The sequence below is a fragment of the Paenibacillus montanisoli genome, assembly GCF_003268025.1.
GTDB classification, from domain to species: domain Bacteria; phylum Bacillota; class Bacilli; order Paenibacillales; family Paenibacillaceae; genus Paenibacillus_Z; species Paenibacillus_Z montanisoli.
In genome coordinates this window covers 1-57671 of record NZ_QLUW01000007.1, presented here as the reverse complement: position 1 = coordinate 57671, position 57671 = coordinate 1, and the positions used below count along the sequence as shown (strand labels likewise).

Annotated in this window: 60 protein-coding genes, 2 tRNA genes, 2 rRNA genes and 1 pseudogene; 18 read left to right on the top strand and 47 right to left on the bottom strand. The window is 49.4% G+C overall.

Going from position 1 to position 57671, the window contains the following annotated elements; all coding sequences use genetic code 11:
• Positions 1-167: 167 nt before the first annotated feature.
• Positions 168-803 (bottom strand): 2OG-Fe(II) oxygenase, encoded by a 636-nt coding sequence (locus DL346_RS27145; RefSeq protein ID WP_240633464.1) that lies wholly within the window; start codon positions 801-803, stop codon positions 168-170.
• 66 nt (positions 804-869) lie between these two features.
• Positions 870-1307: a GNAT family N-acetyltransferase gene (locus DL346_RS27140; protein WP_112885528.1), complete on the bottom strand. Its 438-nt coding sequence runs from the start codon at positions 1305-1307 to the stop codon at positions 870-872.
• A gap of 166 nt (positions 1308-1473) precedes the next feature.
• Here DL346_RS27140 and DL346_RS27135 point away from each other — a divergent pair, with 166 nt between their 5' ends.
• The 4 genes from DL346_RS27135 to DL346_RS27120 are packed head-to-tail and all read left to right on the top strand — an operon-like array spanning position 1474 to position 3360.
• Complete coding sequence (locus DL346_RS27135; RefSeq protein ID WP_112885527.1) at positions 1474-1920, top strand: hypothetical protein; 447 nt, start codon at positions 1474-1476, stop codon at positions 1918-1920.
• A 1-nt stretch (position 1921) separates the two neighbouring features.
• Complete coding sequence (locus tag DL346_RS27130) at positions 1922-2146, top strand: helix-turn-helix transcriptional regulator (protein WP_112885526.1); 225 nt, start codon at positions 1922-1924, stop codon at positions 2144-2146.
• A gap of 15 nt (positions 2147-2161) precedes the next feature.
• On the top strand, positions 2162-2854 hold the full coding sequence (locus DL346_RS27125) for a DUF4386 domain-containing protein (protein WP_112885525.1): 693 nt from the start codon (positions 2162-2164) through the stop codon (positions 2852-2854).
• Between the two features lie 26 nt (positions 2855-2880).
• Positions 2881-3360 (top strand): GNAT family N-acetyltransferase, encoded by a 480-nt coding sequence (locus tag DL346_RS27120; RefSeq protein WP_112885524.1) that lies wholly within the window; start codon positions 2881-2883, stop codon positions 3358-3360.
• Positions 3361-3532: 172 nt separating this feature from the next.
• Here the strand turns inward: DL346_RS27120 and DL346_RS27115 are convergent, their stop codons facing one another.
• A complete protein-coding gene (locus DL346_RS27115) occupies positions 3533-4417 on the bottom strand; it encodes an alpha/beta fold hydrolase (protein WP_112885523.1) in 885 nt (294 codons plus the stop codon).
• Between the two features lie 165 nt (positions 4418-4582).
• A complete protein-coding gene (locus tag DL346_RS27110; protein WP_112885522.1) occupies positions 4583-6385 on the bottom strand; it encodes an MBL fold metallo-hydrolase in 1803 nt (600 codons plus the stop codon).
• Between the two features lie 181 nt (positions 6386-6566).
• Here DL346_RS27110 and DL346_RS27105 point away from each other — a divergent pair, with 181 nt between their 5' ends.
• On the top strand, positions 6567-7235 hold the full coding sequence (locus DL346_RS27105) for a lysoplasmalogenase (RefSeq protein ID WP_240633462.1): 669 nt from the start codon (positions 6567-6569) through the stop codon (positions 7233-7235).
• 6 nt (positions 7236-7241) lie between these two features.
• Here DL346_RS27105 and DL346_RS27100 read toward each other — a convergent pair whose 3' ends face one another.
• A complete protein-coding gene (locus tag DL346_RS27100) occupies positions 7242-8015 on the bottom strand; it encodes a TSUP family transporter (protein WP_112885521.1) in 774 nt (257 codons plus the stop codon).
• Positions 8016-8519: 504 nt separating this feature from the next.
• Here DL346_RS27100 and yhdJ point away from each other — a divergent pair.
• Both yhdJ and DL346_RS27090 read left to right on the top strand, forming a co-directional pair.
• On the top strand, positions 8520-9407 hold the full coding sequence (gene yhdJ, locus DL346_RS27095) for an adenine-specific DNA-methyltransferase (RefSeq protein ID WP_112885520.1): 888 nt from the start codon (positions 8520-8522) through the stop codon (positions 9405-9407).
• Between the two features lie 109 nt (positions 9408-9516).
• Positions 9517-10038 carry a hypothetical protein gene (locus tag DL346_RS27090; RefSeq protein WP_112885519.1) on the top strand — a complete coding sequence of 174 codons (522 nt, stop codon included), beginning with the start codon at positions 9517-9519 and terminating at the stop codon, positions 10036-10038.
• Positions 10039-10111: 73 nt separating this feature from the next.
• Here DL346_RS27090 and DL346_RS29830 read toward each other — a convergent pair whose 3' ends face one another.
• From DL346_RS29830 to DL346_RS27065, 7 genes are all read right to left on the bottom strand, one after another.
• Positions 10112-10984 carry an SRPBCC family protein gene (locus DL346_RS29830; protein WP_112885518.1) on the bottom strand — a complete coding sequence of 291 codons (873 nt, stop codon included), beginning with the start codon at positions 10982-10984 and terminating at the stop codon, positions 10112-10114.
• Positions 10981-11484 carry a MerR family transcriptional regulator gene (locus DL346_RS27080; protein ID WP_112885517.1) on the bottom strand — a complete coding sequence of 168 codons (504 nt, stop codon included), beginning with the start codon at positions 11482-11484 and terminating at the stop codon, positions 10981-10983. Before DL346_RS27080 ends, DL346_RS29830 begins: the two co-directional genes overlap by 4 nt.
• Before the next feature lie 233 nt (positions 11485-11717).
• On the bottom strand, positions 11718-11825 hold the full coding sequence (locus DL346_RS29670; RefSeq protein ID WP_240633461.1) for a putative holin-like toxin: 108 nt from the start codon (positions 11823-11825) through the stop codon (positions 11718-11720).
• Positions 11826-12028: 203 nt separating this feature from the next.
• Positions 12029-12196, bottom strand: coding sequence for a hypothetical protein (locus DL346_RS29230; RefSeq protein WP_165822704.1), 168 nt, complete (start codon positions 12194-12196; stop codon positions 12029-12031).
• A gap of 6 nt (positions 12197-12202) precedes the next feature.
• Positions 12203-12985, bottom strand: coding sequence for a DUF4838 domain-containing protein (locus DL346_RS27075; protein WP_112885516.1), 783 nt, complete (start codon positions 12983-12985; stop codon positions 12203-12205).
• A 23-nt stretch (positions 12986-13008) separates the two neighbouring features.
• Positions 13009-14130: a GNAT family N-acetyltransferase gene (locus DL346_RS27070; RefSeq protein ID WP_112885515.1), complete on the bottom strand. Its 1122-nt coding sequence runs from the start codon at positions 14128-14130 to the stop codon at positions 13009-13011.
• A 95-nt stretch (positions 14131-14225) separates the two neighbouring features.
• Positions 14226-15365 carry an enolase C-terminal domain-like protein gene (locus DL346_RS27065; RefSeq protein ID WP_240633484.1) on the bottom strand — a complete coding sequence of 380 codons (1140 nt, stop codon included), beginning with the start codon at positions 15363-15365 and terminating at the stop codon, positions 14226-14228.
• Positions 15366-15674: 309 nt separating this feature from the next.
• Between DL346_RS27065 and DL346_RS27060 the strand changes: the two genes are divergently transcribed.
• Entirely contained in the window at positions 15675-16877 is a 1203-nt protein-coding gene (locus tag DL346_RS27060; protein WP_240633459.1) for an MFS transporter, read from the top strand.
• Between the two features lie 60 nt (positions 16878-16937).
• Here the strand turns inward: DL346_RS27060 and DL346_RS27055 are convergent, their stop codons facing one another.
• The 5 genes from DL346_RS27055 to DL346_RS27035 all read right to left on the bottom strand — a co-directional run bounded on the left by DL346_RS27055 (position 16938) and on the right by DL346_RS27035 (position 20752).
• The gene (locus DL346_RS27055; RefSeq protein ID WP_112885512.1) at positions 16938-17759 is read right to left on the bottom strand and encodes an arylamine N-acetyltransferase; all 822 of its coding nucleotides are present in this window, start codon (positions 17757-17759) and stop codon (positions 16938-16940) included.
• A 13-nt stretch (positions 17760-17772) separates the two neighbouring features.
• Complete coding sequence (locus tag DL346_RS27050; protein ID WP_112885511.1) at positions 17773-18228, bottom strand: DUF2269 family protein; 456 nt, start codon at positions 18226-18228, stop codon at positions 17773-17775.
• A 113-nt stretch (positions 18229-18341) separates the two neighbouring features.
• Positions 18342-19517 carry a LuxR C-terminal-related transcriptional regulator gene (locus DL346_RS29350; RefSeq protein WP_206098595.1) on the bottom strand — a complete coding sequence of 392 codons (1176 nt, stop codon included), beginning with the start codon at positions 19515-19517 and terminating at the stop codon, positions 18342-18344.
• Positions 19514-19987: a hypothetical protein gene (locus DL346_RS27040; RefSeq protein WP_112885510.1), complete on the bottom strand. Its 474-nt coding sequence runs from the start codon at positions 19985-19987 to the stop codon at positions 19514-19516. The genes DL346_RS29350 and DL346_RS27040 overlap by 4 nt, the downstream gene beginning before the upstream one ends.
• A 153-nt stretch (positions 19988-20140) precedes the next feature.
• Positions 20141-20752, bottom strand: coding sequence for a hypothetical protein (locus tag DL346_RS27035; protein ID WP_112885509.1), 612 nt, complete (start codon positions 20750-20752; stop codon positions 20141-20143).
• A gap of 188 nt (positions 20753-20940) precedes the next feature.
• Between DL346_RS27035 and udk the strand changes: the two genes are divergently transcribed.
• Positions 20941-21570, top strand: coding sequence for a uridine kinase (udk, locus tag DL346_RS27030; RefSeq protein WP_112885508.1), 630 nt, complete (start codon positions 20941-20943; stop codon positions 21568-21570).
• 83 nt (positions 21571-21653) lie between these two features.
• On the opposite strand, the gene DL346_RS27025 is transcribed toward udk, so the two are convergent.
• From DL346_RS27025 to DL346_RS27000, 6 genes and pseudogenes are all read right to left on the bottom strand, one after another.
• Positions 21654-22664, bottom strand: a complete 1011-nt coding sequence (locus DL346_RS27025; RefSeq protein ID WP_112885507.1) for a hypothetical protein — start codon at positions 22662-22664, stop codon at positions 21654-21656.
• A gap of 27 nt (positions 22665-22691) precedes the next feature.
• Positions 22692-23456, bottom strand: coding sequence for a glutamate racemase (murI, locus tag DL346_RS27020; protein ID WP_112885506.1), 765 nt, complete (start codon positions 23454-23456; stop codon positions 22692-22694).
• A gap of 174 nt (positions 23457-23630) precedes the next feature.
• Positions 23631-26072, bottom strand: a complete 2442-nt coding sequence (locus tag DL346_RS27015; protein WP_240633458.1) for an immune inhibitor A domain-containing protein — start codon at positions 26070-26072, stop codon at positions 23631-23633.
• Between the two features lie 257 nt (positions 26073-26329).
• Positions 26330-26536: pseudogene (locus DL346_RS29665) on the bottom strand (hypothetical protein); the annotation flags it as partial.
• A gap of 167 nt (positions 26537-26703) precedes the next feature.
• Entirely contained in the window at positions 26704-29925 is a 3222-nt protein-coding gene (locus DL346_RS27005) for a PxKF domain-containing protein (RefSeq protein WP_165822703.1), read from the bottom strand.
• 375 nt (positions 29926-30300) lie between these two features.
• Positions 30301-31137 (bottom strand): sulfurtransferase, encoded by an 837-nt coding sequence (locus tag DL346_RS27000; RefSeq protein ID WP_112885504.1) that lies wholly within the window; start codon positions 31135-31137, stop codon positions 30301-30303.
• 145 nt (positions 31138-31282) lie between these two features.
• Here DL346_RS27000 and DL346_RS26995 point away from each other — a divergent pair, with 145 nt between their 5' ends.
• Together DL346_RS26995 and DL346_RS26990 are read left to right on the top strand one after the other, a co-directional pair.
• Positions 31283-31813 carry a GNAT family N-acetyltransferase gene (locus DL346_RS26995; RefSeq protein WP_112885503.1) on the top strand — a complete coding sequence of 177 codons (531 nt, stop codon included), beginning with the start codon at positions 31283-31285 and terminating at the stop codon, positions 31811-31813.
• Positions 31814-31940: 127 nt separating this feature from the next.
• Complete coding sequence (locus DL346_RS26990) at positions 31941-32144, top strand: DUF378 domain-containing protein (RefSeq protein WP_112885502.1); 204 nt, start codon at positions 31941-31943, stop codon at positions 32142-32144.
• 125 nt (positions 32145-32269) lie between these two features.
• On the opposite strand, the gene DL346_RS26985 is transcribed toward DL346_RS26990, so the two are convergent.
• Both DL346_RS26985 and DL346_RS26980 read right to left on the bottom strand, forming a co-directional pair.
• Positions 32270-32584 (bottom strand): 4a-hydroxytetrahydrobiopterin dehydratase, encoded by a 315-nt coding sequence (locus DL346_RS26985; RefSeq protein WP_338066333.1) that lies wholly within the window; start codon positions 32582-32584, stop codon positions 32270-32272.
• A 21-nt stretch (positions 32585-32605) separates the two neighbouring features.
• Complete coding sequence (locus DL346_RS26980) at positions 32606-32899, bottom strand: hypothetical protein (protein ID WP_112885501.1); 294 nt, start codon at positions 32897-32899, stop codon at positions 32606-32608.
• Between the two features lie 262 nt (positions 32900-33161).
• Here DL346_RS26980 and motA point away from each other — a divergent pair, with 262 nt between their 5' ends.
• Both motA and motB read left to right on the top strand, forming a co-directional pair.
• On the top strand, positions 33162-33962 hold the full coding sequence (gene motA / locus DL346_RS26975) for a flagellar motor stator protein MotA (RefSeq protein ID WP_112885500.1): 801 nt from the start codon (positions 33162-33164) through the stop codon (positions 33960-33962).
• The gene (gene motB, locus DL346_RS26970) at positions 33946-34773 is read left to right on the top strand and encodes a flagellar motor protein MotB (RefSeq protein WP_112885499.1); all 828 of its coding nucleotides are present in this window, start codon (positions 33946-33948) and stop codon (positions 34771-34773) included. Before motA ends, motB begins: the two co-directional genes overlap by 17 nt.
• Positions 34774-34827: 54 nt before the next feature.
• Here motB and cuyB read toward each other — a convergent pair whose 3' ends face one another.
• The 6 genes from cuyB to DL346_RS26945 form a co-directional block, all read right to left on the bottom strand.
• Positions 34828-35532: a cysteate racemase gene (cuyB, locus tag DL346_RS26965; RefSeq protein WP_240633457.1), complete on the bottom strand. Its 705-nt coding sequence runs from the start codon at positions 35530-35532 to the stop codon at positions 34828-34830.
• Between the two features lie 31 nt (positions 35533-35563).
• Positions 35564-37072: a Mur ligase family protein gene (locus DL346_RS26960; RefSeq protein ID WP_112885498.1), complete on the bottom strand. Its 1509-nt coding sequence runs from the start codon at positions 37070-37072 to the stop codon at positions 35564-35566.
• Positions 37073-37210: 138 nt separating this feature from the next.
• Complete coding sequence (locus DL346_RS29225; protein ID WP_165822702.1) at positions 37211-37366, bottom strand: hypothetical protein; 156 nt, start codon at positions 37364-37366, stop codon at positions 37211-37213.
• 232 nt (positions 37367-37598) lie between these two features.
• Complete coding sequence (gene rluF / locus DL346_RS26955) at positions 37599-38294, bottom strand: 23S rRNA pseudouridine(2604) synthase RluF (protein ID WP_112885497.1); 696 nt, start codon at positions 38292-38294, stop codon at positions 37599-37601.
• Positions 38295-38336: 42 nt separating this feature from the next.
• Complete coding sequence (locus DL346_RS26950) at positions 38337-39032, bottom strand: NAD(P)H-binding protein (protein WP_112885496.1); 696 nt, start codon at positions 39030-39032, stop codon at positions 38337-38339.
• 47 nt (positions 39033-39079) lie between these two features.
• Positions 39080-41332: a sensor histidine kinase gene (locus DL346_RS26945; RefSeq protein WP_240633456.1), complete on the bottom strand. Its 2253-nt coding sequence runs from the start codon at positions 41330-41332 to the stop codon at positions 39080-39082.
• 341 nt (positions 41333-41673) lie between these two features.
• On the opposite strand from DL346_RS26945, the gene tadA reads away from it, so the two are divergent.
• On the top strand, positions 41674-42156 hold the full coding sequence (gene tadA / locus DL346_RS26940) for a tRNA adenosine(34) deaminase TadA (RefSeq protein WP_112885495.1): 483 nt from the start codon (positions 41674-41676) through the stop codon (positions 42154-42156).
• Here tadA and DL346_RS26935 read toward each other — a convergent pair.
• On the bottom strand, positions 42062-42325 hold the full coding sequence (locus tag DL346_RS26935) for an aspartyl-phosphate phosphatase Spo0E family protein (RefSeq protein ID WP_276311588.1): 264 nt from the start codon (positions 42323-42325) through the stop codon (positions 42062-42064). The genes tadA and DL346_RS26935 overlap by 95 nt on opposite strands.
• A gap of 258 nt (positions 42326-42583) precedes the next feature.
• On the opposite strand from DL346_RS26935, the gene DL346_RS26930 reads away from it, so the two are divergent.
• The 4 genes from DL346_RS26930 to DL346_RS26915 all read left to right on the top strand — a co-directional run bounded on the left by DL346_RS26930 (position 42584) and on the right by DL346_RS26915 (position 45239).
• Positions 42584-42660 (top strand) — tRNA-Arg (locus DL346_RS26930).
• Positions 42661-42827: 167 nt separating this feature from the next.
• Positions 42828-43403, top strand: a complete 576-nt coding sequence (locus DL346_RS26925) for an acyltransferase (protein ID WP_112885493.1) — start codon at positions 42828-42830, stop codon at positions 43401-43403.
• Positions 43393-44514, top strand: a complete 1122-nt coding sequence (locus DL346_RS26920; protein ID WP_240633455.1) for a DegT/DnrJ/EryC1/StrS family aminotransferase — start codon at positions 43393-43395, stop codon at positions 44512-44514. The genes DL346_RS26925 and DL346_RS26920 overlap by 11 nt, the downstream gene beginning before the upstream one ends.
• A complete protein-coding gene (locus tag DL346_RS26915) occupies positions 44511-45239 on the top strand; it encodes a glycosyltransferase family 2 protein (RefSeq protein ID WP_112885492.1) in 729 nt (242 codons plus the stop codon). Before DL346_RS26920 ends, DL346_RS26915 begins: the two co-directional genes overlap by 4 nt.
• A gap of 199 nt (positions 45240-45438) precedes the next feature.
• On the opposite strand, the gene DL346_RS26910 is transcribed toward DL346_RS26915, so the two are convergent.
• The 15 genes from DL346_RS26910 to DL346_RS26845 all read right to left on the bottom strand — a co-directional run.
• Positions 45439-46584, bottom strand: a complete 1146-nt coding sequence (locus tag DL346_RS26910; RefSeq protein ID WP_112885491.1) for a CapA family protein — start codon at positions 46582-46584, stop codon at positions 45439-45441.
• A 148-nt stretch (positions 46585-46732) separates the two neighbouring features.
• Positions 46733-47338: a Gmad2 immunoglobulin-like domain-containing protein gene (locus tag DL346_RS26905; RefSeq protein WP_112885490.1), complete on the bottom strand. Its 606-nt coding sequence runs from the start codon at positions 47336-47338 to the stop codon at positions 46733-46735.
• 153 nt (positions 47339-47491) lie between these two features.
• A complete protein-coding gene (locus DL346_RS26900) occupies positions 47492-48574 on the bottom strand; it encodes a hypothetical protein (protein WP_112885489.1) in 1083 nt (360 codons plus the stop codon).
• Positions 48575-48729: 155 nt separating this feature from the next.
• The gene (locus DL346_RS26895; protein WP_112885488.1) at positions 48730-48891 is read right to left on the bottom strand and encodes a small acid-soluble spore protein P; all 162 of its coding nucleotides are present in this window, start codon (positions 48889-48891) and stop codon (positions 48730-48732) included.
• Positions 48892-48922: 31 nt separating this feature from the next.
• Positions 48923-49099 (bottom strand): hypothetical protein, encoded by a 177-nt coding sequence (locus DL346_RS29220; protein ID WP_165822701.1) that lies wholly within the window; start codon positions 49097-49099, stop codon positions 48923-48925.
• A 65-nt stretch (positions 49100-49164) separates the two neighbouring features.
• On the bottom strand, positions 49165-49512 hold the full coding sequence (locus tag DL346_RS26890; RefSeq protein ID WP_112885487.1) for a hypothetical protein: 348 nt from the start codon (positions 49510-49512) through the stop codon (positions 49165-49167).
• 116 nt (positions 49513-49628) lie between these two features.
• Positions 49629-49717 (bottom strand) — tRNA-Ser (locus DL346_RS26885).
• An 80-nt stretch (positions 49718-49797) separates the two neighbouring features.
• Complete coding sequence (gene serS, locus DL346_RS26880) at positions 49798-51078, bottom strand: serine--tRNA ligase (RefSeq protein ID WP_112885486.1); 1281 nt, start codon at positions 51076-51078, stop codon at positions 49798-49800.
• A 120-nt stretch (positions 51079-51198) separates the two neighbouring features.
• Positions 51199-51789: a pyridoxal 5'-phosphate synthase glutaminase subunit PdxT gene (pdxT, locus tag DL346_RS26875; protein WP_112885485.1), complete on the bottom strand. Its 591-nt coding sequence runs from the start codon at positions 51787-51789 to the stop codon at positions 51199-51201.
• A 23-nt stretch (positions 51790-51812) separates the two neighbouring features.
• Entirely contained in the window at positions 51813-52697 is an 885-nt protein-coding gene (gene pdxS, locus DL346_RS26870) for a pyridoxal 5'-phosphate synthase lyase subunit PdxS (protein WP_206098594.1), read from the bottom strand.
• Positions 52698-52842: 145 nt separating this feature from the next.
• The gene (locus DL346_RS26865; protein ID WP_240633454.1) at positions 52843-54126 is read right to left on the bottom strand and encodes a D-alanyl-D-alanine carboxypeptidase family protein; all 1284 of its coding nucleotides are present in this window, start codon (positions 54124-54126) and stop codon (positions 52843-52845) included.
• Positions 54127-54281: 155 nt separating this feature from the next.
• A complete protein-coding gene (gene guaB, locus DL346_RS26860; protein ID WP_112885484.1) occupies positions 54282-55739 on the bottom strand; it encodes an IMP dehydrogenase in 1458 nt (485 codons plus the stop codon).
• A gap of 147 nt (positions 55740-55886) precedes the next feature.
• Complete coding sequence (locus DL346_RS26855) at positions 55887-56942, bottom strand: putative glycoside hydrolase (RefSeq protein WP_165822700.1); 1056 nt, start codon at positions 56940-56942, stop codon at positions 55887-55889.
• A 371-nt stretch (positions 56943-57313) separates the two neighbouring features.
• Positions 57314-57430: ribosomal RNA gene (gene rrf / locus DL346_RS26850) — 5S ribosomal RNA — on the bottom strand.
• Positions 57431-57546: 116 nt separating this feature from the next.
• Positions 57547-57671 (bottom strand): 23S ribosomal RNA (locus DL346_RS26845); the annotation flags it as partial.

Below are 57671 nucleotides of genomic sequence, written 5' to 3'. Positions count from 1 at the left end.
CCCACCTTAGCCTATCCATTCAAGGAATCCGGGAACAACAGCGATCGGAAAAACATTCGACTGCGCAGTGAATGCGGTCAAACCAAATGGTATTCATGATGAAAGGGGCTGTCATTATCGATGACGTTTGGGACAGCCCCTTTCACATTTTCAGTTTGTACACGCTTTCAAAACGATCGATGCCGTTGTCTTCTCATCCACTGGGTCGCGACCCATTTCTCACCGGCCGTGACGGGATTTCCCGCATGCTGCGTGAGCTCGTTTAGATGAGGATCATTATAAAAGTATTCAAAATAGACGGCGCTTCCCTTCTTGGGCGTTACGGCAAAACGGAGCGAAGGGAAATACGTTTCGCCGCCTTCTTCCACGTCATTTAAATACATCACAAGCGTGCTGATCCGATTATTGACCACATCGCCGGACGTAAAATAGTCCAAATGAGGCTGATACTGCTGGCCGGCCTTATAATGCAAAATTTGCAGCGGTTCGGCATGCGCGATCGGCACATGCATCAGCTCGGCAGTTCTGGCTTCAATGGATTGAAGCCATTCATTCTCGCTTTCCTCGAAGAACATGCTGCTGTTTGTCCGAACATCGCTGACCGTGTGCGATTTGCCGATTTTGGCCCGCTGCATCCGATTCGCGGCTAAGGCAATCAAGGCATCGCATTCATCGCCGCTTAATACGTTATCCATGATCAGGATAAGCGGTTCGTCGATCTTGCCGACAATCTGGACTTCTCTATCACGAGTCATAATTCTGTTTCCGCTTGCTTGCATAATCGTCTGTTCTTTAATGGTCATCGTTGCATCCTCCGTTGTCTGCATGTTGAGGAAGTAAGCGAGTCTACATTATGTCAGTTGATTACACTAGTTCTGCACGGAACCGGAAGTTCCTTCCGTGTCCCTCGAATATACGGAAAACCCGCTTCTCTTCTCCCAGCCTGTGCGGCTCCAGAACCGGTTGCCGCCTTCGTTATCATCAAGCACGAAGATATGGCATTTCTCGATGCCCGCTTCCTTCAGCTTGCCAAGACACAGATCCGCCATTTGTTGCCCGATGTTCTGATTTCTGAATTCCGGCTTTACGGCAACGTGATAAATAAAGCCTCTCCGCCCGTCATGTCCGCATAGGATCGTGCCTGCAATGCGCCCATCTGCCTCATAGACAAAGCTAAATCCTTTATTTCGCTTCAAATAGAAGTCAATGTTGGATTTAGAATCGGCACCGCTAATAGCCAGTCCTTCGATAGCGCTCCATAGCTCAACCATCTGATCATAGTCTTGAATGGTCATCTCCCGGATCATCTTAAGCAGAAGCCCCCTTTAGTTTCCATATCTCTTTAGTATAGTGAGAATTAACGATTTCGACAAAGGATATGTAAAATAAACTTGACACTGTGGTTAATCTTGGTTACCTTATGTATAGAATACTTTACATCATGTACATTAAAATATACAGGAGGCTTCAAGCATGACCTATCAAGAAAAGAAGAGTATCGTATCCCTCATTAGCGCCATACTCATTTTCGGATTTTATTGTGCCTACATGTATCCCCGGCGCCCTGAAGGAGATCTGATGTCGGCGGAAACGTTTCGCTACTGGGGCTCCTTCGTGCTCATTCTGATGTTGGTTTCCATCATCGCGCACATCGTCATCAGCATTATTTTCAACATCGTCTTCAGGATGACGACCGGAGAAAAGGAACCCGCCTTCGCCGACGAACTGGATAAACTCATTGAACTCAGAGCGCACCGAAATTCCTTCTTCGTGTTCATCATCGGCTTTCTTCTTGCCATGGGTTCACTGGTTTACGATCAGCCCTCGCAGATCATGTTCATCATCCTGATCGCCTCCGGTTTTATCTCTGATGTGACCGGATCCGCTACTAAACTTTATCATTATCGGAAAGGAGTCTAGTATGGGCAAACATCTTGTCGGCAACCACATCCGCAGACTACGGTTCAATCATAATGAAATGACCCAGCAACAGCTGGCTGACAAGGTAGGCGTGACCAGGCAAACCATCGTGGCACTGGAGAAGGGAAATTACTCCCCGTCTCTGGAACTGGCTTTTCGTATCGCGCTTGCCTTCAATTTACCGTTGGAGGAAGTATTCTTTTATGGGGAAAATACGGAGGAATAAAGGGAGGCAAACCCTATGCATTTCTCGAATAGAACGGCTGCCACAATGATAGGCGTTTTCTTTATCCTTGCGGCTGTTACGGCAGTTCTAGGCGGACTCATTTTCTATGATCCGATTCTGCAGGAGCCCGATTACCTTACTAAAGGCGCTGAACACGGCAATCAAGTCATACTTGGAGCGCTAATGGAGCTGATGCTTGTCGTTTCGGCGGTCGGTACGGCAACGACCATGTTTCCAATCTTGCGTAAATACAATGAAACGGTCGCGCTCTGGCATCTATGCTTCCGATTTCTTGAAGCGATTATTATCACGATTGGCGTCATCAGCGTGCTGTCGCTGCTGACTTTAAGCCGCGAGTTTATAGCCGCAGAGGCTCCGGATCTCGCAGCTTTCCAAACCTCGGGTACGATCTTAAAGGCCATCCATGACTGGACATTCATGCTCGGGCCGCTTTTCATGCTGGGTATCAATACGATGATGTACAGCTGCATCTTCTTTAGAGCCAAGCTCGTACCACGGTTTATCCCCATCTTGGGTATGACGGGGGCAGCCCTTGTTTTTCTGTGCACCTTGCTGGTCATGTTCGGCGTCATTGAACAAGTTTCATTTTGGGGCGCTATTCTGGCAATGCCCGTAGCCGCAAATGAAATGACTCTCGCGGTGTGGCTCATTGTTAAAGGATTCAATAAAGGCCCGCTTACGCTATAATACAGGTAGAAACGGAGGTTATTTCATTGATCATTCGAGACATCCAGACAAAAGATAACGCCGCCATCGAGCGAGTCATACGGGAATGCCTGATCGAATTCGGAGGCAATCGGGCTGGGCTGGCTTGGGAAGACGAGAGCTTAAGCCATCTTGCCGACTACTATAGAGCAGAGGGAAGAGCATACTGGGTCGTTGAGCAGGACGGCGAGGTTGTTGGAGGCTGCGGCATAGCTCCATTTGCCGATTCCACTGAAATCTGCGAGTTGCAAAAGATGTACTTGCTGCCCAGCGCAAGGGGTACGGGCATTGCAGCATCTATGCTGGACACTGCGGTAGCGTTTGCCCGTCTTCATTATCGGCGGTGTTACTTGGAAACACTAAGGAATATGACTGCCGCGAACCGCTTCTATGCGAAGCATGGCTTCGCGCAGCTGGACGCTCCGCTTGCGGGCTCGGAACATTTTGCTTGCGATGCTTGGTATATCAAGAGCTTGAAAGAAGAGTGATAAACGTGTCAGCAGCCGTCTATCTGGCATTGGACGAACCGAAAGGTTTTGTGGAGGAACTCGAGCGGCTGCGCGCCTTTCGATCATAGTTCACATCATTAAAGGCCAGAACCCTCAGAAGAGGAGCTCTGGCCTTTAGTTTGGGCATTTGAAAATGAAGAAAAACGGTCAGTCAACCAGACCCGCTTCTGCGATATTCGAACGGATTACATCCAGGAATCTCGTCGAGCGGCGCGTCGAAGAAGAATCGGTCGACAAGTTGAATGACAACGTCGAATTGCTCGAGATGGAAAATATGATCCGCACGACAAATCGTCGTATACGCTGAATTTGAGAAGGATTGGGCGATTTCACGGCAATACTCCGGTTTCGTGAACAAATCATGCTCCCCGGTAAAAATCAAAGCCGGCACATTAGGCGAGTTCTCGATGTTGAGCGGGGGATGAGTCAACAGCCGAAGCGTATTGGCAACGTACTTTTCGACCAGGTCCGGAGACAATTGCAGCAACTGACTGCGGAATAGCTTCATCACGAGCCTGCGCCGATTGATTTCAATCCGCGGATCCGTGTTAATTAGCCCGTTCACTACATCATCAGCGAACTTATCGGTGTCTCCACGCTGTAAATGCTCAATCGTCCGTATGACGCCATCTCTTGAGGCGTGCGGTATTTCCTTCATAATGCCCGCCAGCAACAGGCGGGATACACGATGAGGGTGTTGTTTCGCGAATTCGTAGGCAATTGGCGTGGAGTAAGATGCCGAAAGCACCTTTACCCGTTCGATTGACAGGTGATCAAGGGTCTGTACCACCCCCCGCACCAGATAGTCTAATCCGTACTCTTTAGGCAGCAAATCAGATTTGCCCACTCCGGGGAGATCAACCAATATCATTGCGCATCTATCTTTAAAATATCGCACGAACTTATCCCAGGCATCCATATTCTGAAACGCGCCGCTCAAGAATAGAATAGGTTCCTGTATGCCATTTTCACAGTCGATCTGACGAGCGTAATAACGGAAGCCCTCTAACGATAGCTCTACCTCGCGTATGGACATAAACGTCACCTTCCATTAGTTACTCGCACTCCACGATCCGATTTTCACATCATTAAATCATATGAATATTTAAGCTCGTTTCAAAACTCGCACGCGAGTCCCGGAGAAATGGAGTTTCATGAAAAAGGAGCGAAGGCATCTATCCCGCCTCGCTCCTTACTTCGTTTATGTCACTGTAACAAGCGCTTCAGCCTGCTGTCCCAGCTTACGGTCCCCTATCTTGATATCGGCGGCGATTCGAGCGCGCTTGATGAAGAGGCCTTCAGGCGCGGTTAAATGAAACCGTACCTTGTCTGCGACGTGCGGATCTAACTCCAGCTGCAGCGTCTTGGTCTCCGCATTCCAATTCGGCGGCGTTATCAATTGAACCGTCACCTTTTCCCTGCGCGGAAACGGGTTTAACACCTCTACCTCGATTTCGGCCGATTCTCCCCCTCTAAGTTCAATTTGGTATGGCTTTATCCATGCGCAAAAGCCTTCGGCCCCTAGATCGAGCGTATCGAGCGGCAGCAGCTCGTCATGAAGCCGCTTTAACTCTTCCCCGTCCCGCTTCAGTTTATCGAAGTAGCTTTCCTCTACCCACAAAGGATCCCAATGGCCGGATATAATGAGATCGGGATTCAGCTTTCGGTACAGCTCCGCGCTTAATAGGTAATCATGGGAACGAAACCGGTTCTTGTAGACGTAATTGTTTAAATTCCCGTCGTTGCCTTGCTGATCCCCTATCGCCAATACGCGTTTACCATCGGCTTCGAACGAGATGGCCACCGCATACAACGTATGGCCCGGTTGTTCGTAGACGCGAATGTCGTATTCCTCCCAGGCGATCGACTGCTCGAGCGGCAATCTGCGGTCCACCGGAATCGGGTCATACCAAATGCAGGGTACGTCGTAGCGCGAAGGACTTTCGAATAGATCGGCAAAATTATCGGCTGCCCACGTCTCGGTCCCTTCGACATCGCGCAATAGGTTAATCCCGGCCACGTGATCGTCATGATAATGAGTCGGTATGACCACGTCGATCTTAGTGACGTTGTATTGCTTTTTCAACCATTCGATCGGGTAGAGGTTCGGCCGGCGCGATGCGCGATCCGTTCCCGCGGTAAAAATCTGATGGATATTGGAATAGCCGTAGTCGATGAGAAGCGCTTTGCCGCTCTTGGAGATGAGCGCATAGGAATTGGCAAAGCTGCGCGAGTTCCACAGCAGATGAGGCGTGATTTCCCGAAATGCCGGTGACCTGAAGTTTTCGAAATCCGAATACTGGCCGCGTAAGCGAAGAAGCTGTTCCAGCTTCTCGATCAAAGGGCTGATTGCGGAAGCGGGATGCTCCATGATGTCGCCATGTGAAGGCAGCAGCATGTCCAAGCCCTTCTCGCGAAGAACCGATAAAGAGAGGATCGAGTGCATGACCCCTTCACAGCCGTTATAGGACCATTGGGTCGCGGACATGGACCAAACCTTTCCCGGACCGGCGATCAAATCTCCCGTAAAGGCCGTTCGTTTACCGTCCAGTTCGACTGTAAGCGTAATCGATCCCGTTGTATGGCCGGGCGTAGGAACGACGTTAAACGAGTATCCTCCAAACATATGGATCGAGTAATCCTTCAAAGTACCGGCAATGGGTACGGGTTCGAGCAAGGAGAACTTGTCCTGGCGCACATTGTAGTTGTTGTAAACTTCGCGGCCATGCCAGTGCAGGTCGATATTCGCAAATAAATCCTGCTCGTGATGGGGTACCCAGATGCGCGCACCTGCCGCGACCGCTTTCTGCAGGCCTTGCCCTTGATCCCGATGATGATGCGTCATAAGTACATCCGTTACGTTGTCGACGCCAATTGACGCCAGTTCTTCGAGCACGGTGCCCGATCCAAAATCGATCAAGACCGCCTCTCTGCCGTTTTTAATTACATATACGTGGCAAGTATCTTCATGTTGGTATAGATGCGAGGAAATCGGCTTTAGCATAGGTTACGCCTCCTATTCTTTTCCACACCTATTTTCTCGTTCACGTGCCCAAATTCCTTTCTTAATTGCGTTAATTCAGATGAAATCATTGTCAGCCCACATTACCCTCCAGCGGCAGGAAACTGGAAGACTTATGCAGAATGAAGTAGATCAACCACATTTGAACTAGGAGGAGCTACCATTGATTCGTAAGTTGCTTCCGTATGCTATCGGCCTCATGAGCATCCTGTATATTTTCATCGTTCCATCCGAGCCGGAAGGGCTCAAGCTCGTTTTCAAACTGATTCCTATGGCGCTCATTCTGGCGTATGCCATCTTGGTCTGCCCGCCATCACGGCAACCGAAACATTGGCTTCTCCTGCTAGGCTTGCTCTTCTCCATGTGCGGCGACGGTCTGATGAAATGGTTCGTAGCCGGGCTCACCGCGTTTCTGATCGGACATCTGTTCTACACCGCATCCTTCTTGCGCCGGTTCCGTTTTTCTTGGCTGCGCGCCGCTGCTCTCATTCCGATTGCTCTCTATGCCGGGCTTATGGGGCAGCGTCTGGTACATGCGCTCCAAGACAGCGGACAGAGCGAACTCATCGCGCCTGTGCTCATCTATATAGCCGTCATCTCGCTAATGGCCTGGACAGCGATTATGACAGGCAACCTATACGCTATAATCGGATCGCTGCTTTTTCTTGCTTCCGATTCCATCCTGTCATGGAACATGTTTGTTTCCGATATTCCCCGCTCCGGCATATGGATCATGACCACCTACTATACGGCACAATTTTTCATTGCTTCTAGCTTGCGGGAGCCCTTAATACATGCCAAACACATTCACACCCGCCATGCATGGCATTAAATATCTCTAGTTCTCGCCCGAAATCAATGTCCAAAGCTGCCTGCCGATCAATGCCACCGTAACCAAGACAAAAAGCAGCTTTACATACCGGGCCCCTTGCCGGATGGCCAGCCGCGAGCCGGCCAAGGAACCAAGCACCATTGAGGCTCCCATCAAGAGGCCTATGCGGAAATCAACCCAGCCAAGCGCCAAAAACACGATCAGGCTTGACACATTGCTCGTAAAATTAAGCAGCTTTGCATTGCCTGCCGCTTGAATAAAGTCAAAACCCAGCAGCAAAAAAATGAAAATCAGAAACGAGCCGGTTCCCGGCCCAAAAAAGCCGTCATATCCGCCCAGCAGGAAGGCGGCCGCAACCATGCCGATCTTCACGGCGGCCGTAGTCTTACGCCTGGCGGATCCCTCCATGCCCCAATTTCGCTTCAGCAGCGTGTATATCGTAACGCCAATGAGCATGACGACAATGGCCGGCCGCAGCCAATCCGACGGAATCAATTGAAGCAGGAGCGCTCCTCCCGCCGCGCCGATCGCCGTAAATGGGACAAGCTTGCCCGTGCTGCGCAAATTGATGTTGCCGGAATGCAAGAAAGCGAGCGTACTCGTAACCGACGACATCGACGCAGAGAGCTTGTTCGTCCCAAGCGCCAAATGCGGAGGCAGTCCCGCGGCCAGTAATACCGGCACCGAAACCAAGCCTCCTCCGCCTACTGACGAGTCAATAAAGGCGGCAAGAAACCCGCCGATAACAATTAATGCGATAATTTCCCATGTCAACTCCATAGCTATTTATGTTAAACCCCTCTCTATCTTTAAAAAAACGGTTAAGCGAGTCAAAACCGACTTATTCAGAATCCCAAAATTCGATCGCAATTTCAATCTAAAGATAAAAAAATCCCCCTTCCAAAGCCATTGGAAGAGGTATTTTTGCATGTAGTGAACGATCCAGATAAAACATTTATGCCGCTAAATGCTCTTCAACCGGCACACTCGCCTTCTTCTCGAATGCAAGCTTCACGCCGAGCACGAGGAACACCAAATGAACGAGTTAGAAAAACGGCAGATACGTTATTTGTGCTTTCTACATCCTTATCGTAGCGGTTGAGGCATTCCTGCCATAAGAGCACCGCATTCCCAATGGGTGGGAAAACGCATTGGAAAAAACAAAATTACGGCGGCAGGAGGCGGTTTGCCTTGCCCGCGAGTCCCGGGGGGATGTATCATAAAGCTTAACGTTGTAAACCTTCCAAACAGAAATCAATTTCAAGTTAAGATTAGGTGATATGCATGTCATGGAGTGACTATTTTACGGATACTAGCTTTGAACATATGCACAATGATCATAGTTTCATTGGACTGGGAGACAGTCTGGAGCTGCTAAAGAACACCCGATCCGCTTCCGTCGATTTGATCTTTGCTGACCCGCCTTACAATATCGGAAAAGATTTCGGGGGAGTAAAGGATAAATGGGAATCAAAGGGCGAGTACCTCGATTGGTGTAAATGCTGGATTGATGAATGTTTTCGCGTATTAAAGGATGACGGTTCGTTTTATTTCATGAATGCGACGCAATTTATCCCTTACCTGGATGTGTATGTGCAGGAAAATTACAATGTCCTGTCCAGAATCGTATGGAGCTATGATAGCTCGGGGGTACAGTCGAAGAGGATGTTTGGCTCGCTATACGAGCCGATTCTTCTGACGAATAAATCTTCGAAGGCAACCTACACTTTCAACGCCCAAGACATCCTTGTAGACGCTAAAACCGGTTCCGAAAGGCAATTGATCGATTATCGCAAAGATCCCCCGCAACCTTATAATACCAAGAAGGTTCCAGGCAACGTTTGGGAGATCCCGCGTGTAAGATTTAAGATGGAAGAGTACGAAAATCACCCTACACAGAAACCGGAATCACTGCTGGAACGAATCATACTAGCCAGCTCTAATAAAGGGGACATCGTGTTAGACCCGTTTGGCGGTTCATTCTCTACAGCGGCCACGGCTATTAAGCTGGGGAGGAAAGCGATCTCTTTTGAAATAGAACCTGCTTATTATAAAATCGGGATTAGACGTACAGAAATCGCCCATGAATATAAAGGTGAAGCTCTCCAGAAGGATAAGAGCAGAAAGACCAGAAATCTCTCAAAGAAGGATCGGGGTCAACACCAGATTTAACGTTGTTAAATTAAGAAGCCGTGCAAAATTTGCAAGGCTTCTTTGTTATGTTTCCTACAGAATAAACAAAAAGTCCATTGCGCATACTTTACTAATGGAGGTGTTTACTTTGGAAAAGCTCATATGTTTCAGTGCTTCATCATTCGGGAAAGCATACGCCAATTTTATGAGAGCCGTTGCCAAGCCTTCAAGAATAAACGAACAGCATCAAAAAGAATGGGACTTCATTGGTTCGGAATTGTATTCCGTATGGGCCATGAAATACAGCAAGAAAAATAATTTGCTATGGAACAAAATTAATATAGGCGATATGGCTTTATTTTATGGAGATAGAAAGTTTATTGGTTATGGAAGGATTAAATTCACCGTACAGAATGAAAGGATAGCCAAAGAGTACTTTCATGATCCGATCTATAGTTTGATTATCGGCCTAGAACCGGTGGTATTAGTTGAAAGCAACCGTGAAAAGATGTGGCAGCTATTTAGATATGCGGCAGGCGCGAGAGTTCAAGGAATGATGATTCCTAATTTACAAAAGCAACAACGTATACTTAGTAATTATGAAACGATCTTCGATTTTCTAAAGTACATATTAGACTTAGATGAGATGCCCGATCATGAAGCGTTATAAAGGCTTTCCGACGTACTGGAGGGATTGGATTCGCTAGGAGGGAACCCAATCCCTCCAGAACTATGATCCCCTCCTATTCGGAGAGCTTCTTTAAGAGTGATCCGAGCCTGTCTAAATTTTGTTCATTCGCTTCCTCGCAAAGAGGTTTGAGCTTCTTGTAATCTTCCAGGGATTCGAAAGCCTGCCGGAAGCTTACCTCTGTCTTGCCGCCGTCGTCCTGGAATGTGGCGGTAAGGGTGAAACGCGGGCTGGACTCGTGCCGCACCACGATGCGGTCAGGGCCGATTTCCTGAAAAACGCTTCGGTTGGGGTAGCCGGTATCGTTTGGGCCATGCATCGTAAACTCCCAAGCGCCTCCGGGCCTTAAATCGAACGTGTGAAACGTATTCGTAAAACCGTTAGGCCCCCACCACTGGGCAAGAAGCTCCGGCTCCGTCCAAGCCCGGTATACTGCATTTCGAGGCACATCGAACCCCCGGCGAGATACGAGCTCGAACGTTTCCGCGTTGCTCTCCCCGAGAGATTTTCCGAGAAGATCCAGCAATTCCTTGGTTCCTTGCTCACGTTGTTCCGGCGTATCATAGCCGTCGAAAAACGTTCCTTGCTCCGTAAATATCAGTTTGACGCCCTCACTGGCCGGGATAAATTCAACCGTAGTGATGGAAACCGATATCCGGATGTCATCTTGGTCCAAACTGTACGTGTAGACCAATCGTTCATTGGGTACGATCTCTTGGTAATAAGCCTCAAATGTAAAGACAGGCCCGCCCGGAGGGCCGCCGCGGCCAATTTCCCGTCCGCCAACGCGGAATTCGAATTCCTCTGCAGGCTGAAACCAACGGGCCTTGGCGCTCCGGTCCGACCATGCCGCAAACGCCCTTTCAAGAGAAGCTTGGTACATGCGCTCGATTTTGAATGTAGAATGCGTCGTAAAGCGTTGTTTCATGAGTCTTCCTCCTTTGTGTGTTCATTTCTTGTTTCGTTTAGAAAATCGCCGAGCTGATCAAACCGGCGCTCCCAGTCCAACCGGCGCTCAATAATAACTTTTTCATGGCTTGCCTTCATCGTTTCCAGCAGTGAAATAAACGTATCCGCATTAAGCGGCTGCTTATCGCTCATCCGTTCGGCCACGCGTTCGAGTTCGGCCAGAAGCTTCTGTTGGGTTCTAATCGTTTGCCGGACCCGTTTAATCTGTATAGCCACGATGTCATAAGGAGTATACGCATGACCGTTCAACACCTTCTGAATGTCTTCAAGCGATAAGCCCAAATCCTTAAGGGACAATATCTGTTGCAGCCGTCCGATATCGGCTTCGTTATATAACCGATGACCGGATTCGGAATGCCCCGACGGTGAAAATAAGCCGATCTGATCGTAAAATCGCAGGGTGCGGACCGTTATTCCGGTCGACTTGGCAAGATCCCCCACCTTCCAATACTGCCGCATAATCCACTCCTTTCCTTTTCGCTAGCTGTTTACCGGTGTCTTCAGTATAAAACATGACGTAACGTAAGGTGCAACAACTTCTCTTCTTGCACGTATACACTCGCGCCTTTATAATAAAAATAAAGAAGGAGCCGTGCTGTAACACGTCTCCTCCGGCACAGTAGACCGCTTCAAAGGCGGCCGGCTTCGGAATATCGATCGGAAATAGACCGTTTTCCTGGTAGAGGGGCGGTCTATTTCTTTTGGTTAAACACTGCGACGATGGCAACAACCAGCGTCAGCAGCGCAATAAGCAGCGCGCCAAAACTGATCATCAACGTCAAAGCGTCCTTAACCTCCATGGGCATCCCTCCCTTCACGGAGAGGTAGCCGACCGCCCTTGCAAGCCATTCTATGTGCTTGTCCTATTATAGCAGACGAAGCAATCTCCGATAAATTATAAAAGATTTCTCATAAACATTTCCAAAACAGAACGGGCCATCCCATATGGGTGGCCCTCTTCATATTCGCTCATTGCAATCTTTTGTATATCCCACGCAGCATTTTATTTCCCAATTGCCCGAGCGTAAGCGGCTATCGGCGGCTCGCCGAAAGCCTGCTCGTAGTCCTCTCCCAACCATACGCCGAAGTTGGTCTGCCGGCTGAACCCGAGGCTCCGGTAATACTCCGCGTCTTGGCGAATGACCTCTTCGTAAAAAGGCAGCGGCTTCAACGGTTTTTACCACTTTAAAAACCGGGAGTTATCCATCCAGTATTCCAGAATTTGAGCGCCCTCTTGCCCAAACAGCTGCAGCAGACCGGGCAGGTGTTCGAGCTCCTTAAAGTTCTCCGGGCAATCCGGATCGTTGATCGCTCGGGCCGAATCGCGGTAGATGGGGGCGTATTCCAGAAAAATCCCAGACTCGGGCCGCACGGTCTTCGGAGCTTGAATCGTATCCTGGTAAGCCAAGTAGCAATGCTCAGCCGCCTGATCGAACCGCCGAATCCCCCGCAGGATATAATTGTAGAACATCATCGCCTGATCGGAGGCGGACAAAGCCCGGCAGCTCCCGCAATGGCAAGCGCTGTTCGTTACATCATCGATCCAAAAATAGTACCGCCCCGTCATTGAGGGCAAAGCACGAGCCAGCTCCTCCGACCGGTTCTCCAGAAAATCGAGCGCTTCCGCGCTGGATGCGCACAAGTTAAAGTCGGGATTCCGATTTCCGGTCTCTTCCATCCGGAACCAGTCGGGATGCTCGGAGAAAAGAGCTCGCGGAACGAGCCATGACATGGCGTGAGCTTCGAACTCGAGATCCACGTTCAGCTCTTTCATCTGTTCCGCGAATTGTCCAAAAATCGGCGTCTTTACGAATTCCAGCGTTTTTTCGAGTTCCTCGAGCGCTCCAGCTCCCCAACCCGGATGAATCCCTACCAGATTAAGGCCAGAACGAGCGATCAGGTCCGCCCAATAGGGGCCAACCTCCTCGGGTAAAATGAGTATGCCGCGTTTATCTCCCATGTCGCATGTCTCCTCTAAGCCAATTAAAACTTATCGGACATATACCAGAAAATAGGAAGCGGAAACCATCCGGCGGGTACGACAGCCCCCGTATAACGGCCGTGCGGCGTAAGCAGAAGCGTCTGTGCCTGCTTCTTATCCAGCTCGACTGCACCTGGCTTAGCCGACCGTTCGACCGTCACGCCGTTCTCGTCCACGCGAGCGGTAACGGGCTGGCCGTCCAGCACGGCGGAGAATTCGCCCGGCGCAAGTCCGGTCGTCCCATGCTTAAGCGCCAAATAGGCTTCCAACACACGGGCAAAGTCTACAATATGGTACATATCGGCTGTCTCAATCGCGTAATTCTCCGCAAAACGACTAAGACTCTCATTCATCTCCGTCTCGTACTCAGGCACCAATACCGATATCCAGTCCGAACTCGAATGGGCCAAATAAGCCTTGATCGCTCGCGGAATATCATTGGCATGTTCCATGGCGAGCTCGGTTATTTGATCGCCTGTCTTGTTGACGACCAAATAGCCGATCAGCTTGTCCTCATCCAACACGCCAAAGGTTTTTTGCTCAAAACCATTTAAGATATGCGGCATTTGCTGCAAATCGCGATGAACGAACGCGGGCCGAGCCTCGTTCAGCTTGCGCGCAAAGGCTGCCGCGCCTTCGATCTCGAACAGCGGGCGAATAGACAGCCCTTTTACGTTCACGTTTTTCAATGCATGACGAGAATTGACTTCTCCCACGGAATACTTGATTTTTACCCCTCCAAGGGTGAAATCGAAGTACTCATACCGCTGCCGCTGCCCCCATAATACGACCATATCGTACGATCCGGGCACTTCTTCGGCTAGCCATTTGTTCATAAGCACCTTCATATGCCCTTCCCCGCGAGCCCTTGGATGCACCGATACAATTCCCAGGAATCCGATTCGCAGCGGAAGGCCGCTTACGTTCATCAGCTCCGGGTACACGGCTACTTGCGCGCGCAGCCGGCCCTGCTCATCCACGGCGACCATGTGCATCGACGACGAATCCATGTCCTTGCTGTACACTTTGGGAATCACGGATTCTACATCAATCTTGAAGGCATAGTTGGCTAAATCGATATATTCCTCACGCTCATCCGGTCTTGCCTTTCTGTATTCCAGCATGATGTTATCTCCCTTTGTGTAATGATTCTTACATTATACAAAAAAATAAGAACCTCGATAGCAACGGATTAAAAGTGCAGTACTAATGACAAATCCTAACGGCTCCATCCGTTTGCCAGGACCTGTCCCGCAAACAGTTCCTCGTCAAAATCGAGACCGAAGCCTGCCTTATCAGGGACATGGAACAGGCCGTTCTCTACCCGATAAGCGGAGGCATCCATGCCTTGGATCGTAATGTCGTCGTATTCGACGAATTCGAAATTCCGAATGGCAGCGGCTATATGGCCGAGCGCGTAGATGCCGTATGCGTTGCCGTAGCAATGCGGCGCGGAACGCAGTCCCATTTGATCAAGCTGCGCGCCAAGCTCCAGCCAGTGCGTGAAGCCCGGATAAATAATGTCGTACTGCAAGACGTCGACAAGGCCGTTCTTCGCCCAGTTGACGAGATGGGGAGACGCAAGCCCCTCTCCGTCCGCAATGTGTACGCTTTGTCCACGCTCGCGGAGCCATGCTTTCAGATCGGCATACAATGCATCGTCTTCGTGAAACGCCTCTTCGATCCAGTACAGGTTCACGTCTGCGGCGGCTGCCAGCACTTCTTTGGTTAAATTCAAATTATATGCATTATTGGCATCAATCATAATCCGCCCCTCCGGTCCGGCGACCTCGGCAATGCCATGAATAATCGCTATATCCCGCTTCGTCCCTTCCCATAGCGGCATGTGCCTGCCGCCCCGGCCGACCTTGATCTTGAAATTCCGGTGGCCTTTGGACATTCCTTGCGCCGCTTCCTCTTTCATTAAAGCTACCGCATCCCGGTCATTCTGCAAATGCAAATCGTCAAAATACAGCGAAGTATCGTAACAGGGCACCACAAGCGGAGAAACCCGATTGGAATCGGCTATCAATTTGTATACGGGAGCGTTCTGTCTGCGCCCCAGCCAGTCCAAAATCGGATATTCGAGCGGGATCCGGTACGGTTCAAGCACCTTGCCGTTTTGATCGAACAGATCCGCCAGCCTCATGCCGACAACGGCCTCCGCCATGCTCTCCGTCAACAATCCCGTACTTCCGAAGCCTGTCTCACCGTCAATCGTAATGCGGGCGATACGAACGGAGCAGCTTTTGCCGTGATCCCCGATCCTGCCGTTCGAACCCGCGCTTCTTGCACGTTCGCCCGTAAGAGTCGCGATCTCGATCTTTTCGATTTTCCATTCAGGCTGAATGATAGACATATCCACTACATTCACGCTCCCCATAGTTTAATGATTCGTTCTTCATTTAAACCGCCTTTTACCAAGTTTACTTAAAAGCCCGTTCCCAAGTTCTTCGCGGGCAGAGGAGTATATTCCTTTTTACAGGTCCGATCGTCATCCGGATAAATTCAATTTTAATCGTATGTTCCCGTTCCTAAGTAGACATAATTATAGTAGAATCGAACATATGATCTACTATTTTTGTGATATGAAAGGATGAACGTTCGCCAAATGGATACTCCTGTACCAAATAGTCCTTCATCCGGATCTAAGACCTCTTTGGGCTCCATGTTGAAAAACCGATTTATTCAAGCCATTCTGTCGGCAGGCGTGTTCATGCAGATCGGCATCTGGGTGCGCAACTTCGCGGTGCTCCTGTTTGTGGTCGAAATGACCGACGGGGACGCGTTCGCCGTTTCGCTCGTCTCGGTAGCCGAATTCGCGCCGATTTTCGTATTCTCTTTCATTGGAGGGGCATTTGCTGATCGATGGCGGCCTAAGCGTACGATGGTATTATGCGACCTGCTTAGCGCGATATCGATCTTCGTCATTTTGCTCACGTTGATTTATGGCTCATGGCAAGCGGTGTTCTTCGCAACGTTCGTCTCGGCGATTTTGTCGCAGTTTTCTCAGCCCTCCAGCATGAAGCTGTTCAAGCTGCACGTGCCCGGAGAGCAGATGCAGGCCGGCATGGCCCTGTTCCAGACGATGATGGCGGTATTTATGATTTTGGGTCCGATTCTGGGCACGTTCGTATTCGAGCAATTGGGCATCTACTGGTCAATGGGCATCGTCTGTGTCGCATTCCTCGTGTCTGCCGCCGTACTTACGCTGCTTCCGGCAGACAGGGTCGAGGAGAAAGAGAATGCCGGGACCTCGATTTGGACTGAGATGAAGATGGGGATCGACTACGTCCTTCATCGCAAAGCGCTCGTCGCTTTAGGCGGTTCTTTCCTCGCCGCGGGACTCGGCATCGGCATTATTCATACGCTTGCCGTGTTTCTCATCACCGAACAGCTTGGCTTGCCGAAGGGGAACCTGCAATGGCTCTTCGCGGCCAACGGCGCGGCCATGCTTGTCGGCGGGGGACTGTCGATGGCATTCTCGAACAAAGCCGCTCCGCAAACGCTTGTTTTATGGGGCATGCTCGTCACGGGGATTGGCGTCTCGGTCATGGGATTTTCCGAAGTATTCTGGCTCACGCTAGCGATGGAAGCCATGATCGGACTCTTCATGCCGGCACTGCAGATCGGCATTAATACGCTAATTCTGAACAAGACGGAGGAAGCGTTCGTCGGACGCGTGAACGGCATCCTGACGCCGATGTTCATGGGCGCGATGGTTGTTACGATGAGCATAGCCGGCCTCCTGAAGGCCAGTTTATCGCTCTCTTGGACCTATCAATTCTCTGCTGCGATGTTCCTTATCGGTATCGTGTTCCTGCTGCCTCTTTACCGTATAAAGGATCCGGTTGCGGCAAAAGCAAACTAAATTGGGCCAGGTATCAGCACCTCAAGGGTGTATGATCCCGGCCCTTTCTTCATATATTTCTCAGCCCTCCGAAAAAAGCCGGTTCCCCCGATCAGCAACAAACCGAAGCGCTTGATTCAACATTTCTGCTTGAAATCCGAATGTTTTCTCCATCATCACGATCCAATCTTGTTTTCGGGCGCATTCATGGATTTCGGTGCCGTCGTCGGTTTTAATTATCAGCTTTTGATTGATGACGGAATAAGCAGCGTCCGGTTTGAATAAGGTAGCGACGATTCGGCGCATGAACGGGTTATCCTCTTCATCCCTAAGCGAGTGGGTAATATCCGGTTCGAAGCTCTCGATTTCAACGGGCGTCCATTCAATGCACTTGGTTACGAAGCTTTGCCCGTTCATCCTTCTATCAATCACATAACGGCCCGTATCTAACCGAACAATCTCCACTTCTTCCCCTCTGCGGGAGAACCGAGGCTGTTCCTCTAAATCCAGCGGCTCAAACAAAGGCGCCCCGTAGCCCACGTCTACATAATAGGATCGCCCCTCGACAGTCACTTTATTGGCCAGATGAGCATTGCCGCTCGTTGCACGCACTACCTCAACCTGAAATCCCAGCGATTGAAGCAGCCTTCCGAAATGGAGATTCAAAATATAACAATTGCCCCCAAGTCTCTCCTGCTCAACATGATTCAAATAGGTATCCATGGAAGGGAGCCAGCGAAAGCCTGTTTTTCCATGATTCACGTAATAATGGAACTTACTCAAATTTTCGAACGGAATCGTGTGCAGGTGGCGTTTAACCAGAACATGCAAATAGTCCAGTGTCGGATTTCGGATGTCTGTCTGAAGGCAGTACAAGTACCGTTTCTGTAAAGCTTTATCCATGACGCCATCCCCATCAGTCCGGCTTTGCAATCATCAAGACAAATATGATAAGCCCTAGAATCCCCGCCCATAAATGAAGATTCCGCACGCGAGAGTAAAGCCCGATCAAATTGGCAGCAGGTTCTTCCGAAGATACAACCCCGGATTCATTGATGCGTTTTAGCAGCTTACTGGCCGCGGGATTCAAAAAACCGATGACGAGTATTTCGATTGCAGCATAGACGGCCAAGGAACCGATAATCCACAAATGCGCGAACGACCCATACGACCCTATAAAAAATAGGGCGAGCCCCGAGATGATGGCAACGGTACCGAATGCCTTGGGGAAAAACTCCAAATAAGCGACCTGAAGTAAATTTCGCTTCATTTCTTCAACCGTAGAAACTTTCCTCAGCATCCAAGGGAACGCGTATGCCGGTCCCAAGCCTAGAATTGCGGATAAAATGTGTAGAACGACTAACCATACCAAGCAGCAACACCGCTTTCATGAGATTTTGAATTGCTGTCTCTCATCATAACGGCCGACGCTGCTTCCTTGTATCGGTGAAAATACGTATTTATCGGATGATGTGCCGATCCCGCTCATGAGTTTTCCTTAAGCAGCCCCTTTTCCATGACATATCGGGTCAAAGCAGCTCGGGACGGGACGTTCAACTTCTGGTAGATTCTTTCCAAATGGGTCGTTACGGTTCTCAAACTAATAAACAACTGCTTGGCAATCTCCGCATTCGTATACCCTTTGGCGACATTGATTGCCACTTGCCGCTCCCTAGCGCTGAGACTCGAATGAAACGGGTCGGCTTCCTTCTCCCATTGCAGCCTTGCAAGCTCGATAACCTGTCTGAACAAAGCTTCCCTCTCTTGTGCAGGCACTGTTGATATCGTAAGCAGGGTTTCCCCCAGCTTCTCGCCCAAATAGACAAGGTAACGATCCTCAATCGAATGAATGGCCTTCATCTGTCCGCTTGCATCTTCACAGCAGATAATCCCAATTAAGGTGTGAAAAGAACGGATGGGAAATGCCAAGCAGCTGGAGGGTGTCGTCTCCGTTACAGGAATCATGGGCTTGTCTTTTTGCTCTTGCGGCTCAGTATGAATCGAATGGAGATACCTGAGCTGAGAACGAATGTTTCGCAATCGGATGATTCTTTGTTTGCTCTTAACCAACATTGCAAGCCGTTTCATCATATCGAACGCACCCGCGTCTACTCCTGCGCCCGGTACCCCCCGGGACGCTTTCAGCTTTACATCCCGGTCGTTCTCCGCCGGAATCCAGAAGGACAATCGGTGCCATTCATGAACAGCAGCCAGGACATGCAACAAATCCCCGTACGTTTCCGGTGCCGGTTTCAGATGAATGGCTTCTTCGATACATTGGCGTACTGACGTGACTTCAAACACCACCACGGATCTTAGCTCCGCGGACAGCGGGACACCCGCCATCCAAGAGATGGTCTCTATATCCTGTTTGATGTGTTCAAAGAGAGAGCCTTCGTACTCCGAGCGAATGTAACGTACGGAAATTTCCCACTGGATGAAATCGCGGGGATTAATGATTTTCAGCAGCGCCAGCGGATTTTCAATCAGATTCCGATACGTCTTGTTCAACATTTGGTTCGCAATGGCAACGAAATGAGATTCCGCATGCCAAACCCGCGTCAGGTTGGCGATATTCGGGATCCCCTCGGCAGAACTGGTTACAAGGCATGAGGGCAATGCCCCCTCGAATAGGGGCATAAGTTCTGTCGGAAGCATCATTTCACGCCCCTTTCCATTACAAGCGAACCGGTGCCGGGCCCTGGGGTTTGCAGAAAAACGGATCGAATTTGAAGCCCGACCGCCATGCATTCTGACGGCGAAACATGAATGACCGGCGCCAAGCCGGGAATGTGCCCGGTTACCCAGCTGTACTGCTCCTCTAAGATAAAGACATCTTTCTTCGTTAACGGCCTGGAATCGATAAATCGGCCCTTGAACTGATAGGATTCGTTATCAATACCCGAAGTGAGAAGCGCGGACATCTCCCTCCCGTGCTTCATATAATCATGCAAACGCAGCCACTGGCTCTTTAAAATATAAAGCCATATCCAATCTGACTCCGTATCCAGCCGATAACCGTATCCCCTGCAAATAAACGGAGCCATTCCTTTTCCGGCTGCCGCCAAATGGATGAAAATAGGTACGGAACGCTGAGAAAAACGAATGATTTCTACAGGCCACTCACTCATATGGTTCTTTTCTGGCTCCCTTCCAACCAAGGCGTCATCTTCCATTTTATATCTATTGATGAGGTCGCACAGCAAGTATTATTTTTGGGCATAAAAAATACACCGCCAAGGCACCCGGCCTCATGACGATGTATTCAGATTAACTGTTGCTTATCAAAAAGTGTTGGGACTATACAAGTCCGCGACGAACATGAGCGCGCCCGGGTCGAAGCTTCCCCCGATATAATTCTGAACTTCGAAGCTGACGACGACTTGCTGTCCTTGCGCGTTGTTCTGGAATGCCTTGGAATAGTAGCGGACATTCTGCCACTCGAATGGAGGCTTATTCGAGCCGGAAGTCAGATTGAATGAGTTATCGAGAAGGAAACCGTCCGTAATATCGAGCTGTTCGGTCGGAGTTGCACCCTTGGAGAAAATTTGCGCTCTCGCTTTCACTGCATTGTCGGCAAATACGAATAAGTGTAGAACAAATGGAATATCTTGTCCTGCCGGAATATCAATCGCTTTCGCAAAGCCCAGCCGTTTGCCGGGATTGCTGTTATCCGCCGAATCCCAAATATATAAGGGATTGCCTACGGAAGGAAAGTCTCCGTTATTAGGAGTGTTGAATTGGACTAAAGTCGGCCAGTTAGCACTCGACATACCCGTTTCTACCGCATTACCAAGGGCACCCTCTAAGAGCGCTTGAACCGCTTCTTCAGCGCTGTCCCGAACGACAACCGAAGTATCGCTGATGATCCTTCCTATTGGAAATAAAAATGCCATGATCAACCACCTCTCCTTTAGAATACTTACATTCTATGAGGAGGCTTGTTCCAGTGATCGGGCGTTGTCCCATTTGCATTCGTATTTCATAGAAATGGACAAATAGAAGTTTTGTGATTAGCTCCGTCGCTATGCTACAATACTGAAATTGAATGTAATTACACATAAGCGAGGTCATATGGACAGCCATGCTCATCATCGGAATTGCAGGCGGCACGGGATCGGGAAAAACAACGGTGGCACGATCGGTCATCGAACATCACGGATCTGACAAAGTGACGTTTATTTCGCAAGACAACTATTACAAAGACAATCCCCATCTTTCAATGGCCGAACGCGAGATGCTGAACTATGATCATCCGCTCGTGTTCGATAACGATCTTCTGGTCGAACATTTGAAAATGCTGAAGGCCGGACAGACGGCCTACGCTCCAATATACGATTTCACGACGCATTCCCGCTTCAAGGATAAGACCGAGAAGCTCATGCCGTACAACATCGTCATTATTGAAGGGCTTCATGTGCTGTCTGACGAGAATCTGCGGGCGATGCTCGATATCAAGGTGTTTGTCGACACCGATCCCGACGTGCGCATTTTGCGCCGGGTGCTGCGCGACATCGAAGAGCGCGGCCGGTCGATTCAATCCGTCCACGATCAATACTTGCAGACCGTCAAACCCATGCACGAGGCATTCATCGAACCGTCCAAGAAGTACGCCGACATCATTATCCCCGAGGGCGGACAGAACGAAGTGGGCATCCGGCTGCTTTCCATTTTGACGGAGAAGTATTTGAATGAGGAACGCACGACGGAATAACAAAGCATGAAAATACATCGCCCGGGCACAGCCTAATGGCGATGTATTTTATTTTGCATATGGCTACAGAGGATTTCATCATATTACACCTCTGCCAGCTTCTCCTGCAGCAGCTTTTCAAAATCCTCATACATTGGCGAATATTTACGGAGTTCCTTTGCAATTGCTGCTCGTCTTTCATTGTCCTGTAACGCTGAAAGAGTGACATTGAAGTTTCCTTCTATGTTTTGCAACGTTTCTATAATTTTTTCGCTTTGTTTCATCATTCGGAAATATTCCTCATGTAAGCTCGACAGCTCAGGAACCGCTTCCTTCGCCTTTTTCAGAAAATCAAAGGAGATGCCGCAAAAGTTGGTGGAAAGGTTGCATATATAAACCGTGTAATGCTTCCACTGGTCAAATTGTTCGTGCGTCATGCCTTCAAACCGGCCATTTTCAATATCATCCGCCCAGTCCCGGAACGCTTTCGGTCCATAAGAGCAGTTATAGTTATCGGGAGAAGCAAGAAGTTCAGCGATACGAGAAAAAGCATTTTTGTAAATTGCCGCGAAATCCGATTCCTTTTTCTTGGCTCCGATGAATATCCAATCCTGCAAAATTTCTTCTTCCGTGTTCAGTTTGAATGACTCCGGCGTATCGCCGTCCAAAAATAGCAGGATTTTTCCGTTCTCCTCATACCCTACGAAAACTTGAAAATTGGTATTTCCGGGCATCGCATTTTTGATCAAAACGGGGGTGCCTTTGTTGATATAGGCTTTTACGGTTTCAATATACTTTCCTTTATTGGCAGCAATCTGCGCGGCGGTAACATAAGTATGTTCATAATCAATCTCGTCAAACACATATTTGATAAATTCCGGGCCGTCCCAGACCACTGAAACACAATCATGATAATGATCATCATTATGCCCGTATACCTGGACGAAATTATCGCCGCTTATGCCTGCAAAAAAACTGTAGGAGTAAATTTCATTGGGCTCTACATACTCCATGATTAATTTCATGCAAGCGTTGAACGGGTAGTTTTCGCCAAAGTGCCAAGTACACAACGGATGGGTGTTGGGAAGCAAGTTGTTGCTTTGGTTTGTAGTCATTTTGATTGACCTTTCGGTATGAATTTGTCATCTGAGGAGAGTCAATGCCAACTTCATTTTTTCTATATAGGCTGCTTCCCCGCCGGTGCACATGAACGTCACGTTTCCGCTCCCCAAGCCTGTTTCGATGCCATAGCGATTAAGCAACGCCGACAATCTCCTAACAGTGCCAGCGTTTCCATTGATGATCTCGATATGGGGCGGCAAAATGTCGCGGAGAATATCCGTATAAAATGGATAGTGCGTGCAGCCTAATACGATGATGCCGTAATGGTTAAGATCATAGGGGGCAAGCTTAGCACGGAAGTACTCGCCCATGACGACCTTATCGAATTGAAGGGCTTCGCAATACTGGACAAGCTCAGGCAACGGCAATGAATCCACGATTCCAGCCTGATCCACGCGGGATACAAGCGCATAATATTTAGGCAGCTGCAACGTAAGAGGCGTAGCGAAAACAAGTACTCTTTTACCGGTGGCTCGGTTCATCTCCACGGCCGGTTTGACGGCAGGCTCCATGCCGACAATCGGGAAGGAATACCGCTCCCTCAGTTCATTTATAGCAATGCTTGTCGCCGTATTGCATGCAATGACAAGCGCATCGATGCCTTGCAGAATCATCTTCTCCACAGCTTCAAAGACGAAGGCGCGCACTTCTTCCTTCGATTTGGTCCCGTATGGGACGTTCTTCGTATCAGCCATATAGAGATAATTCTCGGCAGGGAGCAGCCTAAGCGATTCCGCCAATACCGTAAGCCCGCCAATTCCAGAGTCAAAAAAACCGAGTTTCATAGGGAATCCATTCCTATCAAATAGTTATAGTGATATATACAGCATATCGCGATTGAAGTCCCTAGGGCAAGAACAGACATTGTCTAACCGACTAATATGCTGGCAGCATCGGTTTTCTTCGAGTACAAAAAAGAGATTAGCTCCTGTAACGGAAACTAACCTCAATTCTGATGTTTATTTGAAGATCAAAATTTTTCCGACAGTACCGTCAGCACTTTGTCCAACAACCCGAACCTTTAATCCGTATTTTGGAACATTTCGGCCAACCTCTGGATTTTGCGGGTTGCTGTAATCTTGACTATCGTCGAAAAGGGCATTATTTTGAGTAAAGTTATCTTTCATGTAGAAAGATGAATCGCCAATTGTTACATTGCTGCCTTTATTTAAGCTAAATGCAGCATCATGCATCTGGTAGCTATTTGAGCCAAGGAGTTTGTTAATCTGATATAGATCGTTAGGGTCCGTCCAATTCTTATTTTGCCAGATGTTATTATGCTGGTCGGCATCTACAACACCTACGAAGCCATCACCAGGATGGAAGCCTGTTCCAGTCCAGTTGTTGTCATATGAATCATCAACATACCAAACTACTAAACCTGAATCAAAAGAAAGCATGGTTCCTCTGCGGTTGATATTGGCTAAACCGGAATCGGAGCCGTTATGGGTTCTCCATTCTAATAGGTAGTGATGTTCAGTTGCGTAACTTCCAGTATGTTTTCCAAAACCGTGTAAAGTAAATAGCGGGTCGCCTTCAGCACCATCTGTTAATACTTCTTTTCCGTCAGCCGTTACCTTGACATTGTCCACAAAGAATCCTTCTAAGCTTGTGCCCCAGTCGGTCATATAACGGAATTGAAGTTGAATCTCCTTCCCTTTATAGGCACTTAAATCAATCGTTTGATGAATCCAGCCATTGCTTGATCCTGTGTATCCCGGCATATTTTGTTTAATAGCCGGATAACCGTCATCTACAATACTATCGGTTGTTTGTTCAGTTGATAGTGATTTCCATGTTCCCCCGTTATCTTCAGAAACTTGGACCATAGCAAAATCCCAATTTTCCTCGGTTTTATACCATGCATCAAAATCGAGAGTGGCATTAGCTGTTACGCCTGTTAAATCAACAGCCTTAACCATCTTATGGTCAATTTCGTCCCCTTTACCGCCAAAGTATTCATATGACCCGGTTTTTGGAGCATTAATAACATTGACCTTATCCGGTAAATTAATGCGAACTACATCATTATTTGTTCCTTTTGTACTAGCCTCGTCAAGAAGCAGCGATGTCCCTTTAGAGGTAACATCACTTAGATTAATATTAGTACCTGATAGCCAATTTGGCGTGAAGGTTGAAGTTGTCATTGACTCCTGGAAAAACGCTTTAGCATTCGGGCTGAAGCCTGATGGTTCGGTTCCTGGAATTTTACCTGTCCAGCTTCCGCTAGACATGATAGACCAGTTGCTGACAGGCTCGCCACTACCGCTATAGATCGTATCGTATTCATCAGGATAGCCTAAATCATGGGCGAATTCATGGGCGAATACTCCGGCTGCTCCGTCTTCCGGTTCAATCGTGTAAGCAAACCCTATCAAATTATCGACGCCAAAATAGTTTGCTTCTGCTGTTGTATCAGGAATAGGGTAAAGGTTTATTAAACTCGAACTATGCGACCAGATGGCATTTTCCCCAATTTTGCCGCCACCAGCTTCTTCACCGACACCGGAATGAATGACCATTAGGTGGTCAATAATTCCATCAGGTTCACGAGTATTCCCGTCTCCATTCAAATCAAACTGATCTTCTTGGTCATATCGATTTAAATTTACGGACGGATCCTTAGCAGCAGCATTTAATGCTTCCCTTACTAGTGCTCTAGGATTAACATCATTTCCGCTTGAATTATGCGCACCATAATAAGCCGCTTCGTGTTCTGCCGTATACCATCCAGCTACCTGACCGTCAACCGTATAACTGCCGCCGGATTGTTGCTCATAAAATTGTTTCATTGAAATTTTTGTTTTTCCATCTGGTCCAACATAACCATCTTCACCAAAAATCATATCTTGATAATGTTGATGGGAATAAGCATCAGAGCCGCTATAATACATATCCGTTTCATCCGGTGATAATTGACCATGTTTCAGATCTGGGAAATCAATTAAAAGGACAAGGACTTCATCTTTTCTTTGAGTTCCATCCCAATTTTCTTTTTTCACAGAAGAAATAGTAGTTTGTTTTGCTTCTCCTGATTTATTGCCATTACCTTTATAGACACCGTTGCTATTCATGTTTGATTTAATTTGATCTGCTAGAGCAGCGCGCTTTTTCGCAAAAGAATCCGTTTCTTTATTGGCTGCTGAAGCTTCCGCTAGCTTATGTAAATATTGTTGCAATGCCTTTTCTGCTTCAGCTGCGGTTGCATCCTGTGGTATGGTACCCTTTTTCTTTAACATTTCAATGAGCTTATCCTCGTTTGCTATGGCTAAATCGATAGGTACTGCCTCATTAGCACCAGTCTTACTCATATTCTCATGATCGATAACACCTGGTGCAAAAGAGCTGAATAAAAGACCTGCTGATAAAATCGGCGCCGTAATTCTTCTTTTCCAATTCAAGTGTCCATTCCTCCTAATAGTTTGCAAGATAAAGACAACTTTATTATACAACCATTCTTAATATTTTGAATATTTCAATATTAAAGTTTCGTTAAAATTATTATGTCATTTTCAGTATTATTATGGTTAATTTTGTATTCATATTTCAACAATTTGGTAATTAATGTTTATCATCGACAGGCCTCGTTTAGACCAACCTGTTGGTTAAGCCAATTAAAAACAGAGCAACGGCAGATGTATTCGAAATCTGCATACTGCTATCCGCCTACTAAAACATTTCCTTGAAGGATGTGTCCGTTCTTTTCCGGTCGGTTGACTATCACAATGCCCGATACAACCAAGCCCAGCGCTGCACGCGTCAAGAACAAATACATCGAGACGCTTCCGACCTTGTTGTATTTCATGACATTATTCCAAAGCACAAAGCCTGTGGCAGACAGAAACGACAAATACAGCATCATCAGAGGGATTCGTTGTGATTTAATTAAAATTCTCCTTTTTGGGCCTTAGCTTCCCGTAAATCCGTGCAACAAAACAAGGGCACCTATTGGGATGGTGCCCTCAACCTAGCAGACTAATTGAACGCTGCTTCGTTGCCGTTCTTATGTCTACTTAATTCGTAGTAATCATTTCATAAAAATGTAAAGTTTGCTCTATATTCTGATCCATCAGCAAATTTGACAATCAATTGTCTGTAAGTATCAGCCCAAGTTTTATCAGTCTTCCAAACAAATGTGTATTGGTCTGTAGATGCATCATAAGAAAGGCTACTATTACCAGCCGTAACTATAGTTTCAATTGGATTGTATTCGGCTGTTAGGATTTCTTGTATTTGTATTGATGTAGGGTACGTAACATTGTGATCCGTATAAAAAACTTGACTCTTTTGGCCACCTAGACTGAATTTTATTGGGATTGCGCTACCGGCTTTCACGGTGTTGTAAACAACTTTGTCAGCGTTAAATATATCAACTGGAGCAAAGAAGCCACTGAAACTATATGAGTTAATCGTAAATTTAGCTAGATTATAGGTGATAAAGTAATTATTGAGTACGTTCGCAGGACCAAGAGTTGCATGAATTGTATATGAACCTACTAACTCGCCAGGCGCTCTGCTATAGATTGCCGTAACATGATCAGAGTCAAGGAACCCAGACAATGTACCAGTAAATGCTATGGGATCTGAATCACCATATATCTTGCTGGCTGCAAAAGTAGTCACTGATGCTTCTTTCTTGTTGATAATGAAATCTTTTCGGTCAGAACTACCGAAATAATTGCCGCTTCCTTCATATGTTGCAAAAGCTGTATAATCACCTGCATTGGTTGGTGCTATATCTGATTCATAGATTGTGCCGTTTCGTCCTGTGTAATGCACTGTAAGTGCCTGATTCAAGTTATTTGGACCTGTAACAAATGCTGTTCCTCCATGAGGGTTTCCATCATAGGTTGCATCGCCTACAGTCACGGTAGTTGTAGTTATGTCCGGTGCAACTGTAACTTGAAAAGTTGCGGTAAAGTGACCGTCCACAGTTGTTGCAGTAATTGTAGCCGTACCTAACGCAACTGCTGTTACAAGGCCCGTATCGCTTACTGTAACAACACTTGAATCAGTCGTATATGTTAATGATTTGTCCTTTGCTGTAACAGGAAGCACGGTGGGAGCAAGTTGATAGGTTTCTCCAACATGTTTTGTAATTGAATTCGTTGCAAAAGCAACCGATCTCACGGGAACAGGAAAACGGTCGTTAAAATTAAAGGCCCAATCTTCGGAGTTTATGAAATTGCCGTATACTGCGGCAAGCGGCGATACAGAGTCGTTATCCAAATAATTCGGATAGACATATCCTTTTTCCGCATCTTGAAGCGAAGCCGCGTAGGGTGAGAAGGTACGCATATGAATGACATTATTTAGTTCATCAAATTCCGCGAATCTAAGATAGCCGAAACCGCTGCCGTTTCCAGATTGATAGTCGGCAAGCACAAGCTTGACGTCCCTATTGTTTGAATTTTTCAACACTGCTGAGGCGGCGCCTGTATAATGTCCGCCAATCAACATGAATACCTGATCAAACTCTTTAGCAATATTCCAAATGCTGGATCCCGCACTGCTTAGTGTCGCAACACCATCAGCACTGGTACACATGTCATGAGTTTCTATAATGGTCGGTATGCCCGGATTAGCCTCCAGAAGACCTTGCAACCATGTGCCCTCACCGGCATTTTGATTCGGGGTAGCGAACCATCCCAAGGAAATGGCCAAATATTTGTAGCTACCTGCATGGAAGAACGTGTATGAGCTCTGCCCGCTTGGTGAAAAACCTACATTCTCTGCTCCATCGGGGTTCACAAGATCATTCCAAGGTGATGTCGGTCCATAATTAGCCTTGAATAAGTCGGCAGGAATAGGTCCTCCATAGTCATGGTTTCCTTCGCTTATCAACGTTGGAATTCCGGCTATGGCGAGTCTATCGTAGCTTTCATGCGTTCGTACATACTCATCCGGATCATTGCTTTGCGTAATATCCCCCAAGCTTACAATCGCTTTGATTTTTGCGCTGTCCTTATGGTCAACAAGCCATTGCATGGTATCATTTACAATAAAGTTTGAGCTCTGGGTGTTGTATTGCGTATCGGGGACAAATACGATGTTGTAGTCATAATCGTTATTAGGCGTAGAATTGACGAGAGAGTAAGGGTTGTTATTGCCTGGAACGGCATGGCTGCCCGGAGTTCCTGCAGCAGGGTTTAGCGTTGTAATCGGATTAGGAATAAGCCAGTCACTTGGAGCTAACGCACCGTCCGAAATTCTGATATGCTGCAATTCACCACGGAGCATAGCATCAATATCCAGTTGAGCATCGGAGATACCGCCGCTCGTTAATGGATCAATCCAATAGGAAGAACCAATGTAAAAGCGCCCGTCATTGGGATCGACAAACATACCTTTCATGCCTGCACCGTCTGCATCGAAGTAGCCTCTATATGCATCTACGCCGTCAACGATAACGCGAACGGACTTATTATCAGACGTGATAACGATGTAATGCCATTGTCCCTTTTCCATCGGACTCGACCATGCTTGGGTTTTGCTAGTCGGATAATAATTGTTATCCGCATTTGCGACGCCGTATTGAACCTCTCTAATGTCCGAAATAGAAACGTTCATTGTTCCGCTGAAAGGTTCACTTTTACTCAAAAACGGATAGGAAGTAGAGCCATATGTGCCGTCGTCGGACATATTATCTTTACCGCTGGAGTTGCCCAAACGCCCCATAATACCCATCCACTTATCTCTGTATGGAGAAGAGTTGCTCGTACTTTTATTATAATTGGAGTCGAGCTTATATATAAACTCCATCGTATAACCGTTTCTAAACTGATTTTTATTAATAGGAGCATCTAAAGCCGTTGTAAAATTGACGCCTGAACGAATAACATTTCCATTTGATGTTAAACTTGCTGTTCGTGCATTAACTGGCTGGAAATTAAAACTACCGGTTGCATCTGTAGTTCCAGGCATTGTATTCGTTGTAAATGCGCCAAAATTACCGGCCGTTACATTGACGCCTTTTGCATTTATCGCCGATGAGGACAATGTTGCCGGATTTGCTTTAACATGATTATCCACAAAGAACTGCATATGAAGGTCGTTATTGTTGCCGGATTGGTCAACGATTTTTAATGCTCCAGCATCTACCGTACTGTGGGTTTGATCAAAAATCCAGTCTGCGGCAATGATTGGCTTTGCCTCATTTGCGGATATCGTAACATCGTGGGTGAGCGAAAGAGTAGATAGCATTAAAGTTGCTGAAGCGAAAACCGCCAGGAATTTATTTCCCTTTTTAACCATCTTTTTATTTCTCCTCCTAATGTTAATGCTTAAGAATACGAGACAGAATGTGCGTTTCCCCGTCCTCCATGGCATCCCTCGTTTTTCATAATGTTGTTTTAGTTGCTATCAGTTGTTATTAGTTGTTATTTGTAGGTTACACCGAATTCAAAGCGCTTACAATACTTGGTTGCCTTTTTCTTTTTATGCCCTATCTTCGTACATTAAGGCTTGCCATCTATGAATCGAGTCAGAGAGCACTTCAAGTCCATCAGCCCATCTTGATGAAATCCGTTATGAGCGCCTTCCAGCGGCCCATAAAAAATACAGAGCAACGGCAGCTATCTCGCCGTGCTCTGTATTAAACCGCTAATACGACTATGTGTTATTCCGCATTTATTCGTTTCCGACAGCCACCGGATTCCCCTCATAACTAATCCAATCGCTCCAGCTCCCCGCATACAGCTTCACATTCGTGAAGCCCGCTTCCTGCAGCGCGAGCACGTTCGGGCAAGCCGTCACGCCCGAGCCACAGTAAACGACCAGCTCGCCGTCCTTCGGCAGTCCTACAAACCGGGCCTCCTGCGCCTCCGCGCTCTTCCACTTGCCGTCCGCATCGCGGCCTTCCGCCCAGAAGCGGTTGATCGCGCCTGGAATATGGCCGGCTACGCGGTCAATCGGCTCCGCCTCGCCGCGATACCGCGCGCCTTCGCGCGAATCCACAATCGTAACTCCGGCTTGGCCGAGCTTCTCCTGCACTTCCTCCACCTCGACCAGCATGTTATGCTGAACGGTCGCGAGGAACTGGCTCGGAATGAGCACCTTCTGCTCCGCCGACACCGGGAACCCGGCATTCTTCCAGGCCGTGAACCCCTCGTCCATCACATAAACCTGCTCGTGGCCCAGGTACTTCAGCAGCCACCACAGCCGCGAAGCCATCGCCCCTCCTTGATCATCATACGCGATAACCCGCGATTCATTGTTGATCCCCACTCGGCTGAGCGTAGCCGTCAGCGCCGCGATGTCCGGAAGCGGATGACGGCCGCCATGCTCCTCTACAGGCGAGGATAGATCCTTTTCCAAGTCCAAATACACCGCGCCCGGAATATGCGATTCCGTATACGCCTCGCGGCCGGACTCCGGCTTGCCCAGTTGGAAGCAGCAGTCGACGATAACCACATCCGACTCATACATGCGGGCAAGCAACCATTTTAACGATACGATATTGTTCATCCTTATCAGCCGCCTTCCTCTACCTCTTCAATTCAATCTCATTAGCTTAAATTATACAGCATTCCGGCCAAGCTTCCACCACTTCGCCGTTTCTGTTACGATAAATGAAATGAACCGGTCCGAAATCCATGAGGAGTCCCTATCCATGACCTCTAACACGCCTAACCACCCCATACCTGCAGTAAAATATACCTTCAACGTCGTACCGCTCTCCGACGCACTCGCCGAGGAGCTCAGCACCTGGCGCTATGAGCCGCCATTCGACTTCTATAACTGGTCGACCTGGGAGGTTATGCAGCAGCTCGGCATCGAGTTCGGTGACGCCTACATCCGCCAGCAGCAGTATGCCGCGGTCACAGATGGCGACGGCGCCTTGATCGGCTTCGCGCAGTTTTTTCCGCTGCTCGGCGTGACGCGAATCGGGCTTGGCCTGCGGCCGGACCTATGCGGACAAGGGCAGGGACTTGGCTTCTTCCTCGTGCAAGCGATCGTGGCGGAAGCCATTCGCCGCGCGCCAGAGGATGAAATTGACCTGGAAGTTCACGTCTGGAATACGCATGCCATCCGCACCTACGAACGAGCTGGATTCGTCATTACCGACACGTATGAGAAGCCTACGGCTGCCGGCGACGTAACGGTCCATTGTATGTGCTACACACGTACCGAAGCCCGCTAACATCCGATGTAACACCCAAGCGCCGCCCCTGCCGGGACTGCGCTTACTTTTTTATCGTGCTAAAACAACCTGCACCCGCATATCCGTATAATGTCACGAGTCATCACCCATTAAGGAGGCGGGTCCAATGAAAGCTTTGAACATCGTCAGCTTATTAGTCCTGATTCTCGGCGGGTTGCATTTGCTGGTCATCGGTCTATTTGAGTATGATGTCGTTTCAGAAGTTTTTGATGGTTCAGATTCCGTTGGCGCAAAAATCGTGTACATTATTGTCGGGTTAGCTGCCCTCTACGGCCTATCCTTCTTCTCCAAAGTATCGTCGGAAGATTGACAGACCCCCTGTCCGCATCCTAAATAAGCGGATCGTCCCCATTTGCACACATAGGAGCCCGACCCTAGCGCTGCCAAGCGCGGGGCGGGCTCTTTTTTACCATGTTCAACACAAAAAAACGCCGGCTACCCGTTCCCGGGAGCCGGCGCCTTAAAGGCCTCGTTATATCGCCTCGCCGACTGCATATCGAGCTCCGTTAAGCCTCCCGCATGCCAGGTCGTCAAGCGCAGCGTCACTTTCTTGTAATCGATGCCGATGAACGGATGATGGTTCATCTCCTCCGCGATGGCCGCAACCCTCCCAACGAAGGCAATCGCCTCCATGAACGTGGGGAACCGGTAGCCGCCCTGCATCCATTTCTCATCCTGGCGCGACCAGCCGGGAAGCGACGCGATTGCCTCATCCGCCGCGTCCACCGGCATCTTCTCCATCTTCGCCATCCAATCCCCCTCCTTCCGAATCTAGATCAGCCGAATGATCCGGCTTTCCTTCTCGTCGACCGACACTTCGATGATGTGATGCTTCGGCCGGTACGCCACGATCCCGCTTCCCACATGGATGACCGGATCCTCGCCAAGCGCATAGAACACATCGTCCGCAAGCGCCTCCATTAATTCGAAGCGCTGCCCTTCCTCGAGCTCCGCCCAATCGGCGGGCTCCATCTCAAAGAAAAGATACCCGTCCCCGATCGAGTGAATCGCCTCCGCCAGCTCTCCCAAAATATCGCTGTACTCTCTCGCGTGTTTAACTCCCATCGCATTTCCCTCACTTTTCCGTGATCATTCACCGCTTATTCCTACATTCTACACGAAATCCGATGAAAACTGCTAAAACATCCTGTTTGCTCTAATCTGCGAGCCTTTTTTTGACGATATAAAATAGAGATAGTCTGTCGAAATGGCGTTCTTTTTGTCAGTCTGACACATCAGATTGCCGTCCGTTGTTATCCCGCTCCCGGGACTTAACCGGCACAGCCGGTTTACGATGTCCTTATTATCTTACTAGACGAGGTGTGTCATGGAAAAATCGACTATTATTGGTATCGTACTCGGACTCATAGCCGTTCTTCTGGGTATGACGCTGAAAGGCGCGCCGATTGCCAACCTAATCAACCCGGCTGCTTTTGTTATCATCATCGTCGGTACCGCCGCTTCTCTCTTCATTGGCTTTCCTCTTAGCGAGCTGAAGAAGTTTCCGAAGCTGATCAAAATGATCTTCACCGTGCAAAACCTGCTGCCCCGCGAGGAAGTCATCGCCCTCTTCATGGAATGGGCAACGATTACGCGCCGCGAAGGCCTGCTTGCATTGGAATCCAAAGTCGACGACATTCCGGATCAGTTTCTGCGCAACGGCATGCGGATGATTATAGACGGCAACGATCAAGACCTCGTCCGCGACGTGCTGCTTGAAGATATTGCCGCAACCGAAGAACGTCACCGGGCCGGAGCGCTCATCTTCTCGCAGGCCGGCATGTATGCGCCTACGCTCGGGGTGCTCGGAGCCGTAATCGGTCTGATCGCGGCGCTGGCCGACATGAGCGACATGGAGAAGCTGGCACATGCGATCGCAGCTGCATTCGTTGCTACACTTCTAGGTATATTCACAGGTTACGTATTATGGCACCCAATTGCAAATAAGCTGAAGCGCCTTTCTAAACGCGAGGTCGAACTGCGCCTCATGATGGTCGAAGGCTTGCTGTCCATCCAATCCGGCGTATCCACCATTGCCATCAACCAGAAGCTCTCGGTCTTCTTGACGCCGACGGAACGCTACAACCTGAGCCAGAAGGGGGCAGAGGGTATTGAGCAAAAAGCATAGAAAAGAGCATCATGAAGAGCATGCGGACGAAACCTGGCTGATCCCGTATGCCGACCTCCTTACCCTATTACTCGCCTTATTTATTGTATTGTATGCCATGAGCTCGACGGATTCGAAGAAATTTCAAGATATGAGCAAAGCGTTCAACATCGCCTTCAGCAGCGGCGTCGGCGTGCTGGAGCAATCCGCGGTCATCTCGAATGCCAATCAGTTTGAGGATACGACCGAAAGCAAACGTCATAAAGAAAACGCGGACATGTCCAAGCAAGAGAATATCGAGGCGCTGAAGAAGAAAGAACAAGAGGATCTGGAGAAGCTGAAGAAGCAGGTCGACAATTACATCAAATCGAACGGCTTAACGACCCAGCTCGATACGAAGCTGAACCAATCCCAGCTGACGATTACGATCAGCGACAGCTCCTTGTTTGCTCCGGGCAGCGCGAAGGTCAAGCCGGAATCGCGTAAGCTGGCCGTCGAAATTTCCAGCATGCTGCAGAAATATCCGGACTATCAGGTCGAAGTATCCGGCCATACCGACAACGTGCCGATCAACAACGCGGAATTCGAGTCCAACTGGGATTTAAGCTCCATGCGGGCGCTGCGATTCCTGGATATTCTTCTGCTCAACAAGAATCTCGACCCTCATCTCTTCAGCACCATCGGCTATGGAGAGTATCACCCGGTTGCGAAGAATTCAACGGTCGAAGGCCGCTCCAAGAACCGCCGCGTGGAAGTCTCCATTATGCGGAAGTACACGGATACAACAAATACTACAGTTGTATCCGCCTCCGCTGCCGCCGACAAAAAATAACGAAACCAAAAAAACCGCCAGAGCGACTTATAGTCGCACTGACGGTTTTTCTCTTTAGTTCAAGGAAAGCTCAATCGATTTCTTCACCAGCACGTCCATCGCATCGACGCAGTGCTGTTTCGCTTCGCCGCTAAGCGGGATAATCGACAATTCGGTACAAGCGATAATGATACATTGGCACCCATCGTCTTCAATCAGATGCTGGATAATGGATTCAAGCTCCTTCGGGTCGATCTGAACGCCGCGCTTAATATCCCGATAAATAATATTCATAATCTGCTGCTGAACCGGATCGGACGGCAAGTGAGGCACCATGTTGTACTTGCGTGCCGACTCGCTGTATATGCCGCTGTGCAGCGTACCGTTCGTCGCAAGTATGCCGACCTTGCAGTCATCGCCATATGCTTCATGAATGACCTTCATCGTTTCCTCAACCATGTTGATGATCGGAATCTTCGTCATCTGCTGCATTTCATTCACGTAGTAGTGAGCGGTGTTGCACGGAATCGCGATATTGGCTACCTCGGCATACTCCAGAAGCCGAATATCCTTCTCGATCGCGCGCAGAAACTGTTCGGGACAATTTTCAAGAATGACATGAGTCCGATCGGGCAGCGAAGCATGATTCAGGATAACCATATCGATATGATCCTGATCCCTATCCGCAACCGTGCTTTCGATAATTTGATCGATAAATACGCTCGTCGCCTTCGGCCCCATTCCGCCTAGCACACCTAACCGCCGTTTATGTTCCATCATTCTACCTACTTTTATGAGTTAATCTATATTGTTACCCTTCGGCGCCCTGCTTCGAAACCGGCTCCTTCAACAGCTCCAGCGCAATCTCCGCGCCTGGATCCATGCCTTGGCAGCCTGCCAGCAGAATCAGGTCGCCGCGACCGGCCTTGGACAACGCGTGTGCGATGGCATCCGGCAATTCCCGGTACAGCTTTACCTCGATGCCTGCTTCATTCATAACCTCCAGGAACACATCCGTCTCCTCATCGGAGACCGTATTGTTCTTGTTCACATGGGATGCGCTCCGCGTCGCGATAATTTCGTGCATCTCGAGCCGGTTCATCCATTTCACGATCGCTTCCGCGTTCTCGCGGTTAATGATCGGCCCGCGATTGCCGCGGATCGCATAGACGAAATGACACTGCTCATAGTCCATGTAACGGAGCGTTTCCAACGTCACGTCAATGTTTCCGGGATTGGCAAAATGATCGTCCACGATAATGAATTCATCCTCGTGAATGAATTCGAAGCGTCTCTCTACCCCGCCAAATGTACGCAGCGCCTCTTGAATAGTCGCAACCGGAACGCCGCACAGCAGCGCGATCGCAATGGCCGCCATGGAGTTATACACCGAGTGCAGCCCCGGAATGCGCAGCTCCACGCGGAACTCGCCAGGCGTATATTCGACGCCGTCGCCTTTGAACGGCTTTATTATTTCAACGGTGAACTTCGCACGCCCCGTGGATAAGTCTAAATCCTTGCAGTGCAGCGTGCCTTCAGTGCTCTTCAGCCCGTACGTAATGACATTCGCGCGTGTCTGGCCGACGAGCGAAGCCGCATGCTCATTGTCCAGGTTCAAGACGGCCGAGCTATGCTCGCTTGCCCCTCGAATCAGACTCGCCTTCGCCTCGAAATACTTCTCGAACGTGCCGTGCGAATCGATATGCTCGCGGCTTAGATTGTTAAAGCAGACAATATCGTAACCGACCGTCTCCACCCGGTGCGACTCCAGCGCAGCCGAGGAAACCTCCATGCTGACATGGGTCACGTCGCGGTCGACCATTTGCTTCAAGTAAGACTGCAGGTCAAGCGATTCCGGCGTCGTCAGCTCCGATGGAATTTTAACGTCATCGATCTTGATGACGACCGTCCCGATCAATCCTGTCTTCAGTCCGTGCTGCTCCAAAATCGCATTCGTCATGTAAGTCGTGGTTGTTTTGCCGTTGGTGGCCGTAATGCCGATCATCTTCAGCTTCGATGACGGATGGCTATAAAATGCGTCTGCCAGCTGCGCCATTGCAATCCGGCTGTTCGGCACCACATACTGCGGGATCGCGATGTCCTCTTGGATGCGCTCCACGATCGCGGCAGCTGCGCCGCTCTTCACCGCATCAGGCAAATATTTGTGCCCGTCGGTGCTATAGCCGGTGATGCAGACGAAGAGATCGCCGGGCGACACCTTCTGCGAGTGATAGGAAATGCCGGTTGCTTCAAGATTCTCCTCCGGCCGGAACGACCCGACAACCGCTGTCGCTTGAAGCAGCTCCTGTAATCTAGTCATAGAATAAAATCCTCTCTACCTGTGATTAGCGGCCGAATCTGCCGAACGCTTTGCCTGCAAGCTTGCCCAAAAACGCGAGGGCCGGCTTCGGATCCTTCCAATCTCGGATGGCTCGTCCAAGCGAAAGCTGCTTGGTTATCATATATTGCGAACGGCAAGCAGCGGGGATCCAGTCCGCTCACGGTATGTATTGAAGTCCGTAATCCGAACATTGAATTCGATCAAGTGGAACTTACCCGTGACCGCATCCTTCTTAAACTCGATCTTGCGAAGCCTTGAATCTAACGGCCTCAAAGAACTTAACGCCTAACTCATGAAAATAATATTTATAAATACCTCTATGCAAAGCGTTGACAATCCTTTATAATTTTACTTCATGTATTCTAGGAATACAAATGTTATTATTGCTAGCTTTCAGGGCAAAACCGCTCGTTTAGCGAATCCAAGCAAATCAAAAAACCAACATCGCCGACCCGTTTGTCGGACTATGTTGGTTTCTTTATTATTTCCCGGGAAAGTGTCGATCTTAGCCATAATTGAGCAGCGCGAATAACTCCTGCAGCTCGCCGCTCGTCAGGTCCCGCCATTTGCCGTTCGCAAGCTGGCCCAGGTGGATGTTCATAATGCGTACGCGCCGCAGCTTCCGTACATTGTAGCCGAATGCCGCGCACATGCGACGGATTTGCCGGTTCTTGCCCTCGGTCAGCGTAATCCGGAAGACGCGGTCATTCTCCTTCACGACCTTGCACGGAAGAGTCTTCGTCCCCAATATGTGGACGCCTTCGCTCATGGCCTTCAGAAACCTTGGCGTGACCGGCCTGTCCACCGTAACGATATATTCCTTCTCGTGCTTCCCTTCCGCCCGCAAAATCCGGTTGACGATATCCCCGTCATTCGTAAGCAGAATTAGCCCTTCCGAGTCTTTATCCAATCGGCCGATCGGGAAGATCCGCTCCTGGTGGCCGACGTAATCGACAATATTGCCTTCTACATCCGCTTCAGTGGTACTTGTGATGCCGACCGGCTTGTTCAGCGCAATATATACATGGCTTTTCTGCGCGCCGATCGGCTTGCCGTTGATTCGTACATCGTCGCCGAGCTCCGCTTGGCTGCCAAGCTCTGCCGTTACGCCGTTAATGGTTACGCGTCCCGATTCCACGAGCTTATCCGCCTCGCGTCTGGAGCAATAACCGGTTTCGCTAATAAACTTGTTAATCCTCAACTGACTTTGTCACCCCGCATGGTTACTGCTACTGCTATCTCCTTATAGCTGTATTGTAGCGTGTATCGCGTCATTTTCATAGATTTTTGCATCCGTCATCCCGCTTTCTCCCCGAGCCGCCGCCAGATCTGCCATGAAAGCCGCGACTTGATCCGCTTCAACAGGACGATATGCTCGCAGCTTTCCCTGCATAAACAGCTTCATCAGCGGACTGAGCCAAACCGCAACCTGCTCCCCTGGCCGAAATTCCTCCCGCTTCCCAAGCAGCAGCGAAGGACGGACAATATGCAACTCCCTTAAGCCAAGAGCCGACAACTGCGCCTCCATTTCACCCTTCACCCTGTTGTAGAAAATGGGGGACGATGCATTCGCGCCCATAGCGGACACAATGATGAACTTCTCTGCGCCATGCCGTTCTGCCCACTCGCCGAGCGCGACCGGATAGTCGAGGTCCACTTGCCGGAATGCTTCCTGCGTCTTAGCCTTCTTGATCGTGGTGCCGAGCGTACAGAAAACGACGTCCGCTTCGACGTCCGCCAGCGCTTCGTCCATCCGGTCAAAATCGGCTGTCAGCACCGTCAGCTTCAGGTTTGCCCCATACCCGTTCGTTGAAGGGCGGAGCGGTCTGCGAATGAGGATCGTGACGGCGGTGCATCTGCTGTCTTGAAGCAAGCGGCGCAGCAAGGCCGAGCCGACTAACCCCGTAGCGCCGACCAGCAGAGCGCGGTAGCCTGTCATGCCCTACACCCTCTTTCTAAGTCGTGGTATGTACTTGGTCGTGCTTGCTAGGCTTCAAGAGCCTGCTCCTTCAGCAGCGGAAGCGCAATAATAACCGTTGTGCCGACGTTCACTTTGCTCTTGATCTCCAACGTCCCTTGATGCGTCTGAATGATGCGCTGGCTTACCATGATGCCCAGTCCCGTCCCCGTGTCCTTTTCCGTATAGAACGGGTCGCCCAACATGGCAATCCGCTCTTCGGGGATGCCGATGCCTTCATCCGTTATGGATACGCGAATATGATGGGAATCATTCCTCTTCGCCGCAATGGCAATCCGCCCGCCGTTTGGCATAGCTTCGATCGCGTTCTTAAGAATATTGATGAATACCTGCTTCAACTGGTTCTCTTCACAGGATATCCTACAATCCGCTTGGTCAAAATACGTCTCTAACACAATATTGCACAAATGCGCCTGGCTATCGAGCAGCGAGATGACATCCCCAAGAATGAAGCGTACGTCCTTCACCTCGAAGCGCGTCGCCTGCGGCTTCGCAAGAATGAGAAACTCGCTGACAATCAGATTGATCCGGTCGAGCTCCGAGAGCATCAGATCGACATGCCGCTTGTTGAGCTTCGACGTCTCCTGCTGCAGCTGCAGAAATCCGCGAAGCGTCGTCAGCGGATTGCGGATCTCATGCGCAACGCCGGCGGCCAGCTGGCCGACCGTCTTCAGCTTCTCCGATCTGCGCAGCAGCTCATCCATCTTATTGCGGCTTGTCATATCCCGCGTAATGCTTGCGATGGCCCGGAGCTCGCCGTGCTTGTCGCGAATCGGAGACGTGGTAACGCTAACCGGGATCCAGTCCCCGTTCTTCGTCACCCGCGTCGTCTCGCGCGCAGAGAGCGCCTTACCGGATTTCAGCAGCTCCATTGTATCCTTTTCTTCCTCAGCTAGATGCTCCGGTACCAGCGCGAGCATGCGGCCGACGGCCTCTCCCGTCGTGTAACCGAATAGCTGCTCGAATGCGCGGTTAACCTGGGTAATGCGGCCATCCAGGTCGACGACATGAATGGCATCGGTAGTATGATTTATGAATGATTCCAAATACTCTTTCATGGAACGGTTTTCTTCGAACGCCATTTTCAGCTTGGTCATGTAGATATTCAGGTTTTTCGACATTGCGTTGACGCGCTGCGCCAGCTGCCCCAGCTCGTCCTTGCGCTTTACTTCGATCGTGTCGTCGAACCGGCCGAACGATACTTCATTAACCTTCCACAGAATGGAGCGAACCGGCCGCAGCAAAAAATCCGACATCCAATAGCTGCAGAATACAACGATGACAAGCAACACGATCGAGATGAAAACTTGATTATTCCGCTGATCGTCCATCAGCTTCGTCATGGGCTTCTTGTCGAGTACAAGCCCGATCACGTAAGGTACAGGCTCCTTGATGGCTATAAAGCTCTTGATCACGTCGTGATTGTGAATCGTCGCTTCCCGGAACACCATATTGCCCTGCAGCGATTCTTTTATGTCGTTCTTATCTTTCTCCATTTCCTTATATTCATAAGTGCCGAACGGAACGGATTGCTCCTTCAGCAAATCTATATTCATTACGGTCGGTATATCTTTGACCGGCTCTTGGCCGAATATTGCCGGATTAAAGCCCGTGATCTCCAGAATCGCGGGATTACCGTTCTTTAGTTCCGTCAAAAATGAATTCGTATGCGATATTTTGCGGATGCCGGTGAACTGGCCGCTATTCATAGAACAGCGAATGATGTAGTCCAAGTTCAAGTCCGAATAGAAGCTTTCTTGGCCGAGCGCGGCATTGTCCATAAGAATCAGCTTGTCCTGGCCGATCCAGAACTCATAGCCGAGCGTCTCCTGCTCAATCGAATGGGATTTGCGTTCCGGCGGTACATCGACCGACTCGCCGATTTCCCGTGGATTGGTCGATTGGACGATAGAATACGTCCCGCCTTCCTTCTTCAGCAGCGCCATGCCTGCAACGCCCGCTTGATTCGCCACCTGCCTTAGCTGCTCATAAGAAACGTCCTCCGCTTGATGTGGCAGCTGCGTAGATGCGGAGAACGAGGCCAGCTTCATTTTATCCGACAGGACGCTTTGAACGAATGCCACTTCTTTCGTGCTTTGGATGACATTCGATGCCACCTGCTGGCTGATCGACAACATTTTCAGCTGAATATCGTTTCTTAGATTGACCCGCATCGAATATTCGTTCAGAATCACATTTAGTACGAGCAGCACAAACACAACGAGCGAAATCATGACCGATAGTTTCGTTTTGACCGACAATATGCGACACTTCCTTTTACGCGCTGCCTGTGGATAGCTTACTTGGATCATACCATAATTGGCAGGAATTGAAAGCAATCTTGAGCATCTGGATTTCAATGTATAAACAGACGGCAAAGCCGCAGGTTGTTGGGATAACTATCGGAGTTATGCACAAGTTTTTCCCCATATCCACAGGCTTCGTTAATATTTTGTGTACAGAACTGTGCATAATCGCAGGTTATCCACAATGTTATTCACACGCTGTTAACAACGAATATTTGTTCGCGGCATAATTCGACAGTCGAGGACCGTCGAATGGGTATCAAACAATAGGCATACGGGACTGGAGGCATACTGGGATGGAAGCAGAGTTGAATTATTTTCGAGAAGAGGACTACAAATGGATGCAGGAAGCGATTATGGAGGCGAAGAAAGCCGAGGCGATCGGTGAAGTGCCCATAGGGGCGGTCATTGTGAAAAACGGGGAAGTGATCGGAAGAGGCTATAATCTGAGGGAAACGAATCTCGATCCGACCGCGCATGCTGAAATGATCGCCATTCGGGAGGCAAGCTCGCATTTGAATGCGTGGAGGCTGCTGGACTGCACGTTGTATGTCACCTTGGAGCCTTGTCCGATGTGTGCGGGTGCGTTAGTGCAGAGCCGAATTCGAAAAGTTGTGTTCGGCACAACCGACCCTAAGGCGGGCTGTGCCGGCACATTAATGAATTTGCTGCAGGAACCCCGCTTCAATCATGAGACTGAACTGCTTGGCGGCCTGCTGCAGCAAGAATGTTCGGATTTGTTAACACTGTTTTTCCGTCGGTTGCGAGGACGTAGCTAGTGGAAACAACGCGGATCATCTCTGCCTTCTGAATCTGTTGTAAGGTGACGATGAGCTTGTCCGCTGCTTCGCTTATGGCAAGCACATCAGGATCCGTTAAGCTTCCGCGGGCTTCGGCCATTTCGAACAGCTTTGTACGAAGTACTTGCAACTCGTGAAGTAGTATCATTTTGTCATTCATGAAGCCTCGGAACATCTCCCATCGCGTCAACTTGTTAAAAATGGTAACGATTTCATTATAAACGGTTTAGCTTACTATGTTTGTAAAATCTTGTCGACGTTTTTAGCATGAATCCGCTTAATGTTTCGACAAATTCTTGAATTTTTTAGCGTTTTGGGTCTTTTTTCTCATTAACCTCAAGTTGCTTGGGACTATTAGACTTGCTTGCGCATGAAAAGGTGTTCATGCTATTATTATCCTTGCCGCGCGCCCGTAGCTCAGCAGGATAGAGCGACAGTTTCCTAAACTGCAGGTCGTACGTTCGAATCGTATCGGGCGCGCCATATATAAAGTGTTCAGAACCGTACAGTTGTGCGGTTCTTTTTGCTTTTCTTATACGTTTGTCCTTCTTGGAGATGCCTTTCTAACGTCACAAAACTTGTCCTTTGTACATAAACTATCATGATCATTCTGGCTTAAGATGAAAAATCCATGATAAAGAGTTGATAAAATGAATAGCTTTTACGCTCAAAGCGAACTAGCCGGTTTGGGTTTGTCTTCATGTGGCGAAAACGTACGGATAAGCCGTAAAGCAAGTATTTATGGAGCAAAAGATATTCGCATTGGCGACAATGTTCGTATTGATGATTTTTGTATCCTTAGCGGGAAAATCAGTATCGGGAATTTTATTCATATCGCTGCCTACACAGCTTTGTACGGAGGAGATAAAGGAATAGTTATTGAAGACTTCGCAAATCTATCTTCAAGAGTTTCCGTTTATTCAATTAGTGATGATTATTCGGGCGAATCGATGACAAACCCTATGATACCGGATAAATACAAAAATATAACCAGCGAACCGGTCGTCATTCAAAAGCATTCGATCATAGGTTGTGGCTGTGTGGTGTTACCTGGAACAACAATAAAAGAAGGAAGCGCGTTCGGGGCTCTCAGTTTGATTAATAAAAACTCAAATGAATGGTCAATTAACGTTGGCATCCCATTTAAAGAGATCAAAAAAAGAAGTAAACAGGCACTGGAATTAGAACAGAAATTTATCGAAGAGAGAGAATATCGTGAAACATAAGCCAATATTCGTCACTCGTTCATCGATGCCGCCTTTTGAAGAATTTATAAATGAAATAAAGCCTATATGGGATACAGCTTGTCTGACGAATATGGGAACGTACCATATTCAACTAGAAAAAAACCTTATCGAATATTTAGGAGTCAATCATATCTCATTATTTACTAATGGCCATATGGCATTGGAGCTTGTATTACAGGCGATGAATTTAACCGGAGAAGTGATTACAACGCCTTTTACCTTTGCTTCAACGACACATGCGATTGTTAGAAATGGATTAATCCCCGTGTTCTGCGATGTTAATCCCGCTGATTATACAATTGACGTGAATAAAATAGAACAATTAATAACAGACAAAACCAGTGCGATCTTACCTGTTCATGTTTATGGACATGTTTGCAATGTAGGTGAGATTCAGCGGATCGCAAAAAAATATGATCTAAAAGTGATTTATGATGCAGCTCATGCCTTCGGAGTTCAAATGAATGGACAAGGCATAGGGAATTTCGGGGATGCATCGATGTTTAGCTTCCATGCTACGAAGGTATTTAACACTCTTGAGGGCGGAGCCATAGCGTTTGCCGATGAGGAAATAGGCAAACAGCTCTATACGCTGAAAAACTTCGGGATTAAGTCAGAAGTATGGGTTGAGGGGATTGGTGTAAACGCAAAAATGAATGAATTTCAAGCAGCGATGGGTATTTGTAATCTTCGACATATCTCGGAGGAACTATCAAAAAGAAAGCATGTAGTTGAACGATATCGAAATAGGCTGTCTAAAATAAATGGCCTTCAAATTATGAATGACGCTGATGGAGTTCAATCGAACTATTCTTATTTTCCGGTCGTGTTTGATGAAAAGGTATTTGGGCTTTCCAGGAATGAAATTTACGACAGGTTAAAAGAAAATCATATATTTGCTAGGAAATACTTTTACCCCTTAACCAACACTTTTAATTATTATCTTGGGCAATTTGACCGAAATCAAACTCCAGTTGCGCAGCATATTGCTAAACGAGTTCTTACATTGCCTCTGTATGCTGATTTAGCTCTAGATGATGTTGATAGGATTTGCGATATTATACTTGAGAGAGGAGTTAAAAACACTTGATCATACATGTTTATGCCATATGTTGGAACGAAGAGAGAATGCTCCCGTTCTTTTTCAAGCACTATGATCATATAGCGGATCACTATTTTATTTTTGATAATGGCTCAACCGATGCTTCCTTGCCGATTCTAAGGTCACACCCCAGAGTTACTATCGATAAGTTTGAAGTATATGGTGATTCTCTTGTGGCAGCCGCATTGGGTCTGTTCAATCAATTTTGGAAACAAAGCAGAGGAAAGGCAGATTGGGTTATTGTTTGCGACATAGATGAACATCTCTACCACCAAAATCTTAGGGCCTACTTGCAAGAATGCGCTTCCCAAGGAATAACATTAGTGGCTCCTAGCGCTTATGAAATGGTTTCGGATTTTTTCCCGGGTCAAGATAAACCCTTACACGAATCCGTAAGGGATGGCGTAAGGATTCCTCTTTACGATAAACCTTTGATTTTTAATCCAAATGCGGTTCAGGAAATTAACTTTACTCTTGGAAGGCATCTAGCTAAACCTGTAGGCCATATCATTCAATCCCCGAACAAAGATGTGCTGCTTTTACATTATAAATATCTAGGATATGACTATTTAAATACCCGTTACTCAACGCTGAGACAGGGGCTTCGCTCTGGTGATATTGAAAAGGGAGCCGGATATCAATACTTGTGGAATGAGCAACAAAAAATGGATATGTTTTTACATTGGAAAAATCGATCTGTAAGAGTGTTTTAGCTCGTCAGGGAAGCGCGCCATATGACAAAACTTATCCACATGTTGAAAACTTTACGGTTTAGCTTGCAGGGAAGCATGCGCTAAAGTTACTTTTGTGGATAAACGTAATAAAGCCCGGCAATGCCGCATAAGCGCAGCTTGCCGGGCTTTCGTCAATTAGCCTGCCCACTCTTATGACATAAATGTGCATTAATGCTTCTCACTCAGCGGAACCTGCAGCCGAGGAGGAAGAGGTATCTTCGAATGGCTCCTCCGAGCTGGCGGTATGCGCTTCCGGAAATCGCAGTACTCCCCTGTACATGCGCAGTGCACCTTGATAGGCGCGTTTCATCCGCACCAGCTGTTCCGCGGGAAATTGGTCCGGCTTAGTAATCGCTTCTTGCAGCGGCACAATGCGGCACATTTTGGGTTTGCCGTTCTTTGCAATGCTTGCCCAGGTCGGCACGCCCTCGATGCCAGCTAGCCTGACGAGGCCGCCGGAGGTTCTGCGAAGCTTGAGCCTAACGATGATGCCGGTCAGAGCCGCGTCCTTGCCGTGCAGCCGGGTGGAAATAAAGTTTCCGAGAGAGTAGATGGCGAACCGTTTTCTCGTCCGTCCCGAGACGTCCTTCACGGTTCGTATCACCGCCGGCTGAAGGACATGCGGATGCGATCCCAACACCACGTCCGCGCCATTCCGGAACATGAAACGGACCCACTCCTTCTGGTGGGCGGCCGGGCTTTGCTCGTACTCGAATCCGCAATGCATGAACACGATAATAAATTCCGAGGCTTTTCGCAGCCGCTTCAGATCGTTCTTTATCCTTGCGCGTACGAGCTTTTTAACTCCTGCCTGCTGTCCCTTCGGTACGGGCATGCCATTCGTATCCCGTGTATACGACAATATGCCGATACGGACCCCTTTGATATTCCGCACACAGAGCGTCCGCGATTCCTGTGCATTCCGGAACGTTCCGACGTGGACAAGGCCGTTCTTGTCGAGAACGTCCAGCGTCCGTTTGAGTCCGCTAACGCCGTAATCCGCGCAATGGTTGTTGGCTGTCGCGATCACGTCGAAACCTGCCGCCGACAGCGCCTGCGCGAAAGCGTCCGGGCTTTTGAACACCGGATTGCCGGTCCTTGGATTGCGTCTCGTCTTATTGAAGCCTGCATTCGGACCGCCTGCGAAGGTAGTTTCCAAATTGCCAATCATCAATTGCGCGTCCTGCAAATAACGGACAACCGGTTCGAACAACTGCTCGAATGCGTCCGCACTGACCGCTCGCCTGCCGCTACGAAGCATTTGGATAAGCAGCGGCTTCATTAACAGATCGCCGACAGCCGCAATTACAATTTCTTTAGACATCCCGTTTTCCCCCGATAGATTGGGCTGAAATCCGCTATGCTACCATATGCCGCCTGAGCGGAATTGGTGTGAAGGACCAATTCGGGAACAAAAAAAGAGATACCAATACATATAAAAAAAGCCCGGCAATCGCCGGACCTTCACCCCATCACTCCCCGCCAAACGTTTCGAGCGGGATATTCAAAATATTAATCTTGCTGCCGTCCTTTGCGCTGTACTCAAACAGCTGCAGCATCAACGTACCATTCGCCGGCAACTTGTTTGCCGGAATTGAAATGGAAAGCTTGAAGGCCGACCAAGCCGGCGCGCCTTCGCTCAGCATATAGTTCTTTTCCAGTAAGTAATTGTGTCCATCCTCCACGGCGTAGCTCATCATTGCCTCGAAGATCCTTCCCTCGCCCGTTACCGTATACTTGCCCCCGCTCCCCGTGACGTGAACGTTGCGGAAGGCATTGTTCTGGACCGGCCCGCCGGAGCCGTAGGTAATGATCACTTTTTTCTGCGCGCTATCCCAGCCTACTGTCGCGCCCAGCAGGTCCCCTACCGCGCGCAGCGGCACATAAGTGCTGCCTTTGTAATTCATCACTGGCAACTGCTCGCTTTCATAAGTAGAACCATTCACTTCAATCGGATAAGCCGCCTCGTTCAGCACAAACTGTTTTACCGTCGCAGCCATTGTCGGCACGGCAAGCATAAGCATGCTCCCGCTTAAGAGACCGACAATAAATCCGCGAAAACCACGCAAGCTCTTCATTTCCTCACACTCTTTCCTTGGGCCGCGGCCCGTATTTGTGTTGCATAGTCCATCCTATGCGTGAATCAAGCCCGTTTACCCCTAACTAGGCCATTTAGGGAAAAAAGCCCCTAACATACCGATGATGTCAGAGGCTTTAGTAACAACATTTATTCACTTTTCGCTGGCGCTTGGAAGCCCCAGCATTTCCTGTAGCTGTTCTACAGGTACGGAGTCTTTCGGCAGCTCGTACTCGAATTTGACGTCTTTATTCATATCATCAAAGGAAAGATCGAAATGAATGCCCAACTTCATTCCCTGCGCAGCATCAGCCGATTCCAGGCTCAAATCCACGCCTTCATAGGTCAAGTAATCCTCGGTAATACCGCCGGTTACGTCTAGCTGATTAATTTTGACCGTTTTCTTCATCTCGTCAATCGCCGCCTGCAGCTTTCCGTCCTTCTGCTTGTCGGCAAGCTCCTTTTTCGCCGCTTCCAGATCTGTCTTGGAGAGCTTAAGCGCCGTGGCATATGCATCGTTTTTAAGCAGAATATCAATGATCTGCGGCGCCGCTTTCTCCATGATGGCCGTCCACGCTTCTTCTACATTGCTCTCATTGATGGAGAAACGAACGAGCTGATCAACCTTATGATCGGCAGCCAATCCTTTGACATCGGACGCATCCGGCTCGCTGAAGAACGTTTTCTCGTCCAAGCTGTCCAGCAGCGCTTGAATCAATTCCTGGCCGATCTGAGGCGATGAAGCGACGTCCGTTACGCCCTGTTCCTGCCCCAGCTTCTTCATATCCAGCTCCACGAACTTGCCCGCAATCGTCTCCGGCAGCGGAAGCCCTGGAATTTGCGGCACTTTGATCCACGCCTTGTCCTTTGTAATGATGAAAGGAATTGACGCGTTCAGCTTTACATCTCCGCTGCCGAGCGTGATATCCATCGTGAGCTCCGCACGTTGAGGCGACTTCTGAACGGCCCCATGCACGTTAATAACCGTACCCTTCAAGAAGGCGAACATCATCGAGGTTACCGCCGAATTAGCGCCGTCTGCAGCACCGGCTGCCTCTTGCGGAAGAGAGAAATCGTTAATCGTTAGTGTGCCCTTATATGTCATGCTTGCCGCTTCCTCATTTTTCACCATGGCATCCAAGATCGCCTCTTTCGGCGAATCGGACGAGCTGCAGCCTGCAAGCACGGCGAGAGATGCCGCGAGCAGCAGTGCTGTACCCCGTTTAACCATCTTCATGTGATACCTCCTCTCCTTTTCATGAGCACCTTCAATTTTACCCCATCGCCTGCTAATCGGAAAGGTTAAAAAAGATGCCATGCCTATATGTAAAAAGCCCTCTTTCGCCGAAGAGAGCTCCGGGTCCAGAGGGCTGTAGATACGGTATAGTAGTGCTAGTTACCTGCGCGGTTGTTGTGACTCACGTGGTTGGCTTGTTTGGTTTTCTTCGAGCCGCTTAGAGGCTCCTGCTGACGGGAACCGCCCGAACGCGACTTGGAGCTATTATTCTCATAGGGGTTTGGAACGGGAATTGCATGCGACTTGCCATTGGTCATTTCAAAGCACCTCGCTATTCTGAGATCCGGATTAGCTCCGGGAGTGAAACAGATCGGAAGGCTCTTCGTGATTTAGCTGATCCTGATGACGGCGGTCATTCGTATCCTGCTGCAGCTGCTGCGCATGATGGCTGTTCACCGGATTCTTGTCCAAATCCTCCACGACGTTGCTCAAGTTTTTATCCGCAGTTCCTTTTGCCTTTGTCATCGCCTGATCTCCTGCCTTTCGCTTTGCGCATCACCCTCTGCCGGGAGCACTAGGCTCCACCTCCGCTAAGCATGCGTCAACCCGTGCAGCGCCTGTGCGCACTCATGAATATGACGTGTATAATCCTGCACGAGCTGTTGAATGATGTCCGTGCGCTCGTCTACCGTACGGCCGTCCTTCTCCACATCGATTAAGGTCGTTTGTACCTCCCGGCTGTCCACGTAGCCTACCTTAAAATCAAACGTGTACATCTGGTGTCCAGCCGTATGAATCGTGACGCGCAGAGCTTTAGGATCCGCTTCATCAGGCATGACCTCGGCTCGGTCCGCTTCGTTGATCGTACTCGGCAGCGTACGCTGCCATGCAGCCGTCAGCTGCTGTTGATCAATCGACAACTCGTCGTGTTTGCTCATCGCTTACCACCTCCATGCCGATAATATGCGGCTCGGAAGGCCTTTTTATGCTTGAAGCCCTATGCAAAAAGCGCCCAAGCGAGTGATCGCTTGAGCGCTGTCAGTTCTGAAAGTAATGGCGGAGAGAGTGGGATTCGAACCCACGTGGGCTTGCACCCTAACGGTTTTCAAGACCGCCCCGTTATGACCGCTTCGGTATCTCTCCAATGTAAGTGACACAAGATGTATTTTACCACAGGGGAAATCAGAATCGCAACTCCAAATTCCCCCTATGGCGTTTACGGTCTAACGCAGCGCGATAACCTCGAGGCCGCCCATGTAAGGACGAAGCACTTCAGGCACGATAACCGTGCCGTCCGCTTGCTGGAAGTTCTCCAGAATCGCCGCAACGGTGCGCCCTACGGCTAATCCCGAGCCGTTAAGCGTATGCACGAACTCCGGCTTGCTTTTCACTTCCGGACGGTAGCGGATGTTGGCGCGGCGCGCCTGGAAATCCCCGAAGTTAGAACACGAGGAAATTTCGCGGTAGGTGCCGCCGCTTGGGATCCACACCTCAAGATCATACGTCTTTGCCGACGTGAAGCCCATATCGCCCGTGCAGAGCGTCAGAACGCGGTATGGCAGGCCTAGCAGCTGCAGTACCTTCTCCGCATTTGCAGTGAGCTTCTCCAGCTCCGCATACGAGTCCTCCGGCTTCACCAGCTTCACAAGCTCAATCTTATTGAACTGATGCTGGCGGATCAGCCCGCGCGTGTCGCGGCCGGCAGAGCCCGCTTCCGAACGGAAGCATGCGCTGTACGCAACGAAATTTTTCGGCAGATCTTCAACCGACAAAATCTCTTCGCGATGCACGTTGGTTACCGGCACTTCCGCAGTCGGGATCAGGTAATATTCCGTATCCGCAACCTTGAAGAGATCTTCTTCAAACTTCGGCAGCTGGCCGGTACCGATCAAGCTATCGCGGTTGACGATATAAGGCGGAAGTATCTCCTCATATCCATGCTCGTCGCTATGTAGATCCATCATAAAGTTAATCAGTGCGCGCTCCAGACGAGCGCCAAGACCGCGGTAGAAAACAAAGCGCGAACCGGTTACCTTAGCCGCGCGTTCGAAGTCAAGAATGCCCAAATCCTGCGCTAGCTCAAAATGCGCCTTCGGCTCGAACGAGAATGCCGGCACTTCGCCATGGCGGCGAATTTCAACGTTCTCCTCTTCCGAGGCGCCGATCGGTACGGATTCATGCGGCACATTCGGAATCGATAGCATCAGCTCTGCAGTTTCTGCTTCCACTGCGCGAATTTCTTCGTCCAGCACCTTAATGCGGTCACCTACCTCGCGCATCTCCAGAATGAGTGCTTCCGCGTCTCCGCCGCTCTTCTTCAGCTTGGCGACTTCTTGGGATACGGTGTTGCGGCGGTTTTTCAGCTGCTCCGTCTCCTGTAACATATCGCGCCATTTTCCGTCCAACGCAGGGAAGCCTGCAATCAAATCGAGCGATTTGCCGCGGTTTTTCAGCGCCTGCTCTACTTTAGCGTAATCGTTACGCATCAATTTCACATCTAACACGCAAGAAGCCCCTCTCTTTTTAATATCCAGTATTGCCGATTCTCGCGGCTTTCGTACGCCGCGAGGCACCGGAGAATGGCACAAACGGCAAAAAGACTGCGATTCGCAGTCTTTCACCCCTTATGCTTTTGCCGCAGCAGCCGCCGCTTCCTTCGCCATATCGAGGAAATACGCATGCAGACGATAATCGTCCGTCAGCTCCGGATGATACGACGAGGCCAGCAGATGCCCTTGGCGGGCCGTTACGATTTCGCCGTTATACGTAGACAGTACGTCCACGCTCGGCGATACTTCTTTAATGAGTGGCGCGCGGATAAAGACCGCACGCACCGGCTCATTGATTCCTTTGATGTCCAGATCCGTCTCGAAGCTCTCACGCTGACGGCCGAACGCGTTGCGGGCGACCGTCATGTCCATTAGCTGCAGATGCGCATCCTCCTGGCCCTCGATACGGTCCGCCAGCACGATCAGTCCCGCGCAAGTGCCGAAGATCGGCTTGCCCTGCGCCGAAAACCCGCGAATCGCATCGACAAAGCCGTACTTGCGCATCAGCTTGCCAATCGTCGTGCTCTCGCCGCCCGGAATGATCAGGCCGTCCAACTCCTGAAGCTGTTCCGTACGCTTCACGGCGACGCCTTCGCCGCCGGCAGCTTCAATGCTTCGTATATGTTCCGCTACGGCGCCCTGAAGCGCCAGTACTCCAATCTTCATCGGTTCATGCCTTCTTTCCGAAATTAGAAGCCGCGATCCTGCATGCGCTCGGAAGCGCTCAGCTTCGAAATTTCAATGCCTTTCATCGGCGTGCCCAGGTTCTTGGACACCTCCGCGATCAGCTTATAATCCGTGTAGTGCGTCGTTGCTTCAACGATGGCACGTGCAAACTTCTCCGGGTTTTCGGATTTGAAGATACCGGAGCCTACGAATACGCCGTCAGCGCCCAAGTGCATCATCAGTGCTGCGTCGGAAGGCGTTGCTACGCCGCCTGCTGCGAAGTTAACGACAGGCAGCTTGCCTGTTTCGTGAACGTTAAGCAGCAGATCGTAAGGTACGCCAAGGTTTTTCGCTTCGTGATATAGCTCGTCCTTGGACATGTTTTGTACTTTACGGATTTGACCTGTGATCAAACGCATGTGACGAACCGCTTCTACGATGTTGCCTGTTCCAGGCTCGCCTTTCGTACGAAGCATGGCTGCGCCTTCTTGGATACGGCGAAGCGCTTCGCCAAGGTCTTTCGCGCCGCACACGAATGGAACGGTGAATTCACGCTTGCTGATGTGGAACACTTCGTCAGCCGGCGTAAGCACTTCGCTCTCGTCGATATAGTCCGCACCTAGTGCTTCCAGAACGCGAGCTTCCACATAATGCCCGATACGCGCTTTCGCCATAACCGGGATCGATACAACCTTCATTACTTCTTCCAAAATCGTAGGGTCAGCCATACGGGCTACGCCGCCTGCCGCACGAATATCGGAAGGTACGCGCTCAAGGGCCATAACAGCCGTTGCGCCGGCCGCTTCAGCAACTTTTGCTTGCTCGGCGTTCATTACGTCCATAATAACGCCGCCTTTTTGCATTTCAGCCATACCGCGTTTAACGCGCGAAGTTCCTGTTTCCATCATGTTCGTGAATCCTCCCAAAAGTTTTTGCACTGTCATCCGTGAATGTGAATCGTTCCGGACTAGCTAGCTCTAACCAATAATTTTACAGCATAGTAGAAAAATCGACAACCATCAATTCAGAGTAAAATGGTCGCCTATTCCTTGTCTAAAATAAATCGACGATCCCTTTGAACAAGCCCGAAATAAAGCCGCCCAGCGAGCGGAACATCAAACGCCACCAGCTGCCTTTCTTTACTTCCTCGGAGGTGATCAGCTTAACGCTTTTCTCGATCGATTGGCCGGTGTCCGGATCTTTGTACACGTACGTAGCCGTTCCGACCTCTTGGCCGCTCGCGATCGGTGCGACAAGCTCGTCTTCCGATTTCACCGAAACATTTTTCAGCTCAACGGTCGGCGTTGCGCCTTTTTTCACGAGGAAGGTTACATCGGATGCCGTCATGATCGGCACTTCCTTGGAAACACCCTTCTTTATTTTGACCGTCTTTGCCGTTTCTACAACCGATTTCGGTGCAACAATCGTCTTTTTCTCAAAATTATCAAAACCGTAATTGAACAGCTTCGCGGTCTGGATAAACCGTGCGCCTTTCGATTTCGTGTTCATAACGACAGAGATCAAACGCATATCGCCGCGTTTAGCCGTTCCCGTAAAGCAATAACCAGCTGCGCCGATATAGCCGGTTTTCATCCCGTCCACGCCCGGATACGCATACTGCTTGAATGATGGGACGTTTTTGTTCGACTCCAGCATCCAGTTCAGGTTGATCATCTCTGTCTCGTCACGTTCGCGGAACCGGTAGCTTGGCGTGCTTGAGAATTCCAGAAACTCAGGGTGCTTCTTGATCAAAATTGCCGCGAATTTAGCGAGATCGTTCGCGGAAATAACCGTTGTTTCAGCTAGCCCTGTCGCGCTTGTAAAGTGAGCCGACTTAAGGCCTAGCGCTTTCGCGGTCTCGTTCATCTTATCGACGAAGCCCTGCTCCGTACCGCCGATATGACCTGCCAACGCGATGGTTGCATCATTAGCAGATTGCACGGCCATTGCCATATATAAGTCCTTGACCGTATGCTTGTCCCCTTCGGCCAAATAAATAGCGGAGCCGTCTGGAGGAATATCCGCCGCTTCCTTCGAAGTCGTTACCATATCCGTCAGCTTCAAACGCCCGGCCGTAATTTCCTCGAGCACGAGATATTCCGTCATCAGCTTCGTCATGCTCGCCGGCGGGTAAGCGGTATCCGCATCTAGAGCGTACAAAACTTGGCCGCTATCCGCATCTATGAGAACGGCAGCGCGTGCCTCGACCCCTAGCGGGTTCGGTGCAGCCTCCGCAGCTTGAGCAGCTTGGGAACCTAAATTAACAGTGAGCATCATCGCGATTACAGTCGCGCAAACGGTCGGTACAAAACGTACCCATCCCTTTTTCGGTTTCAACGTCTTCTCTCCTCTTCTATCATTCAATTCTCTCTAGTATTGTAACACAAAGCTAGCCGATTCAAAAAAGAAAGACAGGAAAACGGTGTTTCCCACCATCTTCCTGCCTATAGTCCTAGTTCATTAATCTCGTAGAAAAAAACTGTGCCGCTAGACTACAGCGAGTAGTTCGGTGCTTCTTTCGTAATTTGAACGTCATGCGGATGGCTTTCGCGCAAGCCCGCGTTTGTGATCCGCACGAATTGCGTGTCATTCTTCAGCGTTTCGATGTCCTGCGCACCGCAGTAGCCCATGCCGGAGCGAAGTCCGCCGATCAGCTGATGAACCGTATCCGCGAGCGGCCCTTTATAAGCGACGCGGCCCTCAATGCCTTCCGGTACGAGCTTGTTCTCGTTCTCCTGGAAGTAACGGTCCTTGCTGCCTTCCTTCATTGCGCCGATCGAGCCCATGCCGCGGTATACTTTGAAGCGGCGGCCTTGATAAATTTCCGACTCGCCCGGGCTTTCTTCCGTGCCGGCAAACAAGCTGCCGATCATAATCACGCTTGCACCGGCCGCGATTGCCTTCGTCACATCACCCGAGTACTTAATGCCGCCATCTGCGATTATCGGTACGTTATATTCGCGCGCAACCGTTGCACAGTCATAAATCGCCGTGATTTGCGGTACGCCGATACCTGCAATGACGCGGGTTGTACAGATCGAGCCAGGGCCCATGCCTACTTTGATGACGGATGCGCCGGCTTGAATCAGATCGCGGGTACCTTCGCCAGTCGCTACATTGCCGGCTACAATCGTAAGATCCGGGTATTTGCTGCGAAGCAGGCGGACCATTTCGATTACGTTCTTCTGATGGCCATGAGCCGTGTCGATAACGAGTACGTCAACCCCTGCATTGACAAGCGCTTCCGCGCGTTCAGGCGTATCCTTCGCTATGCCGACAGCAGCGCCGCACAGCAAACGGCCTTGTTGGTCTTTCGCCGCATTCGGGAATTGGATCGCTTTCTCGATATCTTTAATCGTTATAAGCCCTTTGAGCGTGTTTGTTTCATCGACCAAAGGCAGCTTCTCGATTTTGTGCTTCTGCAGAACAACCTCGGCCTGCTGCAGCGTTGTACCGACCGGAGCGGTAACGAGGTTTTCCTTTGTCATGACTTCGCTGATCTTCATGGAGTAGTTATGGATGAAACGAAGATCGCGGTTCGTAATAATACCGACCAGCTTCTTGTCCTGATCCACGACAGGTACACCGGAAATACGATACTTACCCATCAGCTCTTCGGCATCATATACATGATGGTCAGCCGTCAGCGAGAAGGGATTCGTAATAACGCCGCTCTCCGAGCGCTTTACGCGGTCCACTTCTTCCGCTTGCTGCGCAATGGACATATTTTTATGGATAATACCGATGCCGCCCTCGCGCGCCATCGAGATTGCCAGCTTAGACTCTGTCACCGTGTCCATTCCCGCACTCATCAGCGGAATGTTGAGCTTCACGTTGGGGCTCAGCGTGACAGAAACATCAACTTCCCTTGGCAATACTTCCGATTTACGCGGCACCAGCAGTACGTCATCGAAGGTCAGACCTTCTTTGGCGAATTTATTTTCCCACACAGACTTGTTCCTCCTCAAGGCATAATACGTTCACACAAACGGGCACAAAAAATCCGTTATAACGGCCAAGCCCGCGGATATTATTGCAATATTAGCAGAGGGGTTAGGGGCTGTCAAGGTAACTGCAGCAGGATGATTTTGTCCATATTACGAACGATAATCGTACTTGCAATTAGAGCTCCAAAGCAAGAACTCCTTTATCCCCTGTTCACGCGCAGCCTGGATCTGCTTGTTTACTTGTTCGGCTCCATACTGTTGATGCGGATGCACCCATCTAGCCGTAAAACTCTGCAGCCAAGGCCGGATCGAAGCCGTGCTTTGGCTGCCGCTGCTTTCCATAATGGCATTACGCCGTTTGGCATCTTGCATCGCTTGTCGAATGATTTGGTAAGGATTAAGATCCGGCTCTTTCACACCGTACATGCCTGTCGAATAGTGGGAGGGGTAGGTCATCGGCGAAATAACGTCAACCGATCCCGACACCGCCCGCCATGACTGGCCGATCCCCATATCGTTGGTCGAGGAGGTAACAAGTCCAAACACATCCGCAGACACTCTGGCGCCCGCCTCATGAATGCCTGCCCTTGCCTCGCGCAGAAACAACGAAATGATGTCCGATTTCGACCTTCCATCCTGCTCGCTATAAGCCACTTCACTGTCAACCTTAGCACCGTTATCGGGAAAACGCACATAGTCAAACTGAATTTCATCAAAACCGATTTCAGCCGCTTCCCTCGCTATCGCCGCATTATATAAACGAACCTGCTTCTGATATGGATCGAGCCATGCTTTCCCTTGCCCATCATGCCACACGCCGCCGCTTTGCTTCTGCAGCGCCATGTTCGGGTATTTCATCGCATAAAGCGGATCCTTGAACGCAACCACTCTGCCGATCACATAAATGTTTTTAGCCTTCAGCTTCTGAATAAGTCCCTTAATATCGGAAATGGTCGCGTGAGCGTCTGCTTCTATCGCATGAACGGCAGGCAGCTCCGAGCGATAGGTAAGCTGCCCGTAATCGTTCTTCACATCAATCACCATCGCATTAAGATCGGTCCGATCGACTAGGTCGATAAGTGTTTGAAGCCGCCGCTTGCTTCCCGCAACCCATCCGGATACGTAGATCCCTCTTACCGGCTCGCTTGGCATCGTGATTTTCCGATGAACGGCATTTCCGAGCACCTTGCCAACACCTCTGGACATGCGAAGAGGCCTGCTTAGTTGGTCGCGTGAATGGAGTAATTTTTCGTCATGCTTCAGCTTCAGTTGAAACTGACCGGGAGATTCGCTAAGGTTTTGCTCCTTGATATGTTGAGTTAAAGGAGGCAGCTGAATCTCATCCTGCCGATCGGTTGTATTGCATCCTGCGCAAACAAACAGCCCGGTCATTAGCACCCATGTCAATTTCATACGCTTCATCACCATTGTCAGTATGCACCCCCGGCAAGTTGAATGACTGCGTTACCAGTAGTATGTACCTGCCGTTCTATGCAATTGTGTAGGAGATATATCCAGCAATGGAAAAAAAGACAACAACAAAAAACCGACCATATCGGATATGGTCGGTCATTCGTGCTTGGCAACGTCCTACTCTCCCAGGACCCTGCGGTCCAAGTACCATCGGCGCTGAAGGGCTTAACGGTCGTGTTCGGGATGGGTACGCGTGGTTCCCCTCCGCCATCGCCACCAAACGTGTTCGGCGGATGATTGGTTGATCATCCTTATTGAAGCTGCAAGGCTTGCGCCCTGAAAACTGGATACGAACCTTTGCGAAGGTTTCTTGCTTTAGCTGCTTATTCGAAGTATTTAGGATAAGCCCTCGACCGATTAGTATTCGTCAGCTCCACACATTGCTGCGCTTCCACCTCGAACCTATCAACCTGGTCGTCTTCCAGGGGTCTTACTAATTGGGAAATCTCATCTTGAGGGGGG

Coding starts and splice junctions, on each gene's coding strand:
- DL346_RS29670 (WP_240633461.1), bottom strand. CDS start 11,825: ATGGAGGTTAAGGACGCTTTGACGTTGATGATCAGTTTTGGCGCGCTG.
- DL346_RS29220 (WP_165822701.1), bottom strand. CDS start 49,099: ATGACAAAGGCAAAAGGAACTGCGGATAAAAACTTGAGCAACGTCGTG.
- DL346_RS29830 (WP_112885518.1), bottom strand. CDS start 10,984: ATGAAACAACGCTTTACGACGCATTCTACATTCAAAATCGAGCGCATG.
- DL346_RS26995 (WP_112885503.1), top strand. CDS start 31,283: ATGACCTCTAACACGCCTAACCACCCCATACCTGCAGTAAAATATACC.
- DL346_RS27060 (WP_240633459.1), top strand. CDS start 15,675: ATGTTGAAAAACCGATTTATTCAAGCCATTCTGTCGGCAGGCGTGTTC.
- DL346_RS26855 (WP_165822700.1), bottom strand. CDS start 56,942: ATGTCCAGAGGTGTTGGCAAGGTGCTCGGAAATGCCGTTCATCGGAAA.
- DL346_RS26960 (WP_112885498.1), bottom strand. CDS start 37,072: ATGACTAGATTACAGGAGCTGCTTCAAGCGACAGCGGTTGTCGGGTCG.
- DL346_RS26895 (WP_112885488.1), bottom strand. CDS start 48,891: ATGACCAATGGCAAGTCGCATGCAATTCCCGTTCCAAACCCCTATGAG.
- DL346_RS26985 (WP_338066333.1), bottom strand. CDS start 32,584: ATGGCGAAGATGGAGAAGATGCCGGTGGACGCGGCGGATGAGGCAATC.
- udk (WP_112885508.1), top strand. CDS start 20,941: ATGCTCATCATCGGAATTGCAGGCGGCACGGGATCGGGAAAAACAACG.
- DL346_RS27115 (WP_112885523.1), bottom strand. CDS start 4,417: ATGTCCATACGCGAGGTAGAGCTATCGTTAGAGGGCTTCCGTTATTAC.
- DL346_RS27000 (WP_112885504.1), bottom strand. CDS start 31,137: ATGAACAATATCGTATCGTTAAAATGGTTGCTTGCCCGCATGTATGAG.
- cuyB (WP_240633457.1), bottom strand. CDS start 35,532: ATGATGGAACATAAACGGCGGTTAGGTGTGCTAGGCGGAATGGGGCCG.
- DL346_RS27005 (WP_165822703.1), bottom strand. CDS start 29,925: ATGGTTAAAAAGGGAAATAAATTCCTGGCGGTTTTCGCTTCAGCAACT.
- DL346_RS27080 (WP_112885517.1), bottom strand. CDS start 11,484: ATGCGGCAGTATTGGAAGGTGGGGGATCTTGCCAAGTCGACCGGAATA.
- DL346_RS26925 (WP_112885493.1), top strand. CDS start 42,828: ATGAATAGCTTTTACGCTCAAAGCGAACTAGCCGGTTTGGGTTTGTCT.
- DL346_RS27135 (WP_112885527.1), top strand. CDS start 1,474: ATGACCTATCAAGAAAAGAAGAGTATCGTATCCCTCATTAGCGCCATA.
- DL346_RS27025 (WP_112885507.1), bottom strand. CDS start 22,664: ATGACTACAAACCAAAGCAACAACTTGCTTCCCAACACCCATCCGTTG.
- DL346_RS27100 (WP_112885521.1), bottom strand. CDS start 8,015: ATGGAGTTGACATGGGAAATTATCGCATTAATTGTTATCGGCGGGTTT.
- DL346_RS27040 (WP_112885510.1), bottom strand. CDS start 19,987: ATGAGTGAGTGGCCTGTAGAAATCATTCGTTTTTCTCAGCGTTCCGTA.
- DL346_RS26905 (WP_112885490.1), bottom strand. CDS start 47,338: ATGAAGAGCTTGCGTGGTTTTCGCGGATTTATTGTCGGTCTCTTAAGC.
- murI (WP_112885506.1), bottom strand. CDS start 23,456: ATGAAACTCGGTTTTTTTGACTCTGGAATTGGCGGGCTTACGGTATTG.
- motA (WP_112885500.1), top strand. CDS start 33,162: ATGGAAAAATCGACTATTATTGGTATCGTACTCGGACTCATAGCCGTT.
- DL346_RS27065 (WP_240633484.1), bottom strand. CDS start 15,365: ATGTCTATCATTCAGCCTGAATGGAAAATCGAAAAGATCGAGATCGCG.
- DL346_RS26910 (WP_112885491.1), bottom strand. CDS start 46,584: ATGTCTAAAGAAATTGTAATTGCGGCTGTCGGCGATCTGTTAATGAAG.
- DL346_RS27035 (WP_112885509.1), bottom strand. CDS start 20,752: ATGGCATTTTTATTTCCAATAGGAAGGATCATCAGCGATACTTCGGTT.
- tadA (WP_112885495.1), top strand. CDS start 41,674: ATGGAAGCAGAGTTGAATTATTTTCGAGAAGAGGACTACAAATGGATG.
- DL346_RS26980 (WP_112885501.1), bottom strand. CDS start 32,899: ATGGGAGTTAAACACGCGAGAGAGTACAGCGATATTTTGGGAGAGCTG.
- DL346_RS27055 (WP_112885512.1), bottom strand. CDS start 17,759: ATGGATAAAGCTTTACAGAAACGGTACTTGTACTGCCTTCAGACAGAC.
- DL346_RS26950 (WP_112885496.1), bottom strand. CDS start 39,032: ATGACAGGCTACCGCGCTCTGCTGGTCGGCGCTACGGGGTTAGTCGGC.
- DL346_RS27145 (WP_240633464.1), bottom strand. CDS start 803: ATGACCATTAAAGAACAGACGATTATGCAAGCAAGCGGAAACAGAATT.
- DL346_RS27125 (WP_112885525.1), top strand. CDS start 2,162: ATGCATTTCTCGAATAGAACGGCTGCCACAATGATAGGCGTTTTCTTT.
- DL346_RS27110 (WP_112885522.1), bottom strand. CDS start 6,385: ATGCTAAAGCCGATTTCCTCGCATCTATACCAACATGAAGATACTTGC.
- DL346_RS26935 (WP_276311588.1), bottom strand. CDS start 42,325: ATGATACTACTTCACGAGTTGCAAGTACTTCGTACAAAGCTGTTCGAA.
- DL346_RS27140 (WP_112885528.1), bottom strand. CDS start 1,307: ATGATCCGGGAGATGACCATTCAAGACTATGATCAGATGGTTGAGCTA.
- DL346_RS26990 (WP_112885502.1), top strand. CDS start 31,941: ATGAAAGCTTTGAACATCGTCAGCTTATTAGTCCTGATTCTCGGCGGG.
- DL346_RS26900 (WP_112885489.1), bottom strand. CDS start 48,574: ATGAAGATGGTTAAACGGGGTACAGCACTGCTGCTCGCGGCATCTCTC.
- pdxS (WP_206098594.1), bottom strand. CDS start 52,697: ATGATGGAAACAGGAACTTCGCGCGTTAAACGCGGTATGGCTGAAATG.
- DL346_RS27070 (WP_112885515.1), bottom strand. CDS start 14,130: ATGCTGGAATACAGAAAGGCAAGACCGGATGAGCGTGAGGAATATATC.
- yhdJ (WP_112885520.1), top strand. CDS start 8,520: ATGTCATGGAGTGACTATTTTACGGATACTAGCTTTGAACATATGCAC.
- DL346_RS29350 (WP_206098595.1), bottom strand. CDS start 19,517: ATGATGCTTCCGACAGAACTTATGCCCCTATTCGAGGGGGCATTGCCC.
- DL346_RS27075 (WP_112885516.1), bottom strand. CDS start 12,985: ATGGGAGATAAACGCGGCATACTCATTTTACCCGAGGAGGTTGGCCCC.
- DL346_RS26890 (WP_112885487.1), bottom strand. CDS start 49,512: ATGAGCAAACACGACGAGTTGTCGATTGATCAACAGCAGCTGACGGCT.
- DL346_RS27130 (WP_112885526.1), top strand. CDS start 1,922: ATGGGCAAACATCTTGTCGGCAACCACATCCGCAGACTACGGTTCAAT.
- pdxT (WP_112885485.1), bottom strand. CDS start 51,789: ATGAAGATTGGAGTACTGGCGCTTCAGGGCGCCGTAGCGGAACATATA.